The organism is Geodermatophilus sp. URMC 61, assembly GCF_052931555.1.
Genome location: NZ_JBRFHZ010000002.1, coordinates 2627066 through 2681913, shown reverse-complemented (window position 1 = coordinate 2681913; position 54848 = coordinate 2627066). Strand labels below are relative to the sequence as shown.

Sequence of the window (54848 nt, the reverse complement as noted above, 5' to 3'; positions counted from 1 at the left end):
GGTGCGCATCAGGGAGCCGTTGCCGGCGGCCCGCCCGGTGCGCCGGAAGTGCTCGTCCGCGGCGGTGTCCCACGGCAGGCCGGAGCCGAGGACGGCGCGGGTCTGGGTGCCGATGTCCGGCGGGTCCGCCTCCGCCCAGCGCAGGAAGCGGTCGAACAGGTCGGCCTCGTCGAGCCGGCCGCGCTCTCCCAGCGACGTCGCGACGAGCAGCGCCAGCTGGGTGTCGTCGGTGAACTCGCCGGGCTCCCAGCCGAGCGTCCCGCCGCCGCACATCTCGGTGTGCGCACCGCGGGCCGGGGTGGGGAACCGGGCGGAGAACCGCCCGGGCGGGCCGAACTCGAAGGGTGCGCCGAGCGCGTCGCCGACGGCCGACCCGACCAGCGCGCCGGCGACGCGGGAGGAGCGGTGCACGCGCGGGGTCACCCGAGCACCCTGCCGCGCCGGCCCGCCCATCAGGCGCTGACCTCCTCGTGCGTGTTCACCCCGGGGATGCGCCGCACCGACCCCCACCCGAAGCGGGCCCACACGACCAGCAAGCCGGCGCCGACGAGCGAGCCGAGCGTGTCGCGGAAGAGGTCGCCGTTGGTGTCGTCGTTGTCCTCGGAGAGCTCGGTCCCGAACCACGCGTCCGACCGCCACTCGAAGAGCTCCCACAGCGCCCCGACGGCGATGCCCAGGGCCGCGGTCACCACGGCGATGCCCACGTAGTGCCGGAGGTGCGTCTCGTCGCGGGGGTCCGGGACGACGTCCAACCGGGCCAGGCCGATGTAGACCACCGGGGCCGTGAGCATCGGCAGCGTGAAGTGCACCAGGTCGTCGAAGCGGACGAACTGGTCGTACAGGCCCAGCGTCTCGCCGAACCCCTGCAGCGCCATGCCCAGGGTCAGCGACAGGTCGTAGAGCCGGGGCAGGTTCACCGCCCGTGCGACGAGGGTGATGCTGCCCAGTGCGGCCAGCAGCGCAGCCGACCCCCACTGCCCGTCCGCCGCGTACACCACGGCCCCGGCGAGGATGACCAGCCGGAGGACGTCGATGCCGTCCCTGATCCACGGGGTCCAGTCCCCCAGCAGCAGCGTGCGCCTGTCCACGTCACCGACCTAACCGGACCGAGCGGGGGAGTCGCACAGCGACCGCCGGGGACGGTGCCCGGCTCGCCGCTGACGACGCTGCGTCACCGGGCTCCGTCGTCACCCACGCGACCGGGGGACGACGGTGTCTCCGGCGCGCGCACCGGAACGTCCCGGTGCTGCACTGTCCCCGGCCGGTGCAGCACCGCCGGGGGGCACCGCGGGACAGGAGGACGCCGTGACCGATCGCGAGCTCGGGCCGACCGCCGCGCGCAGCAGTCGGACGACCCTCTGCACGAGCCACGCTCCCGGCCACGCCGTCCAGCCCACCCGCGTGCTGCTCTGCGACAGCAGTCCTGACGATGTCTGGACGCCGGTCGTCGTCATGGGCGCCGTGGGCGACGAGCTCACCGTCGCCTGCGGCGCGGAGCTCCGCCGCTACCGCAACCACGAGACCGGCCGGCTGCTGGACCTGGCCGACACCACCGGGCCCGACGCGCTGCTCAACGAGCGGTACGGCCTGCTCTTCCTGCGCACCTGGCCGCAGGACGCCGCATCGGTGTTCTCGCTGCAGCCGGCCGACCAGCCGCCGCACCCCTGCGGCTGACCGCCGTCGAGATCGCCGATCTCGCCCGTCCACAGCGTCGTGGCCGTGCGCGGTCGGCGATCTCGACGTGGGAACGGGTCAGGCGACCCGGCGGGCGCCCGCGTAGCTCGGCATGGAGTCGAGGTTCATGACCTGGACCGGCTTGCTGGAGTTGAGCGCGTGCACGATCTGGCCGTTGCCGACGTACATCGCCACGTGCGAGACCGGGCTGTAGAAGAACACCAGGTCGCCGGGCTGCAGGTTCGCCTTGGACACCGGGGTGCCGACCGTCGACTGCGCCTTGGACGTGCGCGGGAGGGAGACGCCGGCCGCCTTGTAGGAGAAGGTGGTCAGCCCCGAGCAGTCGAAGGAGTTCGGGCCGGTGGCGCCGTACACGTACCGGTCACCCACCTGGGCGAGCGCGGTGTTGACGGCGGTCTGGGCGGCGCCGCTGGCCGCGGCGGCCGGGGCCGCGGCGACAGCCGGGGCCGCCGCGAGGGCCTGACCGGTCGCGCCACCGACAGCGGCCGAGGCGGGGAGGGGGGCGAGGGTGATCCCGGCGCCGGCGATGGCGGCGACGGCGACACCCCGGAACGAGCGACGAGCGAAGGACGTGCGGGCAGTCGTCATCGACGACGGTTCTCCTGTTCTCCACGACCGCCTACCGGGTTAGCTGACGGGTTCGGACGGGGGAGTCGCCCGGCGCGACGAGGTCGCGCTTCACCCCAGTGCTGCGGTGGGTCCCCGGCCTGCGCACGGGTCATCGACCAGTGCACGGTTCGGCGGCGCCCGGCGGGTGTCGCAAGGTCAGCGACGTGGGCCCTCCGGACGGCGACCGAGGCTAGGTGGGTCCTTCGGCCCTGTACAAAGCACGGACCGGGGTGCCACAGGGTGTTCGGCGCGGACCGCGACACGCCGAGCTGACCACCACGGACGCCGCTGACGGGCCGTCGGCCCGCGCGGCAAACGTGCTGGTCAGAACGTTATGAAAAAGTTTCACTTTCAACGGAGCGCCTGTGCACAGCGTGCAGACCCATGCGCGGACAGCTCTGGCGTCGTCGTGGTTGGGGTGGGTCCTCGCCGGGCACGACCAGAGCCAACCGACCCAAGGAGGAACACCATGGCCGGCATGCTGAGGAAGGTCCTGGCCTCGGGGATCGCGGCGAAGGTCATCCAGGAGGCCCGCAAGCCGCAGAACCAGGCCAAGATCAAGGAGTTCATCGCCAAGATGGGCGAGCAGAACAAGAAGCAGGGCGGCGGCCGGGGCTACGGCCGCGGTCCGGTGCGCTGAGCGCCCGCCGCTGACCCGACGGCGACCCCCCGCTCGCTCCGGGTGGGGGGTCGCCGCCATGCTCGGGGACCGTGCTGCGCATCGCCGTCCTCGACGACTTCCAGTCCGTGTCCGGCAAGTTCGCCGACTGGTCGCGCCTCCCCGAGCAGGCCGAGGTCGTCGCCTTCGCCGACCACCTCGACGACGAGGACGCCGTCGCCGAGCGGCTGGCCGGGTTCGACGTCGTCGTCGCCATGCGCGAGCGCACCCCGTTCCCGCGCGGCCTCCTCGAGCGGCTCCCGCGGCTGCGGCTGCTGGTCACCACCGGCTCCCGCAACGCCGCCATCGACGTCGCCGCGGCGGCCGAGCGCGGCGTGACCGTCTGCGGCACCGGCGCCCACCCCACCGGCCCGGTCGAGCTGACCTGGGCGCTGATCCTCGCCGTGGCCCGGCACGTCCCCGAGGAGGACGCCGGGGTGCGGGCCGGCGGCTGGCAGCGGACCGTCGGCACCGACCTCGCCGGCGCCCGGCTCGGCGTCGTCGGCCTCGGCCGGCTCGGCACCCGCGTCGCCCGCATCGGCCAGGCCTTCGGCATGGAGGTCGTCGCCTGGAGCCAGAACCTCTCCGACGAGCGCGCCGCCGAGGCCGGCGTGCGACGCGTCGACCGGGACGAGCTGTTCGCCACCGCCGACGTCGTCACCGTCCACCTGGTGCTCTCCGAGCGCACCCGCGGTCTGGTCGGCCGCGACGAGCTCGCCCGGGTGAAGCGCACCGCGATCCTGGTCAACACCTCGCGCGGACCGGTCGTCGACGAGGCCGCGCTGCTCGAGGCGCTGTCCCAGGGCCGCCTCGCCGGCGCCGGCCTCGACGTCTACGACCGCGAGCCGCTGCCCGCCGCCTCGCCGCTGCGCAGCGCGCCGCGCACCGTGCTCACCCCGCACCTGGGCTACGTTACCCGCGACACCTACCGCGTCTTCTACGGCGACGCCGTGGACGACGTCGCCGCCTTCCTCCGCGGCGAGCCGGTCCGCGTCATCGCACCTGCGTGACCAGTGCCGGGCCCGGGTACGGACCCGGGCCCGACACGAGGAGGTCAGCGATGACCGAGGGCAACATGACCGGCCGTCCCCACGGTGGGGTCAACGAGCCGCAGGACGACGTCCTCCCCGGCGAGCGGCCGGAGAAGGACCTGGTCGGGCCGCCGTCCCAGCAGGAGGGGCCGCGGGCGGCGCGGGACGGCGAGATGTCGACCAGCCCCGGGGAGACCGGCAGCGGGGTCCCCGACACCGACAACCCGCTCGGCGGCCGGACCAGCAGCTGAGCCGGCGGGGCTACGGCCGCCCGGCGCGGGGGACGTCGACCTCGGTCGCGACCAGCACCGCCTCGCGCACCGGCGCCCGGTTGTGCTCGTAGAAGTCCGGCGCGCAGCACATCAGCAGCGTGCGGCCGTCGTCCCCGCCGAGCATGCAGGCGAAGACGCCGAGCCCCTCGGGCGCGGCGACCTCGTCGACGACCGCGCCGCCCTCGGCGACCCGCACCACCCGGCCGCCGACCGCGTCGGCCGCCCAGACGTGTCCCTCGGCGTCCAGCGCGCAGCCGTCGGGCGCCACCGCCAGCTGGCCCAGCACCTCCTCGGTGGTGCGGCCGGTGACCTCCGGCCCGAGCGGCGCCCACACGCGCCGGTCGGTCAGCGCGCCGTCGGCGCCGAGGTCGAAGGCGGTGTACCGGTTGCCGAGGGTCTCCCCGACGACGAGCGTGCCGCCGTCCGGGGTGATCACCATGCCGTTGGGGAACTGCAGCCCGTCCGCGGCGACCGACACCGTGCCGTCGGGGTCGACGCGCTTCAGTGACGCCGTCCGCGCGTCCCCGCCACCCATCAGGTCGAAGCCGAAGTCGCCGACGAACACCTGCCCGCCCTCGGTGACCACGAGGTCGTTGAGGTGCCCGCCGCAGTGCTCGGTCAGGTCGGCGTGGGTGGACAGGGTCCCGTCGGCGTACCGCAGCACGCGGTGGTCCTTCATCGACACGACCACCAGCGACCCGTCGGGCAGCCAGCCCAACCCCGAGGGCTGGCCCTCCACCTCGACGACGACGGTCTCCGCGCCGTCCGGCGTCACCCGGCTGACCGTGTGCCGGTAGAAGTCCGACACCCACCAGGTGCCCTCGTGCCAACGCGGGCCCTCGAAGAACCCGCCACCCTCCAGGACCGTCCTGAGCTGCTGCTCCGCCATGGCCCGGGACAGTAGGTGACGCCGGTCACGCACCGGCGCGGAGGTCTGGACGACGCCGTCGCGGGAGCCGGGAACCGCTCGGGTCGGCCTGCCGCGCGGGTGTCGTCGGCCTGCTGGCCGGACCGGGCGGTCCGGCGTGCCGTTTCCGCAGCTGACCGGCCGGGCAGGCCCTCGCGGACCCGCACCCGACAGTGAGGACGACCACCATGCAGGTCGGCTACAAGCTCGCGACCGAGGCCTTCGGACCGGAGGACCTCGTCCGCCAGACGGTCCGCGCCGAACAGGCGGGCTTCGACTTCGTCGAGATGAGCGACCACTTCCACCCGTGGCTCGACGTCCAGGGCCACAGCTCGTTCACCTGGTCGGTGCTCGGGTCGATGGCGGCGAGGACCGAACGGATCGGCCTGGCCACCGGCGTGACGTGCCCGATGATCCGCTACCACCCGGCCGTGATCGCCCAGGCCGCGGCGACGGTGCAGATCCTCTCCGGCAACCGCTTCACCCTCGGCATCGGCTCCGGCGAGCGGCTCAACGAGCACGTCGTGGGCGCGGGCTGGCCGCCGGTGCGGAAGCGGCACGAGATGCTCCGCGAGGCGCTGGAGATCATCCGGTTGCTGTGGCAGGGCGGCTACCGCTCCTACGACGGGCGGTACCTCCAACTGGAGGACGCCCGCCTCTTCGACCTGCCCGACCAGCTGCCCGTGATCGCGGTGGCCTCCGGTGGGCACAACGCCTCGGTTCTCGCCGCCGAGCTCGGCGACGGGCTGTTCGCCACCGAGCCGCGCAGCGACCTGGTCGAGGCCTACACCGGCGCCGGCGGGAACGGGCCGCGGTACGCCGAGGTGCCGATGGCGTGGGCGCCCGACGAGGACTCCGCCGTCCAGGCCGCCCTGGAGACCAGCCGCTGGGCGCTCACCGGGTGGAAGGTGATGAGCGAGCTGCCGAACCCGGTCAACTTCGACGCGGCCAGCGCCACGGTGAAGCCCGAGGACATCCGGCAGCAGTTCTCCATCGGCCCCGACCTCGACGCGCACGTCCAGAAGGTGCAGCCCTACGTCGACGCCGGTTTCGACCACGTGGTGCTGCAGAACACCGGCCCCGACCCCGACGGCTTCCTGGAGGTCTGCGAGCGTGAGCTCATCGACCGGGTGCGTGCACTGACCCCGTCGTCCTGAGCGCCCGGGCGGACGTCCCCCCGCGGGGAACGTCGGCCCAGGCGCTCAGGCGGCGTCGACGGGGGAGCGGTCGGCCTGGGGGTCCAGCAGGCCGGCCATGCCGGTCAGCCGCAGCAGCCGGACGGTGAACGGCGACGGGGAGGCCAGCCGCAGCGTGCAGCCGCGGTCCTCGGCCAGGGCGGCGCTCGCGGCGAGCACCCGCAGACCCTCGGCGTCGCAGAAGGTGATGCCCGCGGCGTCGACGGTCCAGCAGCGGTGGTCGGTCAGGCTGAGCGCGTACAGCGCGTCGCCGAGCCGGTGGGCGACCAGACGGTCGAGCTCACCGGCAGCGGTCACGCGACCGGTCTGCAGGTCGATGGACAGCAGCAGCGGACGCTCGAGCGTCTGCTGCGGGATGACACGTGCGCGCATGGTGCTCCCCTCTGGGGGACACCGGTCGACAGCTGAGCCACCGGATGGCGCCCCTACGGACGTGCGCGTCCGGGCCAGCTCTTCGACCCTGTTTGCGACGTTAACAGCACCCGGGCATGTTGGCTGGTGCACGATGAGATGGCCCACCACCGGTCCGTGTCGACACGCCGAGCCCGGTGCCGGCGCGCCCGCAGCGGAGTGGGGCCGGACCCTCGTGCCCTCGGCGCGGGGACTCTCCCCCTGCCCACCACGCGAGGCAGGGGGAGAGCGTCCCCGGGGACGCTCAGGGCCCCCGGGACATGGGCCGGCCGGCGTCCGCGGGTGCGGACGCCGGCCGGTGTGGTGCGGGTCAGGCCCGGTCGGTGCGGGGCCGGTAGGGCGCGCCGGGGTTGAACACCTCGAGGGTGTGCTGGTCGAACCGGCGGATCCAGGACCTGATCGTGCGAGCGGTCCGCGTGCTGCGGGATGGCATGGGTGTCCTCCTGTCGTCCTCCGGGCGTGCGTCGCCCGGGGCGGCGGTTCGTGGGTGGGCCGACCGGCGGGCCGGCAGTGGGCGGCGGCGCGTCGGCGCGCACACGTGCTCACGCACGGCGGACGACGGCGTCGGGGTCAGCTGCGCCCGGCGTCGTCGCGGGGCGCGGTCACCGGCGCGTGCGGGCGCCGGCACCAGGGGGCAACGTGCCGGCAGGGGTCGTCGTTCCGCGACCCCGCTCACGCACCCGGACGTCGGCCGAGGCGACCCCCCCGGAGGCTCACCCCCGAGCCTGCGAGCGCTGAGACCTGCGAGCGCTGCGAGCACGGGGTCCTTCCACGGTCGGGGTGGGGCGGCCCTTCTCAGTCGCCCTTGACGTTGACCACCTGGCGCAGCGTGTGTCGCACCTCCACCAGGTCGGAGGCGTCTGACATGACCTGGTCTATCGGCTTGTACGCGTCGGGGTGCTCGTCGAGGAACGCGTCCGAGTGACCCCAGGCGATGCCCTTCATGCGCCGGTCGAGGTCGGCCCGGGTGAACATCCGCCGTGCGGCACCGCGCGAGTGGTTGCGGCCCGCTCCGTGCGGCGCCGACATCAGGGACTCGACGTTGCCCTTGCCGACGACGACGTAGGACGCCGCGCCCATCGAGCCGGGGATCAGCCCCCACTCGCCGGCCCGCGCGGAGATGGCTCCCTTGCGGGACAGCCACACCTCGGTGCCGTAGTGCGTCTCCCGCTCGGTGTAGTTGTGGTGGCACTGCACGACCTGCGCGCGGTGCACCTCCTCGGTCCGGCCACGCCCACCGAGGAACCGCGACACCTGCTCGGCGAGGCGGTCCATCATCTCCTCGCGGTTGAGCGCGGCGAACCGCTGGGCCCAGTGCAGCGCCTCGATGTAGGCGTCGAACTCCGCCGTCCCCTCCTCGAGGTAGGCCAGGTCGCGGTCGGGCAGGTCCATGCCGGCACAGCGGTCCTGCGCCACCCGGATGTGCTTGGACGCCAGCCGGTTGCCTATGCCGCGCGAGCCGGAGTGCAGGAACAGCCACACCCGGTCGTCCTCGTCGAGGCACACCTCGATGAAGTGGTTGCCCGAGCCGAGTGAGCCCAGTTGCAGCGGCCAGTTGTGCGCGACACCGTCGGCCTGTGCCGCACCGGGCAGGTCGCGCAGCTCCTCGACCCGCGCCGCCGCCGTCTCGCGCAGCTTCCTGTTGTAGCGGCCGGCCGACAGCGGGACCGCCCGGGAGACCTGCCCGTGCAGCGTGGCCAGGTTGCGGCCGCGGAGGTCGTCACCGGTGAACTGGGTGCGCACGGCCATCATCCCGCAGCCGATGTCGACCCCGACCGCCGCCGGGATGATCGCCCGGTCGGTGGGGATCACCGAGCCGACGGTCGCACCGAGCCCGAGGTGCGCGTCGGGCATCAGCGCCATGTGCGGGTGGATGAACGGCATCGAGGCCGTGCGCTCGGCCTGCATGCGCGTGGTCGGCTCGAGGATCGACGCCCAGTTCAGGAGGCGGTCGCTGATCTTCTCCATGTCCCTCTCGCTCCGGTGGGGGCGCGACGGTGGAGCAGTCCTGCCCCGCCGTCCGCACCCCGGTTACCCGCGCGAGGAGCTCAGTCGTCGTCCTTCTTCTCGCGGTCCCGCCCGCGACCCTCGTCCCCGTCCCTGCCCTTGTCCTTGTCCCTGCCCTTGTCCCTGTCCCCGTCGCCGGCGGTCGGCGACGGCGCGGCGGTCGTCGGCGGGGGAGGAGGGGGCGGCGGGGCCACGGCGTGGGTGACCGTCACCGTCGTCCCGACCGGGACCTCACCGGTCGGTGCGAGCGCGAGGACCTCCCCGGCGGGGACGTCGGCCCGCTCGACGGCGACCAGCGTGACCGGCAGGTCCAGCCCGGTCAGCCAGGCCTGCACCGCGGTCACCTGCTGTCCGACGTGGTCGGCGGGGTCCACCCGGACGAAGGTCCCCGTGGGTCGCGGTGCGACCGTCGTCGGCGCCGCGGACGTGGCGGGGGCGGCCGCGGGCGGCGCGGCGGTGGGGACGTCGCGGGTCCCGAGCACCACCCCGGTGACGACGAGCGCCGTGGCCACCAGCCCGACCAGCACCGGCACCACCAGCCGGCGCACCCGGCCACGGTCGTCGGGCTCCTCGTCGTCGAGGGCGGGGAGCCCGACGACCGTGGCCGCCGCGAGGGGGCTTCCCGGCAGCGGGGCGGTCGTCGACTGCGGCACGGGGACGGCGGGCAGCACGCGGGTCGCCGTCCGCTCGTCGGCCGGCTCGGGGGCACGGCCCCCGGCGGCGTCGGCCACCGCGGCGACCAGCGCGGCGCCGTCCGGGATCCGCGCGGCCGGGTCGGTGGCCAGCGTGCGCTCGACCAGTGCGCGCACGGGGGCGGGGACGTCGGCCGGCAGCGGCGCGGGCGTCTCCGACAGCCGCCGCATCGCGACCTCGACCGGCTCCGGGCCGTCGAAGGGACGGCGCCCGGCGAGGCACTCGTAGGCGACCGTGCCCCACGAGTAGACGTCGACGGCGGGCGTGGCCTTCTGCCCCTGCACGAGCTCGGGGGCGAGGTACTGCGCGGTCCCCACGACGTGGCCGGTGCGGGTGACGGTGGCGTTCGCGGCCGACCAGGCGATGCCGAAGTCGGTCATCTTCACGGTGCCGTCGGGGCGGACCAGCAGGTTGGCCGGCTTGACGTCGCGGTGCACGACCCCGGCGGCGTGCGCCGCGGCCAGCCCGGCGGCGACCTGGCCCAGCAGGTCCAGGGTCCGCGGCGGCGCCAGCCGGCCCTCGCGCGCCAGCACCGCCGACAGGGGCTCGCCGTCCACCAGCTCCATGACGAGGTAGACCAGCCGGTCGCCGCCGGGCGAGGTGGGCTCCACCTCGCCGTAGTCGTGCAGGACGGCGATGTTCGGGTGGGTCAGCCCGGCCGACAGGCGGGCCTCGGTGCGGAACCGGGCCAGGAAGACCGGGTCGCCGGTGAACTGGCTCTTGAGCACCTTGACCGCGACCTCGCGGCCGAGCACCCGGTCCTGCGCACGCCAGACCTCGCCCATGCCACCGGTCGCGATAAGCGACCGGAGCTCGTAGCGGTCCTGGAGGACGTCTCCCGTGGCCGCCATGCTCAGACGGGGTCGACCGGGCGCAGCGGCGGGTGCGGCGTCAGCCGCTTCTCCAGCGTGACCCGGTGCCGGCCGTCGGACTCGTGCCGGAAGTCCAGCCGGTCGACCAGCGCCTGCATGAGCAGCAGGCCGCGGCCCTCGTCCAGCGGGGAGTGCGCGTCCCGGCCGGGCAGCGCGGCCGGGTCGAACCCCTCGCCGCCGTCCACCACGCTGATCCGGCACAGCCGGTCGTCGATGGCGACCTCCACCTCGTACTCGGCCTGGTCCCCGGCGTGCTGGACGACGTTGGCGCAGGCCTCGGTGAGCGCCAGCGCGATCTCGTCGATCACCACCCGCTCGATCCGCAGGTGCACCAGGGCCTGCCGGCACAGCCCGCGGACGAACGGGACGCTGCCGGTGTCCACCGGGAGGTGGACGGTGAACGCGATGTCCACGCCGAGTTCCCCCCTCCCGCCCGCAGGCATCTAGGCTGCTCAGGTTGCACGTCGTCGATGGGAGGGCCGATCCGTGCAGTTCGACGTCGAGCGGACGACGGTCCTCGGACGGCCGGCGCTGAGCGTACGCGGAGAGCTGGACCTCGCGACCGCCCCGCGCCTCGCGGAGGCCGTCGAGTCACAGTTGTCCCAGCAGCCGCAGTCCCTGGTCGTCGACCTGACCGACACGACGTTCCTCGACAGCTCCGGAGCCCGGGAGCTGGCGCGCACCGCCCGCCGCGCCGCTGACGAGAGCGTCGCGCTCGAGGTCGTCTGCCCGCGCACCAACCGGCCGGTGCGGCTGGTGGTCGACCTGCTGGAGCTGCGGGCGCTGGTGCCGATCGTCGAGTCGCCCAGCCTGACGGAGAACGAGGTCGGTCCGTAGGGTCGGCCGGCGATGACGCCGATCGCCAGCACGCCCCGCCCCACGACAGCCGCGGGAGCACCGCAGTGAGGAACGAGCGAGGAGCGGACCGCGGCGCGGAGTCGGGCCAGAGGGCAGGGCCCGAGACCTCCGGTGTCGACGAGGACGCCCTGCGACGCTGCGCCGACGAGCCGATCGCCGTCCCGGGCGCGATCCAGCCGCACGGCGCGCTGCTGGCCGTCACCGAGCCCGACCTCGCCGTCGTCGTCGCCTCGGCCAACGCCGCCGACGTCCTCGGCACGACCCCGGCGTGCCTCGCCGACGTGCTGGACCCCGCCGACCTCGACCGGCTGCGCGCCGGCCTGGCCGGGCACCTCCCGGAGGTCAACCCGATGCGGGTGACCGTCGCCGGCGCGGAGGTCGACCTCGTCGTCCACCGCGCCGACGGCCTGCTGCTCACCGAGTGGGAGCCGCTGGCCGGCGCGGAACGGGCTGACGCCGTCTGGCACGCCCGGCTGGCGCTGGTGCTGCAGCGCCTGTCGGCCAGCGGCACCCTCGACGAGCTGACCGCCTCGCTGGCCCGCGACGTGCGGGCGCTCACCGGCTTCGACCGGGTGATGGTCTACCGCTTCGACCCCGAGTGGAACGGCGAGGTGGTCGCCGAGGACCGCCGCGCGGACCTCGAGCCCTTCCTCGGCCTGCGCTACCCGGCCAGCGACATCCCCGCCCAGGCCCGCGCGCTCTACGCCACCAACTGGCTGCGGCTCATCCCCGACGCGACCTACCGGCGGGTGCCGCTGGAGCCGGCCGCGAACCCGGTCACGGGGCGCCCGCTGGACCTCTCCGGCGCCATGCTGCGCAGCGTCTCGCCGGTGCACCTGGAGTACCTGGCCAACATGGGCGTGGTCGCCTCGATGTCGGTGTCGCTGATCGACCGCGGCCGGCTGTGGGGGCTCGTCTCCTGCCACCACTACCGCGGCCCGCACCGCCCCTCCTACGCCGACCGGGTGGCCGCGGAGTTCCTCGGCCGCACCGCCTCGCTGCTGCTGCACACCACGGTCGAGTCCGGTGAGCAGGGCCGCGTGGTGGCGGTGGCGCAGCGGCAGGCCGAGCTGGTGGCCGCGCTCGGCCGCACCCCGCGGACCCCGGCGCAGGCCCTCACCGAGGGGACGCCGACCGTGCTGGACCTGCTGCCCGCCGCCGGTGCCGCCGTCCGCCTCGACGGCCGGCTGCACCTGCTCGGCAGCACCCCGCCGGCCGAGCGGGTGCCCGGGTTGGTCGCCGCGCTGCTCGCCCAGGACCGCCCGGCCACCGACGCTCTCGGCAGCGTCGTGCCCGAGGCCGCGGACGTCGTCGACACCGCCGGCGGCCTGCTCGCCGTGGAGGTGGGCGGCGGGGGCGGCGACTTCCTGGCCTGGTTCCGGCCGGAGACCCCGCGCGAGGTCACCTGGGGTGGCAACCCGTACACGCCCAAGACGGTCGAGACCGCGGCCGGGCCGCGGCTGTCCCCGCGCCGCTCGTTCGCCGCGTGGCGCGAGACCGTGCGGGGGACGGCGACGCCGTGGCGCGCGCACGAGGTCGAGGCCGCGCAGGCGCTGGCCGCCCACCTGACCGAGTCGGCGCTGCTGCGCGCCGGGGAGGACAACCGGCTGGCCGCGGCGCTGCAGCGCACCCTGCTGCTCGAGGCACTGCCGGAGGTGCCCGGCGTCGCGCTGGCCGCCCGCTACCGGCCCAGCGCCGCGGACGTCGTCGGCGGCGACTGGTACGACCTGGTGCCGCTGCCCAGCGGCCGGCTGGCGATCGTGCTGGGGGACGTCGCCGGGCACGGGCTGGCCGCTGCCTCGGTGACCGCGCAGCTGCGGCACGCGCTGCGCGCCCACCTGCTGCGCGACCGGGGCCCGGCCGCCGCACTGCAGGGGCTGGGCGAGGTGATCGCCGCGCTGCTGCCCGGGGAGCTGGCCACCGCGGTCGTCGCCGAGCTGGACCCGGAGACCGGGGAGGTCGCGGTCGCCAACGCCGGCCACCTGCCGGTGCTGCACGCGGCGGCCGACGGGGTGCGGCTGCTGTTCGAGGGGCGGGGGCCGGCGCTGGGCCTGCTCGACGAGGTGGACTACGCCGAGACCCGCGTCCGGCTGGCCGGGCCGGACCGGCTGCTGCTCTACAGCGACGGGCTGGTGGAGCGCCGCGACGTCCCGCTGCCCGACCGGCTGGACGCGCTGTGTGCCGCCGTCGCGGCCGGCGCGGAGCCCGAGGCGCTGCTCGACGGGGTGCTCGCCGCCCTCGACCCGGCCGACACCGACGACGTCACCCTGGTCGCGCTCGGCCGCACCTGAGCGTCGGATGCCCTCCCGCGCGACCTCCACCCCTGCCCCGCATGGTGGGCAGGGGTAGATCCGACCTACACCGCTGCCCCGCATGGTGGGCAGGGGTAGAGGTCACGCGGGGGTGTGTTGCCGGGACCGGGGGCGTCGTGCTGCCCGGGCCCGGCCGGCTGGGTCGGCGCGCCGTCTACCGGGTACGGCCGTCGGGCTCCGCGCGGCCCGGGACCGGCGGCTGGCGACGCACGCCCGCGTCGAACCGCTGCGTCCGGTCGCCGGGGTCGTCCTCGCCGTCCGCCGCGTGCCGCCCGACGGTGGGGAGCGTGAACTCGGCGGTCTCGTCCAGCAGGTGCTTGGCCACGATGAGAGTCCTTCCGTGCGTGGTCCTGACCGAGGCTAGGAGCCGCAGCGGGTGTGCCTGGGACGCGCGGGGGCGGCTGTGCCGCGTGGGACTGCCGGGGAAACCGGGGTGCCGGTGTCGGGGTCCTTCAGGCGTCGCCGCGGCGACGGCGGCGGCGGGACGACTCGTCGGCACCGCGGCTGCGCGCGAACGACTGCGCCAGCTCCGGCGGCCAGCCGTCGTCCACCAGCAGCAGTTCCAAACGTCGGCCGAGCACCCGGTCGACGTCATGCGCCGGCAGCTCCGAGCCGAACACCACCTCGCGCAGTGCCCAGCCACGCCCCGCGCCGGCTCCGGTCGCGACGGCCGCGGCCAGCTCCTCGACCCCGGCCACGTCCATGCGCAGCGCCGCCCACCGCAGCGCCGGTGGCAGGGCCGAGACCGGGACGGCGTCGCCCAGCCGGGCCAGCCAGCCCGGGTCGGCCACCAGCAGGTGCCCGAGCAGCTCGCCGTGCTCCGCCGTCCACCCGCCCGACGACCGCCACTGCCTGACCAGCGCGTCGCCGACGACCTCGCGGCGGGTGGCCAGCAGCGCCAGCTCCCAGGTCTGTCCGGTGAGCCGGAGCAGCGGCAGGTCGACGCCCAGGGCCAGCGCCTGCTCGACCAGCAGGCCGGTCGCGCGGTCCAGCCGGGGGATCCGGCGCCCGCGGCGCACCTCGTCGGCCAGCGCCGTGCACAGGTCGGCCTGCCCGATCCCGGCCACCTCGACGGCGAGCTCGGCCGGGCCCGCGGCGCCGTCGAACACCTCGTCCAGCAGCGCCGCCAGCACCCGGCCGCGCACGAGCTCGGCGACCGCCGGCCACCGGTCGACCGCCGCCCGCAGCGCCGTCTCGACGGGCGGGCTGTCCGCGGCGAGGTCCAGGACGGCGGCCGCGTTGCCCCCGCGCGTCAGCCAGCGCGGGGCGGCCGACGACTCGAGCACGCTGGCCACCTGGTCGGCCGACAGCCCGGCGGCGTCCTGCTCGGCCCAGGCGTCGGCGAACAGCCACGCATCCAGGCGGCGCAGGTCCGCCAGCTCGTCGGGTGCCAGCTCGGCCTTGCTCGCGGCCTCGAGCAGCGTGCGCGCGCGCTCGGTGTCGTGGGCTGCGACCGCTGTCCGCGCGGGCGCGCCGGTGAGCCGCACCTCGACCGGCGCGGTGTCGCCGAGGTCCTCCCGGGTGCCGGTGTGCAGCGAGACGCCGCTGGTCAGCCCGCGCGGCAGGACGGCGAAGAGCACCTCCGCCACCTCGCGACCCGACGCCGTCCGCACCGGCAGCGCGCAGCTGCCCGAGCCCGCGGCGAGTGTGGCCAGCAGCCCGGCCAGCGGCGGGGTGAGCGCGTCCACCTCGTCGGGGGCCAGCACCGGCGCGGCCCGGTCGGCGACCGTGACCCGCAGCGGCGGCAGGTCGGCGGTGGGGGCGGAGTCCTCGGGGAGGGCGTCGAGGAACCGCCCGGCCCGGCGCAGCGCGAGCAGCTCGCGCACGCCCAGCCGCCCGGTCTCGTCCCACAGCAGGTGCACCAGGTAGTTGCCCGGACGACCGAAGCCGTCGGCGCGGGCGGCCACCGCGCGGTAGAGCAGCCGGCCCGCGCCGCGGGAGAGGATGCCGTAGGCCTCGCCGTCCTCGGGCCGGAAGCCGACCAGCGCGCCGAGTGCCTTGCGGGTGCGGCCGACCTCGGCCGGCCAGTCCACGGAGTGCGCGTAGACGCCGAACCCGGGCCCCTCCAGCGTGCGGCTGGCGGAGGTGTAGAGCGCCTGCGGGCAGGCCCGGCCGCTCACCGCGACCACTCGCCGCGCAGGCCGGCGCCGTACTCCTCGGGATCGAGCCCCTCCGGGGAGAGGAAGCCCGAGCGGGCCAGCAGCACCAGCAGCGGGTCGAGCACGCCGACCGGTGCGATGCGCGGGTAGCCGCCGTCCCGGGCGTCGGCGCCGGTGGCCGAGACGGCGTGCACGGTCGGCCGGGGCAGCCGGTGCAGCACCGCGGTCAGCAGGTTCGACCCGCCGCTGACCTCGAGGAAGTCGACCAGCCGCGAGCTGTTGTCCCGCACGTCGGCGAACCAGTGCGCCAGCGGCATCGCGCGCAGGTCGGGGTCGCGCAGCGTCTCGGCCGGGAAGTCCGGTACGCCGCGCAGCTTGTCGGCCTTGCTGAGCACGACGGCGGTGGCCACGTCGTCCACGTGCGCGTCGGGCGGCAGGTTGCGGGCGGCGCGCAGCACGTTGGCCAGGTTGACGACCATCTGCGTGTGCCGGGCCAGGCCCATCGAGTTCTCCCCGGGGTCGGCCACCGAGCGCAGCCGCGGGAAGACACCGGGGGAGAGAACGACGAGCAGCGACGTCGCCGCGTAGAGGAACCTGCCGTAGAGGCCCATGTCCTCGCTGCGGTACAGCTGCTCGCCGGAGGCGTCGAAGAAGACCAGGTTGACCGCGCGCTCGGCGCCGTTCCGGCCGGTGCCGCGCAGCACGAGCACGAACGGCTCGGGCGAGCTGCCCTCGCCCAGCAGCGGCAGGGTCAGCGGCAGCTGCTGGCGCTGCACCAGCAGCCGGTAGCGGAGGTCGTCGAAGCGGGCGGCGGACTCCTCGTCCATCTCGACGGAGACGCCGAGCGGGGCCAGCGAGCCCTCGTGCAGCAGGTCGATGAGCACCGTCAGGTAGGTGCTCTTCGACGCGCCGGTCAGCCCCACCAGGCCGACCACGATCGTCTGCCGGTCGAGGTACTCCGGCGGCAGCCGGTGCCCGCGCGGGCAGGTCGGCACCACGTTGGCCGCGGCCGCGTGGGCGGCGTCCCGGGCCGTGGGCACCGGCACCGGATCGGTGCGCAGCGGGTCCAGCAGCCGCTGCCAGCGGGTGCGGCGCTCCACGGGCGGCCGGGTCGGCGCACCGGTGGCGTCGCGCCACACGGGCGTGGTCAGGGGCTCCAGGCAGCGGGGGCAGACGCGGCGGCGCATCGTCAGCGGACGAACAGCGCGAAGAAGACGACGGTGCTGGCGGCCAGGATCGCCAACAGCACCCGCTGGCGCTCCCGGAACCGCTGGCGGCGCGCGTCGAGGCGCTGCTGGGCCAGCGCGCGCTCGTACATCCCGGACACGGTGCTCCTCCTCGAGGGGTCGGGCTCTAGACGACGACGTGGTAGAGGACGGCGAGCAGCAGCCCGGCGACGACGCCCAGGAGCACCATCGCCGCGGCGGCGACGGCGAAGCCGGTCCAGGTGTCGGCGACCGCCCGTTCCAGCCGGGCCAGCTCGTAGCGCGCCGCCTCGGTGACCGCTCCGAGGGAGCGCAGGTCGCGCATCGTCGTCCGCGGGTCGGGGATCTGCGAGGTCTCGCCGAGCCAGCGGGTGCGCTGCTCCACCTGGCGGGCCAGCTGGGCCACGGTCGGGCGGCGCTCGGGGTTGAACCGCAGCGCCTTCTCCACGCTGTCGAGGAGGTTGGCAGGCACGCGGGTCAGGTCGAGCCGGCCGGCCCGCAGCGCCAGGTAGTAATCCGAGTCCGGCATCGTGTCGTCGGGGTCGACCGGGTGCACCGCGCCGGCCGCGTAGGCGATCACCATGCCCCAGCTGTAGACGTCGCTGGCCTCGGTGAGCACCGCGCCCGCCAGCTGCTCGGGGCTGGCGAACAGCTTGGTGCCCAGCGCCGCCATGCCGGTGGTCGCGGTGCCCGACGGAGGCTCGGAGCCGATGTAGCGGCTGATCCCGAAGTCGACCAGCCACACGTCGTCCCCGGAGATGATGATGTTGCCCGGCTTGACGTCCCGGTGGACGACGCCGGCGGCGTGCACGTCGCGCAGCGCGCGCAGCAGCCCGATGGCGATCCGGCGCAGCTCCTCGGCGTTGAGCCCGCCGGAGCGGTGTGCCATGAACTCGTCCAGCGGCGTCCCGGCGACGTACTGCTGCACGTAGTAGGGCGCCTCGGCCTCGAGGTCTTGGTCGACGATGCTGGCGACCCGCGAGCTCTTCACGCGGGCGGCGTTCTCCACCTCCCGGGCCAGCCGCTTGCGGGCCAGGTTCGGCGCGCCCTCGGGCAGCCGCTTGATGACGACCAGTGCGCCGTCCGGCCCGGCCGACCCGACGAAGACGTCGGCGCCCTGGCCGCCGCGCGGCAGCCGGCACAGCAGGTCGTAGGGACCGATGCGGTCCGGGTCCCCGGGCTCGAGCAGGCCGATCTGGCGGGTCCCGGCCAGGTCCGCGACCGCTCCGGCGGGGTCGAGCGCCTCGTCCACGGTGGTGCGGTCCTCCCTGTCGGCAGGTGGAGATCCGACGGTAGATGACCGGCCTGTGGACCGGCTGGGAGTTCGACGCGCGGCCGTGCGGGGCACGGGGCGGCCGTTCCGGTCCCCGTCCTCGCCGCCCGGTCCTTCACCGCGGTGCCAGCCGGGGCGGGGGTCGGTCCGGGGACGCCCAGGCGGTGAGTGCAGGTGAACTCACCGCCTGACGGCGCGGGTCAGCCGGCGGTGAGGGCGCCGGACTCCTGGCGCACCAGCCGGCCGGCGTCCAGCGCGCCGGTGAGCGCGGCCTGCAGCAGCGGGGTCAGCGACGGCGTCCGGCGGCGGTAGCCGAAGACCTCGGCGGTGTGCACGAACAGCTCGTCCTCGGCCAGCTCGCCGGCGGCCCGGCACAGCGCGGCCATGGCGTTGCCGACCTCCTCCGGCGCGACGTGCTCCAGCGGCCGGTCGGCGCTGGCCGCCTGCCGGCGGAAACCCGTCCAGCCGGCCCGGTCCAGTGACTCGGGCCAGGCGAACTCGCCGTCGACGACGCCGTCGGGCAGCAGCCGCAGCAGCGCGTCGCGGCGGGCCTCGCTGACCCGGGACAGCCCGAAGGCGCCCGCCGCGATCCGCACCAGCCGGTCGCGGTGCACCGGGCCCTCCGCCTTGAGCCCGGCGGTCAGCACCCGCCGCACGGTGCGCGCGGCCCGCGGGTCGTCCAGCGAGTCGAGCGCCTTGCGCTGGAGCCCGCCCCTCGGGGTCCAGGGCGAGAACGCCGTCTCGCCGTCCAGCAGGGGGGCGGCGGGCTTCCGCGTCGCCCGCCGGGCCGGCCGGGCGGTCGGAGCGGACGCAGGCTCGGCGACGGCGGTCGCCCCGGGGACCGCCGGGGCCTCGACGGCGCTCCCCGCGGGGGTGGCCGCTCCGGTCACCACGGTCTCGACCACGGCCGGTGGCGCAGCCCGCAGCGGCACCACCGCGCGGACCTCGGGTGCGGCCGGCTCGGCGGGCGCGGGCACCGGCGGGACGACGCCCGCCGGCTCCGGGTCCGCACCCACCACGGGAGCCGGCGTGGCCGGTGCCGGCGCGGGGACCGGCACGGCCGCGACGGCGGCGACCAGCCGGTCGAGCACGGCCTCGCGGTCGCGCAGCCAGGTCGGCAGCCAGACCCGCTCGACGGCGGGCCAGCCGAGCATCCCCGACAGCACCTCGACCGGCAGCCCGTCGCGGTCGCCGACCGTGCGCCGCCGGGCCCACGCCGGGCCGTCGAGCAGCACGGCCATCACCGGCGCGTCCGGCGTCTCGGTGCGAGCCACCGACAGGTCGACGCGGAAGTCCGAGAGGCCGACGTCGGTGCGCACGCTCAGGCCCCGGTCGCGCAGCCCCGCGGCGATCTCCTCGCGGTGCCGGTCCGGGACGGCGACCGGCCGGGCCTCCCGCGGCAGCGCGTCGGTGCCGAGCGCGGCCAGGTCGAGGTAGGCGCGCAGGTGCTTCACACCGACCGAGGAGGTCTGCTCGGCGCGCAGCTGCGCGGGGTCGAACGAGGAGAGGACGACGACCTGCCGGCGGGCGCGGGTGACCGCCACGTTGAGCCGCCGCTCGCCGCCGACCCGGTTGAGCGGGCCGAAGTTCAGCGGCAGCATGCCGCGGTCGTCGACGCTGAAGCCGGTGGAGAAGAGCACGACGTCGCGCTCGTCGCCCTGCACGTTCTCCAGGTTCTTGACGAACAGCCCCTCGCCGTCGGTGCGGTCCAGCGCCTCGACCAGCCGCTCGTCGCCGGCGTCGCGCAGCAGGCCCTCGATGTAGGCGCGCTGCTGGGCGTTGAAGGTGACCACGCCGATCGAGGGCAGCGTGTCCGGCGAGGCGTCGAAGCGGCGGCGCACCTCGGCGACGACCGCCTTGGCCTCCATCGGGTTGGTGCGCAGCAGCCGCCCGGCGCCGGTGCGGTGGAAGGTGCCGTGGACGCGGATCAGCGAGATGCCGCGACCGTCGACGTCCGCCGAGGGCCGGCCGTGCGTCGGCGCGGGGAACGACGAGAGCCGGTTGTCGTAGTAGTTGGCGTTGCTGAACGCGATCAGCGACTCGTCCTGGCTGCGGTAGTGCCACGACAGCCACTGCCGTGGCACCCGCGCCTGCACGCACTCCGAGAGGATCGACTCCTCGTCCTCGACCGAGGTGCCCAGCAGCTCGACCGCGTCGTCCTCCGCGACGCCGTAGGTCGGCTCGGCGAAGGACGTCGGCGGCATCTGCCGGCTGTCGCCCACGACGACCGCCGCCGTGGCCCGGCCCAGCGCACCCACCGCGTCGGCCACCCGGATCTGCGAGGCCTCGTCGAAGACCACCAGGTCGAACAGGCCGGCCTGCGCGGGGAAGAACCGCGCCACCGAGTCGGGGCTGACCAGCACGCACGGCATCACGGTGGTGATCAGCCGGCCGTGGCGGGCCAGCAGCGCGCGCACGCCCAGCCCGCCGCGGGTCCTGGCCAGCTCCCGCCGCAGCGCGCCGACCTCGCCGTCCCCGCCGGCGGCGTCCAACGACCGGGCGGCGAGCACGGAGGCGGGCAGCGCCGAGCGCAGGTGCGCGCGCACCGCCCGCGAGGCGGCGGTGAACCGGGTGATCGCCCGCTCGTGCGCGTCGGCGTCGAAGTCGTCGAGGCCGGCGGCGTCGCGGCGCTCGGTCACCGAGGCCCGCGCCAGGCCGCGCTCGAAGGCCCGGACGGCGTCCTCGGCGGGCAGCTCGCCGGTGACCAGCAGCGCCCGCGCCTCGTGCAGACCGGCGGTGCGCAGCGGCTCGAGGGTGTCGACGAGGTCGGCCCAGCGGCGCAGGGACATCAGCCCGGTGTGCTCGACGCCGCGCTCGGGCCGGGTCATCTGCCAGCGCAGCACCAGGCCGTCGTCGCCGGCCCACTCGGCCAGCCGCCGCGGGTTGCTGCGGCACACCCGCAGCAGCGCGGCGACCGCGTCGCGCAGCCGGGCGACGGCGGCGCCGGCGGCCGGGTCGGGGCCCTCGCCCTGCACGACCCAGCGGCGCAGCGCGACGGCGAACCCGCTGGCGCTGTCGGTGGCGGTGCCGGCCCGCTCCAGCCACTCGACCTGGCCGACCAGCAGCTCCGGCTCGGCCAGCGGGTTCCAGGTGGGCGGCACGGCCAGGCCGGGGATCACCGAGGCGCGGGCCACGATGCCCCGCGCGGCCGTCTGCAGCCGCCACAGCCGGGCGGTCAGCTCCGGGACGTCGCCGAGCTTGACCTGCACGCCCGGCCGCAGCACCGGCTGCAGCTGGTCGCGGACGGCCCGCAGCCCCGCCCGGCGGGCCATGAACCGGGCGGCCTGCGCGGTCTGCGCGGCGACGTAGAGGTCGGCCAGCGGCAGCTCCAGCGCGGCCGGGGTGGCCAGCTCCATGCCGGGGTGGACGGCGCCGGAGAACGCCGCGACCTCGCCGAGCACGGTCGTCGTCGCCACGTTCCAGCGCTCGGTCGGCACCTCGTCGAGGACGTCCAGCGTCGTCGCCGGGCCGCGGAGCAGGTGGGCCAGCGCGTCGAGGTCCGCGGGCGTGCGGACCTCGCGCAGGACCCGGGCCAGGTGCGGCTCGGTGGGCAGGTCGCGGACGGCCTGGTCGACGGCGGCCGCGGTCTGCTGGGCGGCGAGCAGGTCGACCCGTGCGGTGTCCACGAACGCCCAGGCGTGCCGCGGCGAGGGGCGCACCAGGTCGGCGATGTCGGGCAGCAGCGCCAGCGCGCGGCGCACCGCGGTGAGCGTCTCGGCCGACGCGGCGGCCACGAAGGCGGGGGAGACCGGCAGGGTGGGGACGCCGTCCCGCCGGGCCAGCGTCGCCGTCCGGGCCGTGTAGTACGACAGCCCGGCGGCGTTCTCCGCGTGCAGCCGCTCGGCGTAGCGGGCCAGGGTGCGGCGGGCGGAGCGGAGGTCGTCGGAGTCGGCGGTCAGGCCCTCGGCGTCGACGGCGACCGCGTGCTCCAGCGCGGCCTGCACCTGGGTGCGCACTGCCGCGGCCTTGGCGCCCCGGTCGTGCAGGTCGAGCGCGAACGGGCCCATGCCCACGGCCTCGAGCCGCCGCGCGACGACGTCCAGGGCCGCGCGCTTCTCGGCGACGAACAGCACCTTCTTGCCGTCGGCGACCGCGCGGGCGAGCAGGTTGGTGATCGTCTGCGACTTGCCGGTGCCGGGTGGGCCCTCGAGCACGAAGGTGCGGCCGGCGGCGGCCTCGGCGATCGCGCGCAGCTGCGAGGCGTCGGCGGGCACCGGGCACCGGGCCGCCAGCTCGTCGAGGTCGGTGGCGCCCGCGCTGTCGGGGACCGGGTCGACGAACGCCTCCGTGGGCCGGTGCACGAGGTGGTGCACCAGCGGGTTGGCGGTGAGGTCGGCCCAGTGCTCGTCGAGGTCCCTCCAGAGCCGGTACTTGGCGAACTGGAGGACGGCGAGGTCGGCGGTGGCCTCGACCCGGTGCGGCAGCCCGGCCTCGGCCAGCGCCTGGCGCATCGCCTGCAGCGCCTCGTCCAGGTCGATGCCGGCGCCGTCCTCGCCGGGCTCGGTCAACCCCGGGACGGCGAGGCCGTGCACCTGCCGCAGCTTCTCCAGCAGGCAGTGGTTCGGGGTGCTGGAGCCGGTGTCGTCGAGCGCCAGCCGGTAGACGCCGTTGCGGCTGGTCGGGGTGAGGGTGACCGGCACCAGCACCAGCGGGGAGCGCAGCGGCCGGCCGTCGAGCTCCCACACCAGGCTGCCGAGGGCCAGGTACAGGTTGTTGGCGCCGGTCTCCTCGCGCACCGTCTTGGCCTTGTAGGCGAGGTTGCGCAGTCGCGGCAGGTAGCCGCCCTCGCTGACCTGGGCGTGCACCGCGCGGCGCTCGACGAGCACCTCGGCCAGCTGGGCGTCGGGCAGCTCCCGTGCGGAGGCCAGGCCGCGCTCGCGGTGCACGGCGGCGATCCGGTCGTCGGGCAGCAGCTGGACGGCGGTGCCGTTGTGCAGCAGGTCCTCCAGCACGGCCAGGTGCGACGCGGGCACGACCAGCGGCAGGCCGGCCCGCTCGCTGTAGTTGATCAGCCGGTTGCGCAGCGAGAGGTCCAGCAGGCTGTTCTTCCACTGCTGCACGCGGGCCGGGATCTCCGGACGGCCCGGCTGCCCCGACGACGCGCCCACCCCCGCCGTCCGCTCGACCGGCCGGGCTGCGGCGCTGTGCACCGCCGGCCGGTACTCAATGACCTGCACCGCGCCGTCCCGGCCGCGGGTGCGGGCCGGCAGCGGCACGATGCCGTCACGCCGGGCGCGGTGGACGTCGGTGACGCCGACGACCCGGTCCAGGTCACCGGCGCCGGCCAGCCAGGCGCTGTAGGCGGCGGCGTGCAGGTCGGCGCCTGTGGAGCCGCGGCTGGTGAGCAGCGTGGTCTCGACCAGCCCGATCAGGCCGAGGTCGACGAGGTTGACCAGCGGCGCGACGTCGGTGGTGGCGACGCTCTCGGCGCTGCGTTCCTCGCGCCAGTACCCGAGGAACGCGTGTCCTGTCCCCGCCGCCCCGCCGATGCCCTCGGCCACCCACAGCAGCGGTCGGATGCCGGCCTGCTCCAGCGCGGCGGCCAGCGTGACGACCGTGTCCAGGCAGGTGCCGACCCGGCCGTCGAGGACGTCGCCGGGGGTGCGCACCTTGTGCCCGACGTCCGCCCAGGAGGCCGGGGGTTCGGTGTGGCGGATGGCGCGGCGCTGCATCGCCTCGGTGAGCGCGGCGACGATCTCGTCGACCCGCTCGGGGCCGGACTGGTAGCCCTGCACCGACCCGCTGCCGGTGCGCGCCTCGAGCAGGTCGGCGGCCTCGCCGATGAGCGTGGTCACCGACGGGTGGTGGGGCAGCACGTGCGCCGCGAGCATCTCCAGCGCCAGCGGCACGGGTGCGGCCAGCCACTGGTTGGCGGCCAGCACCTGCACCGGGACCGCGGTGCCGCCGACGTCCTCGCCGTCCACGAGCAGGTCGATCTCGATCGAGCCGGGCCGCTGCTCCTCGATCTGCAGCATCGCGGCGGGGTCCATGACCAGGCCGACGTCGCTGAGCACCGTGGTCTGGCCGGCGTCGAGGTCGACGAGCAGCTCGACGGGGCTGCCGATCGGGCCCTCGGCGTCGCGCACGCCGAGCCGCACGGTCGCGCCCTGCACCGCGCCGCCGTGGTTGGTGAACGCCAGCCGGGACACGACCGGGACGCGGTTGTGCGCCAGCGCGTAGCTGAGCACCGGCGTGGAGGTGGCCTGGATCGCGACGGCCGGCCGGGTGCTGGCGTCGGAGGTCCGGACCTGCGTGGTGCTCATGGCGTTCTGTCTACCGGTCCGGACGGAACGGTCCCCTCAGGCCGCCGAGGCGTCCGGGGTGGCTGTGACGGGTGGGGCGGGATTGACTCCGGATCCGGTCGGGTGCACCTGCGGAGGGTCACGACGCCGCGGCCGCGTGCCGATGACGCCCGCCGGCGGTCTGGGGCTCGGGCTCCGGTGGTGTGCGTCCGGGGCGCGTCTCCTGGCTGAGGCGCGCCCCAGGCGCACGGTGCCGACCGCAGGCGTGCACGATCGGAGCCATGAGCCTCACGGCCACTCCGGCGGACAGCGACACCGGCCCCGACCGGGCCCTGCGCGAGATCGAGGACCGCGTCCTCTGGCTGGCGACCGCGATCGTCGACCACGCCAACCGGGTGCGCCCGAACCCCGGCGGCCTCAAGGTCGGCGGGCACCAGGCGTCCAGCGCCTCGATGGTCACGATCATGACCTCGCTGTGGCTCGAGCAGCTGACGCCTGCGGACCGCGTCTCGGTCAAGCCGCACGCCTCCCCGGTGCTGCACGCGCTGGAGTACCTGCTGGGCCAGCTCGACGCCTCGTACCTGACGACGCTGCGGGAGTTCGGCGGCCTGCAGAGCTACCCCAGCCGGCTCAAGGACCCCGTGCCGGCCGACTACTCGACCGGCAGCGTCGGCATCGGGGCGACCGCGCCGATCTGGGGCGCGATCGCCCGCCGCTACGTCAACACCCAGCTCGGGGCCGGCGGCACCGGCCGGCAGTGGTCCCTGGTCGGGGACGCCGAGCTCGACGAGGGCGCGGTGTGGGAGGCCGTGCTCGACCCGATGGTCGCCGAGCTCGGTGAGGTGGTGTGGGTCGTCGACCTCAACCGGCAGTCGCTGGACCGCGTCGTCCCGACGATGGGCGCCACCCGGCTGCAGGGCATGTTCGCCGCGGCCGGCTGGCAGGTGCTCACCGTCAAGTACGGCCGCTTCCTCGAGGCGCTGTTCGCCCGGCCCGGCGGCGCGGCGCTGCGCGACCGGATCGACGCGATGTCCAACCCCGAGTACCAGCGGCTGCTGCGCCACGAGCCCGCCGCCCTGCGCCGGCTGCTGCCGGGGGAGGGCCCCGGGGCGGCCGAGATCGCCGCGCTGGTCGCCGACCTTTCGGACGCCGACCTGCGCGCCGCGGTGCGCAACCTCGGCGGGCACGACCCCGCGGCTCTCCGCGCCGCGTTCGCCCAGATCGACGACACCCGCCCGACGGTGGTCCTCGCCTACACGCTCAAGGGGTACGGGCTGGCCACCGAGGGCCACCCGCAGAACCACTCCGCCCTGCTGACCGAGGCGCAGCTGCACGAGCTCGCCGCCCGGGTGGGTGCCGACCCCGCCGACCCGTGGGCCGGCCTGCCCGCGGACGGCGACGCCGCGCGGCTGCTGCGCGACGCGGCGCAGCGGCTGCGCCGCCGGGCGTACGAGGCGCAGGCCGCACCACCGGTGCCGACCGACCTGGGTCGCACCCCCTCGGGGACGGCGACCACGCAGGCGGCGCTGGGCCGCACCCTGCTCGACCTCAACCGCGCGGCGCCCGAGGTGGGCCGGCGGGTGGTCACGGTCAGCCCCGACGTCAGCTCCTCGACCAACCTCGGTGGCTGGGTGAACAAGGTCGGCGTCTGGTCGCACGAGGACCGGCGCAACTGGTTCGCCGACGACGCCGAGACGATCCTGCACTGGCGCGAGCGCCCCACCGGCCAGCACATCGAGCTGGGCATCGCCGAGACCAACCTGGTCGGGGCGATCGGCGAGCTGGGGACGACGTGGAGCCGCTGGGGGCAGCCGCTGCTGCCGATCGGCGTGCTCTACGACCCGTTCGTCGAGCGGGCGCTGGAGCCGTGGTCGTTCGGCATCTACGCGGGCGGCCAGTCGATCCTGGTCGGGACGCCGTCGGGCGTGACGCTGGCTCCCGAGGGCGGTGCACACCAGTCGATCACCACGCCGTCCCTCGGGCTGGAGCAACCCGGCTGCACCAGCTACGAGCCGGCGTTCGCGCTCGACACCGAGTGGTGCCTGCTCGCCGCGCTGTCCCGGCTGGGCCGGCCCGGCGGGTCCTCGGCGTACCTGCGGCTGTCCACCCGGCCGGTGGAGCAGGCCCTGGCCGCCGTCCCGGCCGACCCGGCCGCCCGCGAGCGGCGCCGCAGGCAGGTGGTCGCCGGTGCCTATCCGCTGCGCCGGTCCGCCCGGCCGGTGGTCACCCTCGCGGCCATGGGCGCCGTCGTGTCCGAGGCGCTCACCGCCGCCGAGCGCCTGGAGACCCTGGGGCTCGGGGCCGACGTGGTGTGCGTGACCAGCCCCGGCCTGCTGTTCCGGGCGCTGCAGGGCCGCCGCGGGCTCGACGAGGCCCCGGGCTGGGTGCTCGACAGCGTGTTCCCGGTGGAGCGGGCGGCGCCGATGGTCACCGTCCTGGACGGGCACCCGCACACGCTGGCGTTCCTCGCCGGCGTCCGCGGCGTCCCGGCCACCCACCTGGGCGTCACGGCCTTCGGGCAGAGCGGCGACCTCGAGAGCGTCTACCGGCACCACGGCCTCGACGTCGACTCGATCGTCGGGGCCGCCCTGGACCTGGTCGACTGAGAGGCTGCGGGCATGACTGATGCGCAGCGCCGGGAGTCCGGACTCGTCGTCGAGGAGCGTGGGCACGTCCGCGTGCTCACCCTGGACCGACCGGAGCGCCGCAACGCGCTGTCCAGCGGGCTGCAGGCCGACCTGGTCGAGGAGCTGCTGCGCTGCGGGGAGGACGGCGACGTCCGCGCGGTGGTCCTCGCGGCCAACGGGCCGGCCTTCTGCGCCGGCTTCGACCTCGACGAGATCCGCGAGCTGGACCGCCGCGGCGAGCGCTTCCGCCCGCCCATGGACCGGCCCACCCGCGCGCTGTTCGAGGTGGTGACCGAGGTGCCGGTGCCGGTGGTCGCGGCGATCGCCGGTGCGGCCGTGGCCGGCGGGTTCGAGCTGGCGCTGGCCTGCGACCTGCGGGTCGCCGCGCCCGGCGTCCGCATGGGGCTGCCCGAGGCGAGGATCGGCATGGGCGCCAACTTCGGCTCCGTCGTCCTGCCCAAGCGGATCCCCATGGGCATCGCCCTGGAGCTGCTCTACACCGGCGAGTACGTCACCAGCGAGGTCGCCGAGCGCTGGGGGCTGGTCAACCGCCTCGTGCCGGCGGACGACGTGCTGCCCACCGCGCTCGCGCTGGCCGACGCGATCGCCGCCAACGCCCCGCTGTCGGTGCGCCGGATGAAGGCGACCGCGGTCAAGGGCCTGGAGCTGCCGCTGTGGCAGGCGCTGCGGCTGGACGTCGGCCCGAACCCGTACCTGTCCGAGGACCGCAAGGAGGGCATCGCCGCGCAGCGCGAGAAGCGCGCACCGCGGTGGACCGGGCGCTGAGCCGGCTCCGTCCGGTTCCCCGGGTGGGCGGCTGAGGGCGCCAGGTCCCGTCCCGCGGATGCTCGTGCTCTGCCCCCGGTGGTGGGCAGCGCCGAGCTCCCGGGGAGGAGTGCCTGCCAGGGAGCTCGTCCCCTGCCCCGGACCGTGGGCAGGGGACGATCCGCCGGGCAGAGGGGGCGGCGGGGTAGCCACCTCTGCAGGAGCTCGGTGGGGGACGAGGGGAGCGGGATGCCGAGGACCAGCGCCGGTCTGCTGCTCTACCGGCGGCACCCCGAGCGCGGCGTGGAGGTGCTCGCCGGGCACATGGGTGGCCCGTTCTGGGCGCGCAAGGACGCCGGCGCCTGGTCGATCCCCAAGGGCGAGCACGGTCCGGACGAGGAACCGCGGGACGTGGCCCTGCGGGAGTTCGCCGAGGAGCTGGGGTCCCCGGCGCCGGTCACCGACCTGGTGCCGCTCGGTGAGGTCCGGCAGTCCGGCGGCAAGCGGCTCACCGTCTGGGCGGCGGAGGGCGACCTCGACGCGGCGGCCGCGGTCAGCAACACCTTCTCCCTGGAGTGGCCGCCGCGCTCGGGCCGCGTGCAGGAGTTCCCGGAGATCGACCGCGCCGCCTGGCTGACCGTCGAGGAGGCCCGCGAGAAGCTGGTGAAGGGCCAGGTGCTGCTCCTCGACCGGCTGCTCGACCTGCTCGCGTGATCGTCTTCGCAACGGTTGGACGTCGGCTCGTCCCACCCGTCCCACTCCGCACCGGAACGGGCCGCCGTCCTGGCAGGGTCCGGCCGAGGGGAGTCGCCGGACTTCCGTGAGGACGAGGAGGACGCCGATGCCGGCGTGTGCGAAGTGCGGTGCGGCCCGTCAGCAGGGTCGGTTCTGCGTCGGCTGCGGTGCGGTGGTCCCGGTGGCCCCGACACGCCCCCGGTCGCCGCTGGCCGACGAGCTGACCCAGCCGGTGCTCCGCCTGGACCGCCCGTCGAAGCCCGCCGTCCCCGCACGCTGAGCTCGGCCACCGCATCACGACACGTCGACCTGTCGACGTGTCGTGATGCAGTTCACAGCAAGCACTACGCTTGCAGGAGTTAGCAGACGGCGCGCGAGGGGCAAGACTGCAGACGTCAGGTCATCCCCGATGTCTGGAGTTCCCCCCGTCATGACCGACAACGCCAAGATCATCAACCAGCTCCGTGCCCTCGTCCTGCTGACCCAGACCGAGGAGCAGGTCGCCCGCACCCGCGTCGCGCAGGCCCGCACCGAGGCCGTGCGCCGTGAGCTGACCCAGAACGCCGACAACGCCGCCGAGCGGACCCGGGCCATCACCGACGAGCTGCGCGCCCTCGGTGGCGTGCCGGACGTCGTGACCCCCGTGGTCGGCCGGCTCTCCGCCGTCCTCAAGGCCGGCTTCGAGCAGGCCGAGCCGATCGAGGAGGCCCTGCTGCAGGACCTCTCGCTGGAGCACCAGCTGCTCGACCGCGCCACCTACCTCAAGGTGCTCGCCGAGCAGGCCGAGCTGCCGAAGGTCCGCCAGCTCGCCGAGCGGCTGGTCACCGCGCACAAGGCCACCGTCGAGTGGCTCACCGTCGTCCTCGCCGAGGAGGCCATGGGCGGCCCCGCCGCGCTGCAGGCCACCGCGCTGCAGCGGGTCGCCGGCACCGCCGCCCGCGCCGCCAACGCCCCGGTCCGCTTCTGGGCCAACCGGGTCAACGAGGTCGTCGAGTCGGTGCACCAGCGCCGTGAGCAGGCCGGCGAGCGGCTGAACGAGGCGACCGACAAGGCCTCCTCGTTCACCGACGCCGTCCGCGAGACGCTGACCGTCGGCCGCAGCGCCGCGCTGCGCCGGGCCGAGCGGATCGCCCGCCGCGAGGGCAACAAGGACGCCGCCAACGCCGCCAAGGCCGCCCGCGAGGAGCTCGGCGACGTCAGCGCCGACGAGCTGCCGATCAAGGGCTACGACTCGCTGTCGACCCAGGACGCCATCAAGGCGGTCAAGGAGCTCAAGAGCGCCCACGACGTCCGGGTGATCATCCGCTACGAGGAGACCCACAAGAACCGGACCAGCGTCGTCAACGCCACGCAGACGCAGCTGGCCGCGCTGGCCAAGGAGGCCGTGGGCGTCTCCGAGTGACGCCGCACCACCCCTCGCGAGGGCCCGTTCCCACCCGGGAGCGGGCCCTCGCGGCTGTCCGGGCCGGGCGTCACGTGCACGCCCGGGCGCGGTCGGTCCGGGCTCGCGGGGTTGGGGAGATCCCGGTCGCACCGGGTTTGACCGGCTGCGCAGTGCGGGGATGGGATGCCGCATGAGCATCACACCCGACGCCCTGGAGCAGGAGTTCTCCCTGACGACGGCCGTCACCCGCCTGGACTTCCTGGCCCGGCGGGACAGCGGGGAGACCACCCTGAACACCGCGCAGGACGTCGACGCCGACGACTGGACCTCGTTCAGGTCGGCCACCACGTCGCTCGACGTCCCCGAGTCGCTGGAGCTGCTCGCGCTCGGCGAGGTCGTCGCCCGCAAGGCCCACGACAGCCAGCTGACCGGCTTCCGCGCCGCGCTGCGCGGCGGTGCCTCCTGGGAGCAGATCGCCGCGGCACTGGCCGTCCGGCCCGAGGAGGCCTGGACCCGCTACCACCAGCTGATCGAGCGCCAGGAGCGCTCCCGCGTGCTCGACCCCGAGGCGGCCGCGGCCGCCCGGGAGCTCGCCGGCACTCGCCCCCGCTGACCCCGATCGACGCGCGGCGCACGCCCCCGTTCCGTTCCGGCGGCCGATCCGCTGGACTGGCCCCTGCCGTCGTCTCCGCGGCAGCCGTCACGGGGGCGCTGGCGCGCAAGTGCCCGAGCAGCCGTCGAGGAGGACGCGATGAGCCAGGCCACGGAAACCGGCGACGTCACCGGCACCAAGGACAAGGACTACAACCTCATCTGGTTCACCGAGCAGTGCCTGAACAACGCGCTGCGCCTGGAGACCTACATCAAGGACGCGGAACGGGACGGCGACAACGAACTCGCCGATCTGTTCCGCAAGGCGCAGAGCGACAGCCGCAAGGGCGCTGAGCAGGGCAAGGCGCTGCTGCGCTCCCGCATGAGCGGCTGACGGAGGACAGGGAGGGGCGGGCGCCGGCCGGCGCCCGCCCTTCCGCTGCGTTCGGCTGACGGAGCCGACCGGTCGGCTGCTGACGCCGGCCGGCCCCGCACTCCTAGGGCGCGACGTTCTGGTTGAGCCGGAACAGGTTCCCCGGGTCCCAGGCCCGCTTGACCTCGCGCAGCCGCTCGTAGTTCGCGCCGTAGTTCTCGGCGACCTTGTTCGCGTCGTCGCCCGAGGCGAAGTTGGTGTAGCCCCCCGGCTGGGAGTGCGGCGCGATGGCGGCGTAGTAGTCGCGGACCCAGCGGGTGTTGGCCTCGTTGTCGGCCGGGTCGGGCCACAACCCGGCGATCACCGTCGCGAAGTCCGCGTCCCGGTGGCCGAACGCGGTCGCGTCGGACGGCACGTCGTGCACCGCGCCGTTGATCGGGTAGATGTGCATCGTCGAGTTGACCGCCGGCAGGCGAGCGCCGTGCTCGACGTGCGCGGCGATCGCGTCGTCGGTGAGCTCGGTGACGAACGCCGCCTTCCAGTAGTTCTGCAGACCCGGCGGCACCAGCGCGTCGAAGGCGCTGTTGAGCGCGGGGTAGGGCATCGGCCCGACGTGCTCGGCGACCGGCATCGCCACCTCGCGCAGCCCGTCGACGATCCGCTCGCCCTCCTCGGCCGGCCCGGCGTAGCAGGAGACCACCGCGGCGAACGGCTCGCCGACCCGGTCCGCCGGGATGAACGGCAGCGGCGGGGCGATCTGGAACGCCGGGAAGCCGCCGTACTCGCGCGGCGCGTCGCGGATGAACTCACGGAAGAAGGCCAGCACCGCGGGTGCGTCGGAGAGCTCGAAGAACATCGGCCCGCCGTAGATCGTCTCGACGGGGTGCAGCCGGTACGTGAAGCGGGTGACGACACCGAAGTTACCGCCGCCGCCGCGCAGCGCCCAGAACAGGTCCGCGTTCTCGTCCTCGTCGGCGGTCACGACGCGACCGTCGGCGGTGACCACCTCCGCGGCGGTCAGGTTGTCGCAGGACAGCCCCGCGGCGCGGCACAGGTAACCGATCCCGCCACCGAGGGTCAGCCCGCCGATGCCGGTGGTGGAGACGATCCCGCCGGTCGTGGCCAGCCCCGAGGCGGCGGTCGCGTCGTTGAACCGGCCCCACGTCGTCCCGCCGCCCGCGGACGCCGTCCGGGCACCCGGGTCGACGTCGACCGCCTGCATCGCCGACAGGTCGACGACGACCGCGTCGTCCGCCGTGCCGAAGCCGGGGACGGAGTGCCCGCCGCCGCGGACGGCGACCGCCCGGCCGCTCTCCGTCGCGTACCGGACCGCGGCCACCACGTCGTCGGTGCCCGCGCACCGGACGATGAGGTGCGGTCGGGCCTCGATCATGGCGTTGTAGACGTGCCGCGCCTCCTCGTAGTCCGGGTCCTCGGGCCGGATCACCTGGCCCCGGAAGCGGTCGGCGAGCGTGCCTGGCACCTGCGTGGTCATGGCCCCTCCAGCTGTCGTCCGGAACGGTGGACGACGCCGGCGGGGGATGCGGCCCGGCCAGCAGCGCGCGGCCGCCGACCCGGGGACTGCGGGAGCTCGCTCCTGGCTCGGCGCAGCCCCCGTCGTCGCCGGCCGCGGCCGACCGTAGTGAGACCCCACCCCCGCGGACAGGGACCATCGACCGTGCTCCCGGCCCGCAGCGCGGGCGGAGGCGGCCCCTCCCGGGCCCCACCCCGAGCGTGCGAGGGGTAGGGAGGAGGGGTCCTTCCTCAGCGCTGCAGCAGCGCGAACGTGGCGACGGCGTGCGCGACCGCCTCGCCGTCCTGCTCCACGTCGGCCTCGCAGACGGTGATGTGCTGCCCGCGGGTGCGGACCCGGCCGGTCACGACCAGCGCGCCGGGCTTGCCCGGCCGCAGGTAGGTGACGGTGAGCTGGCTGGTCGCCGGCACCTCGCCCTCCCCGGTGGTGGTGCGCACCGCCTGACCCATCGCGGTGTCGACCAGCGTGGCCAGCACACCGCCGTGCAGCGTGCCCGCCGGGTTCAGGTGCTCGTCGCGCACCTCGAAGGCGATCCGCGCGCCGCCGTCGTCGGCGTCCTGCACCTGCGCGCCGATCCGTCCTGCGAAGCCCCCGGGGCTCGTCTGCTCGCTCATGCCGCCGCGCTACCCGCGCGCGGAGCCGCCGACGCACCGGCGGGACTCGTGCCGCGGCCGCCGGGGCCCTAGCGTCGAGGTCGTTCCGTGGGCGACAGCGAGGAGGACTCGTGAGCGAGCTCGCGAGCTCACGCAGGGGTACGGCAGTGCCGCGAACGCGGCCGACGAGCGCCAGCGAGGAGGACTCGTGAGCGAGCTCGCGAGCTCACGCAGGGGTACGGCAGTGCCGCGAACGCGGCCGACGAGCGCCAGCGAGGAGGACTCGTGAGCGAGCTCGCGAGCTCACGCAGGGGTACGGCAGTGCCGCGAACGCGGCCGACGAGCGCCAGCGAGGAGGACGCGTGAGTGCATCCCGGCAGGTCCTGGACCGGTGGGCCGACGGCGAGCGGTTGTTCGCCACCGCGCTGGGCCGGCTGACCGACGAGGAGCTGGACAGCGCCTCGCTGCTGCCCGGCTGGGACCGCCGGCACGTGGTGGCCCACGTCGCCCGCAACGCCGACGCGCTGGGCAACCTGCTCGCCTGGGCGCGCACCGGGATCGAGACGCCGATGTACCCGTCCCGGGAGGCCCGTGAGGCGGGCATCGCCGAGACCGCCGCCCTCGACGCGCCGCTGCTGCGCACCGAGCTGGTCGCCGCCACCGCGCGCTTCGCCGACGCCGTCCGCGGGCTGCCGGAGGAGGCCTGGTCGGCGCCGGTGCGGACCCTGGTGGGCCGCGAGGTGCCGGCGTCCGAGGTGCCGTGGATGCGCTGCATCGAGGTGGTCGTGCACGCCGTCGACCTCGACGCCGGCGTGGACTTCGCCGACGTGGACGAGGAGGTGCAGGCCGGCATCTGCGAGGAGGTGCTCGCCTCGTGGGCGCGCCGCGGCGAGACGCCCGACGTCGTCGTCTTCGCCGGCGACCGCGAGTGGGGCAGCGGCGCGGTCGCCATCTCCGGCTCGCTGCCGGCCGTCACTCGCTGGCTCACCGGGCGCAGCCGCGGGGAGGAGCTCACCGCGGACGGCGACCTGCCGCGGCTGCCGCGCTGGATGTGACGGGCCCGGCTGCGGAGGTTCCCGGCGATCGTGTCGAGACCGGCCGTCCCCGATCGACGGGAGGGTGGGGGACGGTGGACCGCCGGCCGACGGGGCCGCGACCGCTCCCGCCCGAGGAGGGACCGAGATGCGCTTCATGGTGATCGTCAAGGCCAGCGAGGCCAGCGAGAACGGCGCCATGCCGACCGAACAAGAGCTCACCGAGATGGGCGCCTACAACGAGGAGCTGGTCAAGGCCGGCGTGATGCTGGCGGGCGAGGGCCTGCACCCCAGCTCCCGGGGCTTCCGCGTGCGCTTCGACGCCGACCGGAAGACCACCGTGGTCGACGGTCCGTTCGCCGAGACCAAGGAGCTGATCGCCGGTTACTGGATCCTGCAGGTCAGCTCGCGTGAGGAGGTCGAGCAGTGGGTCCGGCGGGCGCCGTTCCGGGAGGGGGAGGTCGAGGTCCGGCAGGTGTTCGAGTCCGACGACTTCGGCGACGCGATGACCCCTGAGCTCCGCGAGCAGGAGGACCGGATGCGGGCGACCGTCGAACAGCAGCACGGTTCGTGACGCCCGGCGGGGCGCGGCGGTGAGCAGCGGGACGACGACGCACCGGGTCGTCGAGGCCGTCTGGCGCATCGAGTCCGCCAAGCTCGTCGCCGCCCTCGCGCGGGTCACCGGGGACGTCGGCCTGGCCGAGGAGCTGGCCCAGGACGCGCTGGTCGCGGCGCTGGAGCGGTGGCCGCAGACCGGCGTCCCCGACAAGCCGGCCGCCTGGTTGATGGCCACCGCCAAGCACCGGGCGGTCGACGTCTTCCGGCGCGCCGAACGGTTGCAGCGCAGGACCGAGCAGCTGGGCCGCGAGCTGGTCGAGGCCGAGGAGCCCGACTGGGCCCGCGATCTGGTGGAGGCCCTGGACCAGGTGGTCGAGGACGACCTGCTGCGGCTGGTGTTCACCGCCTGCCACCCGGTGCTCTCCCGCGAGGCCCGCGTGGCGCTCACCCTCCGGCTGCTCGGCGGGCTGACCACCGCGGAGATCGCCCGGGCGTTCCTGGTCCCCGAGTCGACCGTCGCGCAGCGCGTCGTCCGGGCCAAGCGCACCCTCGCCGCGGCGCACGTCCCCTTCGAACTGCCCACCGCCGCGGACCTGCCGGCCCGGCTCGCGTCGGTGCTCGAGGTCGTCTACCTGGTGTTCAACGAGGGGTACGCCGCGACGGCGGGCACCGACTGGACCCGGCCGGAGCTGTGCTCGGAGGCGCTCCGGCTCGGCCGCGTGCTCGCCGAGCTCACGCCGCAGGAGCCGGAGGTGCACGGCCTGGTGGCGCTGATGGAGCTGCAGGCCTCCCGCCTCCGGGCCCGCACCGGCCCGGACGGCGAGCCGGTGCTGCTGCTCGACCAGGACCGCGCCCGCTGGGACCACGTCCTGGTCGGCCGCGGGCTGGCCGCCCTGCGCCGGGCCGAGCAGACCGGTGCGGGCCTGGGCCCCTACGGGTTGCAGGCGGCGATCGCGGCCTGCCACGCCCGCGCCCGGACGGCGGAGGAGACCGACTGGGTGCGCATCGCCGCTCTCTACGAGGCGCTGGCCGAGCTCTCGCCGTCCCCTGTGGTCGAGCTCAACCGGGCCGTCGCGGTCTCCCGCGCCTACGGCCCGGCCGCGGGCCTGGCGATCGTCGACGCGCTGACCGACGTGCCGGCGCTGCGCGGATACCACCTGCTGCCGGCCGCCCGGGGCGACCTGCTGCTCCGACTCGGCCGGACGGCGGAGGCGCGGGCGGAGTTCGAGCAGGCCGCCGGACTCACCCGCAACGAGCGCGAGCGCGCGCTGCTGCTCGACCGGGCGGCCGGCTGCACCCCCGGGTGGGGACTCGAGGTCCAGCGGTAGCTGAACCTCGCGGTCTCGTACAGTGGGGTCGTCCGGCGTCACGGGGGCGCCGGACACCTCCTCCGGGGTCCGCATCCGCGATTGCACTCCGCGGTTGCCCGGGTACCGGCACCGGGCCTCCCGTCCCCAGCCTCCGGAGTGGTCCGTGGACCCGACAGACCCGCCCGTGCCCGAGCTGCAGACCATGCCGTTGGGCCTCTACGACGTGGTGCAGTTCGCCATCCTCGGCGCGGGCTTCGCGCTGTTGGCGTACTTCCTGTACTCGCTGACCAGCCGGGACGAGGTCTCCGCCCGGTACCGGCCCTCGTCGTACGCAGCCCTCTGCCTCGCCGCGGTGGCGACGGTCGCCTACGCGCTGCTGTTCCAGGACTGGGACAGCGGCTTCCGGCTCGAGGACGGTGTGTACGTGCCGACCGAGGAGGCCCGGACGACGGAGAGCACCCGCTACATCGACTGGTCGATCACCGTGCCGCTGCTGACCGTCGAACTGCTGGCCGTCTGCTCCGTCACCGGGGCCGCCGCCCGCCGGCTGCGCGCCAGCACCATGACCGCGGCCTTCCTGATGATCGTCACCGGCTACCTCGGAGCCCAGGTGCTGGACCAGGGACGGGACCGGCTCGCCCTGGTCGTGTGGGGGCTGATCAGCACGGCCTTCTTCGGCTACCTCTACGTCGCCCTTATCGGCGCGGTCCGCCGGTCGCTGCCGACGATGGGTCCCGAGGCGGCGGTCAGCCTCCGCAACGCGACGATCGTGCTGCTGAGCAGCTTCGGCATCTACCCGCTGATCTACGCCGTCCCCGTCTTCGCCGACGTCACCCCGGCGTGGTTCACCACCATGCAGGTCGCCTACTCCGCGGCCGACATCGTCGCCAAGGTCGGCTTCGGCGTCCTCGTGCACAAGGTCGCCAAGCTGCGGACCGCCGAGGACGTCGCGGCCGGGGTCGACACCCATCCCGAACCGGTGTGGTCGAGCAACGTGCACAAGAGCGACGGCGTGCTCCCCGAGGTGGGACGGGTCGCCCCTGCCGTGCTCGACCGGCTCGGCCCCTCGCAGGGGCGTGAGGTCCTCCGCCGGTCCGACGCGGTGCCGGGTGAAGCCGGCCGCCATCGGGAGTAGGAGGACCCCGTCCTCCCCAGCCTTCGGAGGAGGACCCCGTCCTTCTCACCCCCTCGGAGAAGGACCCCCTCCTCCCCACCCCTCGCAAGCTCGGGGCGGGACCCGGGAGGGGGCCTGAGCCTCCGGACGGGGCCTGCGGGCCCCCGGGCCGGGGCCGCGGTGACGCCTCGGGACGGGCCGCGGGATCAGGGGAGCCGGGCGAGCAGTGCCCGGGCGAAGGCCTCGGCGACCGGGTCGACCGGGTCGCCCGCGGCCGCGGCTCGCAGCCACCCCGCCAGGGGCGCGGCCAGTGCGGGGGAGAGCGCCGCGATCCACGTGCCGGTCCCCGCCCGGGCCTCGGCCACGTGCTCGGTGCCGCCGTCGGGGGAGTGGGCGACCACCTCGGGCCGGGTGGCCAGCAGTCCGCCGGCCCGCCAGTCGCCGGGTGTCGTCCGGGCGGCGAGCGCCTCCAGCCGGTCGGCCGCCGTCCGGAGGAGGTCGGCCGGGCGCGTCATGGAGCAGCCTCGCGGCGCATGGGGACGTGGGGGATGCCGTCCTCGACGTAGCCCGGGCCGCTGCGCACGAAGCCGAAGCGCGCGTACCAGCCCTCCAGGTGTGCCTGCGCGCCGAGGGTGATCGGCACGCCCTCGCACAGCGCGATCCCGGCCTCGATCAGGCGCGCCGCCAGCCCCTTCCCGCGGTGCGCGGCCGCGGTGGCCACCCGGCCGATCGCGCGGGTGTCGCCGTCGTCGAGCACGCGGATGGTGGCCGCGACCGCGCCGTCGTCGTCGGCGAACCACAGGTGCACCGTGGCCGGCTCGACGTCCCGGCCGTCCAGCTCCGGGTACGGGCACTGCTGCTCGACCACGAAGACGTCCACCCGCAGCCGGCACAGGCCGTAGACCTCGGCGCCGGTCAGCTCGGCGAAGCGGGCCGTGCGCAGGCGCAGCGGTGCAGCGGTCATGGGATGAGTTGTAGCCGACCGGGCAGGACCGCCCCGCGGCCGCCCGTGGTACACCTTCCACTGAGGTTTGGCTTGCCTATCTTTTGGAGCTCTCACGTGACCAGGCTCGTGCGGACCACCGCGACCGCCCTCTCCGCCCTCACCGTCGCGGGGGCGCTCGCCGGCTGCGGAGGAGGCGACGCGGAGGCCGCCCAGACGCTGACCGTGTACAGCGCCCAGCACGAGAGCCTGGTCCGCACGATGCTCGAGGGCTTCACCGACGAGACCGGTATCGCGCTGGAGTTCCGCGACGCCAACGACGCCGAGCTGGCCAACCAGATCGTGCAGGAGGGCGACGCCAGCCCGGCCGACGTCTTCCTCACCGAGAACAGCCCGTCGATCGACGTCCTCGACCGCGATGGCCTGCTCGCGCCGCTGGACCAGGCGACCCTCGACCAGGTCGGCGCGCAGTACCGGCCCTCGTCGGGCAACTGGACCGGCTTCGCCGCCCGCTCCACCGTGCTCGTCTACAACCCCGCGCAGCTGCCGCAGGACCAGCTGCCGGCGTCGATCCTCGACCTGGCGAACCCGGAGTGGCAGGGCCGGATCGGCATCGCCGCGGGTGGCGCGGACTTCCAGGCGATCGTCGCCGGGGTCCTGGCGCTGCGCGGCGAGGAGGCGACCCGGGCCTGGCTGGAGGGGCTGCAGCGCAACGCCAACGTCTACCCGAGCAACTCCGCGGTGATGGTCGCCGCCGACGAGGGCGAGATCGACGCCGGCGTCATGTACCACTACTACTTCTACCGGGACCGCGCCGAGAACGGCCTCAAGAGCGACGACGCGGAGCTGCACTTCTTCCGCAACTCCGACCCGGGCGCCTTCCTCAGCGTCTCCGGCGCCGGGGTCCTGGCCTCGTCCGACCAGCCGGAGGAGGCCCAGCAGCTGGTCGCCTACCTGACCAGCCCCGAGGCGCAGCAGCGGCTGGCGGAGAGCACCGCGCTGGAGTACGCCGTCGGCAACGGCGTCCCCTCCGCCCAGGCGCTGCCGCCCCTCGGGGAGCTGCAGGCGCCGCAGGTCGACCCGGGGTCGCTGGACCAGCAGCGGGTCACCGAGCTGATGCAGGACGTGGGGCTGCTCTGAGCGCTCCCGCCTCGCCGGCCGCCGCGCCCGGGACGACGGCCCGGCCGACCGTCCCGGGGCGGTCGCGCACGCGCGCCCCGCTGACCCTGCTCCTGGCCGCGGCGGTCGCGCTGCTCGCGCTGGTGCCCCTGGCCTTCGTCGTCGCGGAGATGGTCGAGGTCGGCTGGGCCGGCGTCCGCGAGCTGGTGTTCCGCCCCCGGGTGGCCGAGCTGCTGGCCAACACCGCGCGGCTGGTCGTCGGCACGGTGCTGCTGTGCGCCGTCCTCGGGGTGGGCGCGGCCTGGCTGGTGGAGCGCTCGGCGCTGCCGGGACGGCGGCTCTGGCACGTGCTGCTGGTCGCACCGCTGGCCGTGCCGGCGTTCGTCAACAGCTACGCCTGGATCTCGCTGCTGCCGGGGCTGGACACCTACGGCGGCGCGCTGGTGGTCGTGACCCTGTCGTACTTCCCGTTCGTCTACCTGCCGGTGGTCGCCGCCTTCCGCGGCCTGGACCCGGCCCTGGAGGACACCGCCCGCGGCCTGGGCCTCTCCGGCTGGGCGGTGTTCCGGCGGGTGCAGCTGCCGCAGCTGCGGGTCGCGCTGCTCGGCGGCAGCCTGCTCGTCGCGCTGCACGTGCTGGCCGAGTTCGGCGCGCTGCAGATGCTGCGCTACCCCACCTTCACCACCGCCATCTACGACCAGTACCGCGCCACCTTCAACGGGCCCGGCGCGACCGCGCTGGCCGGCGTCCTGCTGCTGCTCTGCCTGGGCCTGCTGCTCGCCGAGCTGCGGCTTCGCGGCGTGCGTGGCTACGCCCGCACCGGGGCCGGGGTGGCGCGCGCCGGGCGGCCGGTCCGGCTCGGGGCCCTCGCCGTCCCGGCGCTGACCGGCCTGGGCGGCCTGGTCGCGCTGTCGCTGGCCGTGCCGCTGGGCAGCCTGGCGCTGTGGATGGTGCGCGGCTCCTCGACCGCGCTGGACTGGACGGCGCTCACCGAGACCACGGGGACGACGCTGGGGCTGGCCGCGGTCGCCGCCGTCGTCACCACCGCGATGGCGCTGCCCACCGGCTGGCTCGCCGTCCGGGCCCGGGGCCGGGTGGCGACGCTGCTGGAGCGCAGCACCTACCTGGGCAGCTCGGTGCCGGCCATCGTCATCGCGCTGGCGCTCGTGACGGTCTCCCTCGAGGTCACCCCCTGGGCGTACCAGACCGTGCCGGTGCTGCTGGCGGCCTACGCGATCCTGTTCCTGCCCCGGGCGATCGTCACCGTGCGCGCGGCCGTCGAGCAGGCGCCGCCGCTCTACGACGACGTGGCCGCCTCGCTGGGCTCCTCGGCGGCCGACCGGCTGCGCCGGGTGACGCTGCCGCTGCTCGCCCCCGGTCTCGGCGCCGGCGCGGCGCTGGTGTTCCTGGCCGTGGTCACCGAGCTGACCGCCACCCTGCTGCTCGCGCCGATCGGCACCACGACGCTGGCCACCGCCTTCTGGTCGGCCAGCAGCGCGCTGGAGTACGGCGCGGCCGCCCCCTACGCCGTGGTCATGGTGCTGCTGTCGGCGCCGGCCACCGTGCTGCTCTCCCGCGACGCCCGGCGGGGGCTGACGACGTGAGGCCCCGCCCCCTGACCCGACGAGGACCACTGCCATGAGCTCCCTGACCGTCGCCGGTGTGACGAAGTCCTACGGCGCGACGCCGGTGCTCACGGGTGTGGACCTGCACGTGCCCGAGGGCAGCTTCACCGCACTGCTCGGGCCCTCCGGCTGCGGCAAGACGACGCTGCTGCGGCTGGTCGCCGGCTTCGACGACCCCGACCGCGGCACCGTCGAGGTCGGCGGCCGCACGGTGGCCGGCGCGGGCCGCAGCGTGCCGGCGCGGCGCCGGCACATCGGCTTCGTGCCGCAGGAGGGTGGGCTGTTCCCGCACCTGTCGGTCGCCGGCAACGTCGCCTTCGGGCTGCCGCGCCGCCAGCGCCGCGACGCCGGCCGGGTGGCGTCGCTGCTGGAGCTCGTCGGGCTCGACGCCGCTCTCGCCGAGCGCTCGCCGCACCAGCTCTCCGGCGGGCAGCAGCAGCGCGTGGCGCTGGCCCGCGCGCTGGCACCCGCGCCGTCCCTGGTCCTGCTCGACGAGCCGTTCTCCTCGCTGGACGCCTCGCTGCGGGAGGAGACCCGGCAGGCGGTCGCCGACGCGCTGACCGCGGCCGGCGCGACCGCCGTGCTGGTCACCCACGACCAGGCCGAGGCGCTGTCGATGGCCGACCAGGTGGCCGTGCTGCGCGGCGGGACGCTGGTGCAGCTGGCCGACCCGCGCACCCTGTACCGCAGCCCGCAGGACCTCGACGTCGCGACCTTCGTGGGGGAGTCGGTGGTGCTCGACGCCGACGTCCGCGCCGGCCGGGCGCACTCGGCCCTCGGCGTGCTCGACCTCGACCGGACCTGCCCCGACGGCCCGGTGCGGGTGCTGCTGCGCCCGGAGCAGCTGCGGCTCGGGCCGGCGGCCGGGACCGGGCCCCGCGCCCGCGTGCGCGGCGTCGACTTCTTCGGCCACGACGCGCGGGTGCGCCTCGAGCTGCCGTCCGGCCTGGCGTTCAGTGCCCGGCTGGAGGGCTGGGACCTGCCGGCGGCGGGGGACGACGTGACGGTCGGGGTCCTCGGCGCCGCGCTGCCGTTCCCGGGAGGGGACGCGCGTGTGCCGACCTGAGTGTCCGCTGCGGGTTAGGTGTGCCTAAGCTCACTCGCGTGGACCTCTTCCTCTTCACGGTCGACCCCGGCTGGGGCGCCGACGTGGTCGCCGCGGGGGCGGCCGGGATCGTCGTGGACTGGGAGCGGCGCGGGAAACACCGCCGCCAGCAGGGCGAGGGCACGCAGATCAACAGCGACACCCCCGCCGATCTCAGCCGGATGCGGGTGGCCACCGACGGCCGGCTGCTCTGCCGCGTCAACGGCTTCGGCCCGTGGACGCCGGCCGAGGTGGACGACGCCATCGCGCGCGGCGCCGACGAGCTGCTGCTGCCGATGGTGCGTACGGCCGAGGAGGTCGACCGGACCCTCGACCTGGTCGCCGGCCGCTGCGGGCTCGGCATCCTGGTCGAGACGCAGGACGGCGTCGCGCGCGCGGCCGAGCTGGCCCGCCGTCCGCTGTCGCGGGTCTACGTCGGCCTCAACGACCTGCGCATCGACCGCGGCGCACACGGGCTGTTCACGCCGCTGGTCGACGGCACGGTGGACGCCGTCCGCGCCGAGGTGCCCGGGCCGTTCGGCGTCGGCGGGCTGACGCTGCCCGAGGGCGGCGCGCCGGTGCCGGCCTGGCTGCTCGCCGCCGAGCTGGTCCGGCTGGGTGCGGACTTCACCTTCCTGCGGCGCTCGTTCACCGCCGACATGGCCGGGCGCGACCCCTTCGTCGAGGTGCCGCGACTGCTCGCCGTCCTCACCGGGCTGGCGACCGCCACCGCGGACGAGGTGACCGAGCGCCGGGCCGCCTTCGTCGCCGCCGTGACCGGGGTGCCCGCGGTCCAGCCGGCGTGAGGGCCCTCGTCACCGGCGCCGGCGGCTTCGTCGGCCGGCACCTGGTCGCGCGGCTGCGCGGCGACGGGTGGGACGTCGTCCCGCTGACGCGCGCGGCGGTGGACCTCGCGGACGCGGCTGCGGGTGCGGCCGCGGTGCGGGCGGCCGACCCGGACGTCGTCTTCTCGCTGGCGGCCGGGCGCCGGAAGGCGACGCCGGCGGAGCGGGCCGACACCATCGCGGTCAACACCAGTCCGTGGCTGGTCGACGCGCTGCCCGACCGGTGCCGGGTGGTGGTGCGGTTGGGGTCCTCGACCGAGTACGCCGCCGCGTCGGTGCCGCTGGCCGAGGACGCGCCGCTGCACCCGCGGGGGTTCTTCGGCGCGACCAAGGCGGCCGGCTCGCTGCTGCTGCAGGCCGCCGCGGCCGAGCGCGGGGTGCGGTCGGCCGTGCTGCGCGCGTTCCAGGTGTACGGGCCCGGCGACCACCCGACCCGACTGGTACCGGTCGTGCTGGACGCCGCGCGCACGGGCGGGGTGGTCCCGCTGCCGGCACGGGTGAGCCGACGGGACTGGGTGTGGGTCGGCGACGTCGTGGACGCGTGCCTGCGGGCCGCCCTCGCCGACGACCTGCCACCCGGGCAGGTGCTCAACATCGGCACCGGCCGGCAGACCTCCACCGAGGAGCTGGTGTCCGTCGCGTCGCGGGTGACCGGGCGGCCGATCGCCGTCGCGGCCGGCGCGCACCCGGGCCGCGACTGGGACACCGACTGCTGGGTCAGCGACCCGTCGCTGGCGGCGTCCCTGCTGAGCTGGCGGGCCTCCGTCGACCTGGCCGAGGGGCTGGCCCGCACCTGGGCCGCGCTGTCGTGACCCGCGTCGCCGTCGTCGTCCCGGTGTACCGGAACGCGGCGACGCTGCCGGCTCTGGCCGCGCGGCTGGGTGCGGCGCTGGACGGTCGGGACTGGCGGCTGCGGCTGGTGGTCGACGCATGCCCGTCCGGTAGTGCGGAGGTGGCCCTCCGGCTCGCGGCGGACCATCCACGGGTCGCCGTCACCGGGCTGACCGTCAACGTCGGGCAGCACGCCGCGCTGCGGCAGGGCCTGGCCGACGAGCCGGACGCCGACGTCTGGGTGTGCATGGACGCCGACCTGCAGGACCCGCCGGAGGCCGTGCCGCTGCTGCTCGACCGGCTGGCAGTCGGCGACGTCGAGGCGGTCTTCGCCGGCCGGCGCGGCGCGTACGAGTCGTGGGCACGGCGGGTGACCGGCGGGCTGCACCGCCGGGTGGCCGCGCGGCTGACCGGCCTGCCGCCGGACGCCGGCGCCTTCCTCGCGCTGGGGCCGCGGGTGCGTGCGGCCGTGCTGGCTGCGGACGCCCCGAGCGTGGTGCTGGCCGTGGGGCTGGCCCGGCGGCCGGTGACCAGCGTGCCGGTCGTGCGGGACCCGCGGCCGGAGGGACGGTCGGCGTGGACGGCGCGGGCGCGGCTGCGGCAGTCGGTGCGCTCCCTGTGGTGGGCGCTGCGTCGGCGGTGGTCCGGCCGGGCCGTCAGACCCGACGCGGAGGAGGCGCGGGAGTCCCCGGCCGTGCGTCGCGTCGGGACCGGGCCAGGGCCAGCCCAGCGGTGACCACGCCGATCAGCCCCAGCACCACGGCCACGACGGCCCCGGCCAGCCCGTTGCCGGTGCCCAGGCCACCGGCGGAGTCGGCCGCGTGCAGGCCGCCGACGACGACGCTGCCCAGTCCCGCCACCAGGGCCACGGTGGCCCTGGCCCTCCCGTTCCCGGTGCCGGTGCCGGTGCGACCGGAGCGGGCCAGGGCCAGCCCACCGGTGACGACGCTGATCAGCCCCACCACGGCGGCCACGGTGGGCACGAGTCGTCCGGTGCCGATGTCGTAACCACCGGCGGCGACGGAGACGGATGCGGCCGTTGGTACGGCAAGTACATGCAGGACGGACATCGAGGTCCCTCTCGGTCGGGTGACGGTCACCGGCGGAGCGGCTCACGAGTCGTCATCGGGGAATGACCCGGAACTCCGCAGGCCCCGTCGTCGGACGGACGTTGACGATCGTCGCGGCGGGAGACCGGGGTGTCGTCCGTCTGCAGGCGACAGCGGACACACGGTTCGACGTAGCCGGCTCCCGCCGGACCGCGCTGATCGACGTAGGGGCCGAATGACGAGATCGGCGCCGCGTTCCTCCTCGGTCCGGGCACCGCCCGCAGCCGCGTCAGCCGTGCCATGGCGGAGCTCGGTGCCCGGGACGAGGTGCAACTCGGCGTCGGAAACGAGGTGCAACTGGTCGTCATCGCCCGCGAGACAGGACTCGATTCCCCGTAGCGACGGTGCGGTGTCAAGCGCGCCCGTCAACGTGTGGAAAAGCGACTGACCTGGGGATTCGTATTGGCTGGCGTGTCGCGTTGGGCTAGACTTCGAACACCTGATCGAACCGGCGGGAGGTGTCGTGGACGAGCTGATCGCCGGTCTCGACGCGCTGGCCGCCGAGGACCTCGCTCCGTTGTTCGGTCCGGCGCTGCTGGAGCGGCTGCGCCCGCTGCTGGCCGCGCAGAACGGGCTGGCCGCCGAGATCGCCCGCACCGTGCGGGAGGCCGAGGTGTCCGGGGCCGCGGAGGTCGACGGGCTCACGACCATGGCCTCCTGGCTGCGCGGGCACGCCCACCTGTCGGCCGCCGAGGCGGCGCGGGTGCTGCGCGCCGGGCGGGCGCCGGCGCACCTGCCGGCGATGGCCGCCGCGTTCGCCGCGGGTGCGGTGACCGGTGAGCAGGCCGGGCTGCTCGCCCGGGTCGCCGAGCCCGAGCACCTGGCCCGCGCCGCCGAGCAGGGCGTGGACCTGGCCGCGGTGGACGAGCTGCTGACCGGGGTGGCCGTCACGGCGCCGTGCGCCGACGTCGCCACGGCGGTGCAGCACTACCTGGACCGGCTCGACGCCGACGGCCCCGAGCCCGATCCCACCGAGGGCCGCCGGCTGGTGCTCACCCGGCGGCCCGACGGCGGGGTCACCGGCCGCTTCGACCTGGATGCGGTGGGCGGGGAGAGGCTGCAGGCGGCGCTGGAGTCCCTGGTGCAGGCCGGCCGGGCCGCCGCCGACGAGCGGACGCGGGGCCAGCAGCAGGCCGACGCGCTGGTGCAGCTGTGCGACAACGCCCTCGCGTCCGGCTCGCTGCCGATCCTGCGCGGGCACAAGCCCCAGGTCGTCGTTACCATCGGCATCGAGGACCTGGCCGGCCCCGCGGTCGGCCGGGGTGCCGCCGAGACCGGGTTCGGGGCGACCGTCTCCGCGGCGTGGGCCCGCGGGCTGGCCTGCGACGGGAACATCACCCGCATCGTGATGGGCCCCGACCGGGTGCCGCTGGAGCACGGCCGCACCGTGCGGCTGTTCCCACCCCACGTCCGCCGGGCCGCGGAGGTGCGCGACGGCGGCTGCGTGTTCGCCGGCTGCCCGGCGCCGACGCACTGGTGCGACGTGCACCACCTGCGGGCCTGGATCGACGGCGGGGCCACCGACCTGGACAACGCCGCCCTGCTGTGCGAGCGGCACCACACCAAGGTCCACCACGGCTTCCGCGTGGCGCGCCGACCCGATGGCCGATGGCGCACCTGGCGCCCCGATGGCACCGAGATCCTGATCGGCCCCCAGCGCACCGGACCACCCCTGGCCACCGCCGCCTGAACACAGCCGCCTGACCGCGGCTGCCCGGCTCGGGGCACCACGTGATCGTCGATGCCGGTGGGATGCCGCGTGCAGTGTCCCTGAGCGGGGCACCGCGCCGCGCAACGCGCACCGTGCGGGCCCATCGATCGGCCTCGGCAGGCAGTGCCGGGTGGTCGAGCGGTGCTCGCCCGGCTGCAGGCCTCTGAGGGGCTGTGCACCTGCTGCGGGCACCGCTCCGACCTGCGCCTCGGCCTGTCCCGGCCGGCCTGAGCCCTGATCTGCTGTCCGCTGCTCCCCGCCGTCCCGGGAGGAGCCGTGAAGTCAGGGGAGCAGGTCGGCCAGCCGCGGGGCCCAGTCCTCGGGCTCCACCCGCGCGGCATTGGCCGCAAAGCTGATCGCGTGATACCAGCCGGCGAGCAGGAACAGGTCGAGCAGCTGGGCATGGGTGAACTCGGCAACCAGCCGAGGCCAGAGCTGGTCGTCGATGGTGGCCGAGTCGTGCAGTGCATCCACCGCCTCCAGGAGGACCGCGTCGTGGGTGGTCCAGCAGGGGTCGGAGGGTGAGCCGTGGGCGATCGAGCGCACCTGCGCACGGGTGAGCCCGACCCGGTCGGCGTAGCAGGCGATGTGCACGCCCCACTCGTAGTCGCAGCCGCAGCGCGCGGTGGTCCGATCGATCACCAGCTCACGGTCGCGCACGCTCAGCGACAGCTGCCGGCTCAGGTAGTAGCGGCCCCAGGCGTTGAGTCCCGCGGCCATCGGCAGGTTCCGCACGAACGTCCGGAACAGTCGGATGGGCTCCTGGCCGGGGGGCATCAGCGTCGCGAGGCGCTCGGCGACCTCCGGTGGATACGGCTCGGACAGTGGCTCGATGCGTGGCGTCACCTGGGGGCTCCTCGTGCTGCATCGCCGGTCAGCGGCCGGCCGTGATCGGGCGGGCCGTCCCACGAGCGTTTCTTTTTCCGAAACGCGAGCCATGCTAGCGTTTCGTTTCCAGCAACACAACGAGATCGCGGGAGCCGTCCGTGGCGTCGTCGAGCAGTCCTCGGCCGGGCCGTCCGGTCCGCGGTTCGACCACTGGCCGACCGCTCATGGCGACCCTCGATCTGCTCGGTCGACGCTGGACGCTGCGGTTGTTGTGGGAGCTGCGGGACGGACCGGTCGGCCCGAGGGCGGTCCTGGCCAGCTGCGACGGACTGTCCTCCTCGGTGCTCTACCGGCGCATCGGGGAGCTGGACGACGCGGGCCTGGTCGAACGGCTCCCCGACGGGAGCTACGCGCTGACCGACCTGGGGCAGGAGCTGGGTGAGGCGATCTCACCGCTCAGTCGCTGGTCCGAGAAGTGGGCGCGTCGCCGGCCGTCCGGCCCGGCCGATTGAGCGCGGCTCGAGCGCGCAGGAGCGTGCTGAGCGGCCATGCCCGGGGCGGCCTGCCCCATGGCAGTGCACGAGCGTCCCGTTCCGGCGGCCCGACGAGGACGAGCCCGTCGATCACCGGTGCGTCAGCGCGCGGCCCACTCCGCACGTGGTCCGCGGTGCACGGCCGCGTAGACCTGGTCGCGCAGCTCGTTGGCGCGCTGGTCGGTCAAGGTCCGCGACAGGGGGCGCAGCACCAACCGCAGCAGCACGTTGACCTGGTCCTGGCGCAGCCCGAGTCGCCGTCGCGCGGTGTCGGGGAGGTCGGCGTAGCCGGTGCTGGACAGGACGGTCACCGCCTCGAGGTCCTCCACCGCCGGGCCGAGAGCAGTGCGGACGGTGTCCCCGAGCAGCTCGGCGTCGACCGGGGCGTCGGTGACGATGGACAGGTCCCGGCGCACCGACGGCTGCGACGACACCGGCCGCCACGGGCGCAGGTCGAGCAGTTGCGAGGCGATGCGCGGCTCGGTCGAGCGCAGCACGCGGATGTCCGGGATGCCCTTGCGGACCATGAGCGCCCGGTCCAGCCCCATGCCCAGCGCCAGGCCGGTCCAGCGGTCGGGATCGAGTCCGGCACCGGCGAGCACGTGCCCGGCGGCCAGTCCGCACTCGGCCAGTTCCACCCACCCGGAGGCGGTGCACACGTCGACCTGCAGGCCGCCCGTGGTGTAGGGGTGCCGGGCAGGCGACGTGCGCCAGCGTCCCCCGGGCAGCACGGCGCCGACGACCAGCTCGACCATCTGCTGGAGATCGTCGGTGTCCAGCCGCCGGCCGGCGGACCCGGTCGTGGTGATGCGCCACAGGTCCACCTGGTGGGGCGTGCCCACGTGCAGCCGGTCGATGCTGTCCCGGCGGTAGCACACGCCGGGGAGCGCCAGCAGCACGTCTCTCCCGGCCTCGACGGCACGGGTGCCGGCCAGCGCGCGGAGAGCGGGTGGGACGCCGGCGGTGGTGTGGCTGCGCAGCATCACCGTCTCGGCGGCGTAGCGGCTGTACCGGGCGTCCCGGGTGATGTCGGCGGCCGCGTAGCCGAGGCGGTCGTAGTTGTCCTCGACGCTCACCAGCGGCCGGCGCCGCTGCACGTCGAGGGCGCAGTGCCAGGCGCGGGTCAGGGCGGCGAGCACGTTGTCCAGCAGCAACTGAATCGCGTGCGGACCGCCGGCAGGGTCGGACAGGTCGCGCAGCTCGAGCGCGACCTCGAGGTCGTGGGGGGACAGCAGGGGAGTCACGGAAGGCCCCTTCCGGGTCGTCGGCGAGTGGTGAGGGACCACCCCCGGCCGACGGCTCCGAGAACGGGCTACCGGCAGACCTCGGCGCCCGCACGGCTGCGCGGCAGCCGGGGGCGGACGAAGGAGGTTCCGGGGTCGAGCACGACTCGACGGTAGCCCAGCCGGACGACACCGCCCACGCGTTTTCGCCGCCACCGGCGGGAGCCGCCGACGTCGGGGGTGGACGCGGACTAGCGCTCCCAGACCTGGACCAGCAGGTCGGTCTTGGCGGCGTCGAACGCCAACTCGTCGACCACCCGCAGGCCCGCGTCCAGCAGGATCCCGTCGTCGTCGGTCGAGACGACCTCGCCGCGGATCACCCGGCGGACCAGCCACACCCGCTCCGCGGTCGTCGGGGCGTCGTCCGGCGGCAGCACGACGTCCGGCCGCAGCTGCGGAGCCGCCGTCCGCACGTAGTGGTCCAGGCCGGTCGCCGAGCGCTGGTCCGCGGCGACGATCGGCTCGCCGGCGCGGTGCCGCTCGGCCAGCAGCGCCACCACGTCGTCCGCCCGCTCCCGCGGCTCCCGCTCGGCCAGCGGCGAGGACGCGACCAGCGAGCACACCACCAGGAGCCCGGCGACCGGCGCCCGGGCGGCCCGGGGCAGCGTCAGCGCGCCCACCGCCGCCAGCACGCCGAGGCCCAGCAGCCCCGCCAGGAGGTAGCGCGGCAGGTACACCGGCCGCACCTGCTCGGCCAGCAGCAGCAGTCCCAGCGGCACGAGCACCCAGCAGGTGCCGACCACCCGCGCGCCGGCACCCCGCAGCGCGCCCAGCACCGCCAACCCCACGGTCAGAAACAGCAGCGGCCGCAGCCCGCCGGCCCACGCCTCGACGGCGAGGTCGGCCAGCGCCCCCTCGGTGTCGCGCAGGTGCTCGGCGTTGCGCGCGCCGGTCCCGTTGAGCAGGTTCACCCCGATCAGCCCGACGACCGGCAGCACCGCCGCGGCACCGATGAGAACGACCGGCCACGCCCGCAGCCCCCGGAGCAGCAGCGCCGCGACGACGAAGGCCGCGAGCACGGTCGCCGTGTACCAGTGCGCCAGCCCCATCCCCGCGCCGGCCAGCCCGAACAGCAGCAGCCCGCGAGGCGACCCCTGCAGCCAGCGCACCAGCCCGAGGAGCGCCCCGCCGGTCGCCAGCACCGCCAGCCCGTACGGGCGGGCCTCCACCGCCTGCTCGAGCACCAGCGGGCTCGCCGCCGGCACGACCCCGGCCAGCACCCCGGCTGGGCGCGAGGTCAGCCGGGTCACCGCCCGCGTGACCAACGCCAGCCCGCCGGCGGTCGCGAGCAGCGAGAGCACCCGCAGGGACGTGTCGCCGCCGACTCCCGGCAGCAGCACCCACGTGTGCACCACGAAGTACCAGGGCGCGTTGTACGACGGCGGGACGTCGGCCAGGTAGCTCGTCGTCCCGCGCCCCTCGACGATCGCCGCGAGGATCTCGGCGTACGACCGGCGGCCCACTTCGGCGGTGAACAGCTCGTCGAACCACAGACCGTGCCCCGGCAGCAGCAACACCGTGCCCAGGAGGACGACGGCCAGTGGTGGCAGCAGCTCGAGCACCGACCAGCGGGCTGGCGCGGGGACGCGCACCGGCTGCGGCGGTGCGGACACCCGGTCCGCCGTCGTGCTCACGCCGAGCAGGTTAGGCGACCCTTCCTCGGCGGCCGACGTGTCGTCGGCGCGCCGTAGCGTCCGGGCCGACGCAGGGGAGGGGAGAGGTGACAGCAGAACCCGGGCCGAGCCCGCCGCCGACGTCGGAGGCGGTCGCCCGGCGCTTCCGGCGCCAGCCGCGCCGCGACACCGCACACGAGCTCGCCGTCCGTCGCCGGCTGCACGCCCGCGGGGTGCGCTACCGCCGGAAGGACCCCCTGCCCCCACCGCTCGCACGCTCGCGGTGGGACCCTGCAGGGGGCCGGCGGCGGGACCCTGCACGGTGGCCGCCGACCTGCGGCCACCTCCCGCACGCCGACCGGGAGTGGGCTACGGCCGATGCCGTGCTGCGGGCCGAGGGCTGGCGGTGCTGCGCTTCCGGGAGCACGAGGACCCCGACGCGGTCGCCGACGCCATCTGTGCCGCGCTCGGCCGCCCGCCACCGGCCCCGTCCAGGGCACCGCCGCGAGCGTGCGAGTGGCGGGGAGGACGGGGCCCTTCATCAGTCGTCCGGGTCGTCCTGCGCGTTGTGGGCGCGCTTCCAGTACGGCACGGCGATCCACCACCAGATCAGGAAGGCGCCGATCACCACGGCCGTGATCCAGGCCAGCGTCAGGTCGAAGAGCACGTCCGTCACCAGCAGTACCGCGCTCACGATGGCCAGCGCCAGCACGGCCAGGCCGAGGAACGCCGACCGGTTGCTGCGCCGCAGCAGTGCCTCCTTGTCGTGCTGCCGGAACAGCACCCGGTGCTGCGCGGCCGGCGCGATGAGCAGCCCGGTCGCCACCGCGGCGGCGAGCAGCGTCACGAAGTAGACGTCGCGCTGGAAGTCGGTGAGATCGGCGCCCCGCTGCTGGAACGGGACCACGAGCAGGAACGCGAAGAGGAACTGCACCCCGGGCAGCGCCACGCGCAGCTCGTTGAGCAGCTCCATGAGCTCCCGGTCGATCCGCTCCTTGCGGCTCTCCCCCGACGAGTCGCCGCTGCGCTGCGGGCTCCGCACGCCGGTCATCACGGCCGCCTCTCGTTCACCTGCCGTTCACCTTCGGCGGGATGGTGCCACGCGGCGGGCGTGGGTACGCGGCGTTCGTACGCCGGATACCTCGGGAGGACGACGTGTCGATGTGGACGCCCATGGAGCCCAACCTCGGCCGGGGGGACGACGGCATCCCCGCGGCTGACCCCGGTGCGGGTGCTCCGCCGCCCGCCGACGGATTCGGCATCGGCGGCGAGGAGCCCGACCGCCCCGAGGAGGGGGACGAGGTCCAGCCGTCCGCCGACGCGGGTGGGCAGCACGCCGACCCGCCGCCGTTCCGCACCGCCGACCCGGATGCCTCGCGCGAGCGCGACTGACCGGCTGCGGACACGTCGAGGCCCGGTGGACGATCCGGTCCACCGGGCCCCGACGCGCGACGGTCAGCCCGTGACGGCTGCCACGGCGCGGTCCACCAGGTCGTAGTGGCTCACCGCCCAGAAGACGACCCCGGCCGCCACCAGGCCACCGAGCGTCACCGCCGCCGAGCTCACCGGGTGCTGCTTGGCGTGCGCCCAGGTGGCGCGGGCCTTGCGGCGGAACGCCACGAAGAACCGTCGCGCCCACTCGAACTCCGTCGACCACACCCAGAGGCCGATGAGGATCGGCGGGATGGTGAGCGGTCCGGGCAGCACGGTGAGCGCCAGGCCGAGCAGGACGAACAGCAGCCCGGCGAGGAACACCACGACCCGGTAGGCCGTGGCCAGCCCGGGCTTCCTGCGGACGCGGTCCCGCCACGAGCCGGGCTCGACCGGCCGGGGCTCGCCCAGCCCGTCGGTGCAGTCCGGGCAGCGGGTGGCGCCGCCGCCGGCGCGCGTCTGGTCCCGGGCGTCGAGAGTGCGGGTCACCAGGACTCCTGGTTCGACTCGGAGGTGCGCAGCGGTGGTCAGCGCGGAGCGATCCCGCGCGCGACCTCGCTGGGCCGCTGCTGCTCACCGGCGTAGGAGCTGACCACCACGAGGGCACCGGTCAGCGCCGGGATCACCCACTGCAGCTGGTCGAGCTTCGCCTGGGCCGCGGCGACCTCGGCCTTGGCGCGCTTGCTGGCCTTGGTGCCCGAGCGGGACGGCGTGGCACCGGCGTCGGACACGACCCTGCCCAGTGCCCGGCTGTAGGCGGTGACGCCCAGCGCTGCTGCGGTCAACGCCGTCTTGAGCGCGCTCATCCCGCCCACGCCCTCCTGGGCGGCCACGCGCCGCCGGTTGGCCCGCAGCTGGCCGACGCTGCCGATCAGGTGCGCGCCGATGGCCGCGGCGTTGACCGGTGTCCAGCGGTCCCAGCCGGCGTTGGCGACCAGGCCGGTGTCCGAGGCGCGGCCGGCCTCACCGGCCGCGGCGTTGAGCGCCACGGCGTTGGCCAGCGTGCCGCCGAACCACGCGGAGAGTCCGAGGTCGTGCAGGGAGCGGGACAGGGTGTTGCGCGCCATTGCTGAGTCCTCCCGGAGGGTCTGTGAGTGGAGTCGCTCTACCCCGTCTCCGAGATCCACACTCGATGGTGCGTGACTGTTCTCAGCTGCCGTAGCGCAGTGCCGCCCGCCGGCGCGCCTTGGCCGCCTCCTCCTCGCGGTCCTTGGGCGGCGCGGTGGTGACCAGCGCGGCCAGCAGCCGGGCGGAGGCCTCGGCGACCTCCGCGACCGCGCGGTCGAAGACCTCTGCGTTGGCCCGCGACGGCTTCGCCGTCCCGCTGATCTTGCGCACGTACTGCAGCGCGGCGGCGTGCACCTCGTCGTCGGTGACGGGCGGCTCGAAGTTGGCCAGCGGCCTGATGTTGCGGCACATGCGGGCGAGCGTAGGAGCGCCCGCTGACGTCCGGGAGGCTCAGCAGGCGGAGCCCGCCCGGTCGACCCTCCGGTGGTAGCGGGTGCCCAGGGCGCCGCCGAGCAGCGCCCCGACCAGCGTGGCCGCGGCTCCCGCGGCGAGCGTGACCAGGTCGGCCGCGGTGGCGGTGCCCCCGCCGACCGGGATGCGCGGCAGCTCCAGCCGGGCGAGCACGTTGAACTCACTGCCGAGCAGGGCCACGGCACCGGAGCACAGCAGGACGACGACCAGCCCCACCAGCCACACGGCCAGGCCCTGCCGGACGCCGTCGAAGCGGGACATCCGCCCCGCCACGTACCCACCGGCCAGGGAGGAGACGACGAGGACGACGAGCAGCGCCACCGCTCCGCGCCACCCGATCGCCTCGGCCGACGCCCGCTCGGTCAGGCCCGACCCGGTGCCGGCCGCCGACACCAGCGCGAGCAGCAGCACCGCTAGGCCGGTCGCCGACAGCCAGCCGAAGAAGGCCGCTCCCCACTTGGTGCCGCCGAACTCCGACCGCTGGACGGCCATGGCCTCCCGGGACGTGGCCTCCCGGGACGTGGCCTCCCGGGCCATCCCGTCGGCTCCGGGGAGGGGGTGCTCGGTGCGCGCCATGGGGGCCTCCTGGGGAAGATCGGAGCCGGCCGTGCCCGCGGAGTGCCCGGTGCGGGTCAGGAGAAACGACACGCCGGAGAGGGGCGAGAGCGGTGGTCGTGCTGCTGGTGGACGCCGCGAACGTGGTGGGTTCCCGGCCCGACGGCTGGTGGCGTGACCGCGCCGGCGCGACCGCCCGGCTGTTGGGGCGGTTGGCCCTGCTGGCCGGCCGCGAGCTGCCCGTGCCCGGCGGCGGCCAGGTCGTCTGCAGTGAGGTGGTCGCCGTCGTCGAGGGCGCCGCGCGCGGCGTCGACGCCCCGGACGGCGTGACCCTGGTGCGGGCCGAGGGCAGCGGCGACGACGCCCTGGCCGCGTACGCCGCCCGGCTGGCCGCGGAGGGGCGGGCGCAGCTGGTGGTCACCGCCGACCGCGGCCTCCGCGCCCGGCTGCCCGATGGCGTCCCGGTCACCGGCCCCGGCTGGCTGCACCCACTCCTGACCGCGTGACCCGGGGAGGGCCCGACGGGGACTCCCTCGCATGACCCCGAGGAGGGGTGGGTAGAGCCACTCCACCGACGCGCCCGAGGCCGTCTCCGCGTCCGTCCCCTCCCGAGCCGAGGAGCCGCATGCCGCCCGCTGCGCCGTCCCGTCCCCTGACCGCCCTCGTCACCGGCGCCTCGAGCGGGATCGGCCGGGCCACCGTGCACACCCTCGCCGCCCGGGGTGCCCGGCTGGTGCTCGTCGCCCGAGGCCGCGAGGCGCTGGAGGACACGGCGGCCGAGGCCCGTGAGAAGGGCGCGGCCGAGGTCCTGGTCTGCCCGGCCGACGTCACCGACGCCGCCGCGGTGCAGCGGGCGGTCGAGGCCGCCGTCGAGCGCCTCGGCCGGCTCGACGCCGTCGTG

56 protein-coding genes and 1 riboswitch (2 of these 57 running past the window's edge) are annotated in these 54848 nt (G+C 75.5%); of the genes, 28 read left to right on the top strand and 28 right to left on the bottom strand.

The window, feature by feature from the left end:
• Both ACU610_RS12405 and ACU610_RS12400 read right to left on the bottom strand, forming a co-directional pair.
• Positions 1-423: the start of an ADP-ribosylglycohydrolase family protein gene (locus tag ACU610_RS12405; protein WP_446768015.1), read on the bottom strand. It extends 999 nt beyond the left edge of the window; 423 of the gene's 1422 nt are visible here — the first part of the coding sequence; it begins with the start codon at positions 421-423; the stop codon falls past the left edge of the window.
• A 29-nt stretch (positions 424-452) separates the two neighbouring features.
• Positions 453-1088 (bottom strand): hypothetical protein, encoded by a 636-nt coding sequence (locus ACU610_RS12400; RefSeq protein ID WP_446768014.1) that lies wholly within the window; start codon positions 1086-1088, stop codon positions 453-455.
• Positions 1089-1305: 217 nt separating this feature from the next.
• Between ACU610_RS12400 and ACU610_RS12395 the strand changes: the two genes are divergently transcribed.
• Complete coding sequence (locus ACU610_RS12395) at positions 1306-1674, top strand: hypothetical protein (protein WP_446768013.1); 369 nt, start codon at positions 1306-1308, stop codon at positions 1672-1674.
• Between the two features lie 78 nt (positions 1675-1752).
• Here the strand turns inward: ACU610_RS12395 and ACU610_RS12390 are convergent, their stop codons facing one another.
• Positions 1753-2283, bottom strand: coding sequence for a C40 family peptidase (locus ACU610_RS12390; RefSeq protein WP_446768012.1), 531 nt, complete (start codon positions 2281-2283; stop codon positions 1753-1755).
• Positions 2284-2295: 12 nt separating this feature from the next.
• Positions 2296-2429, bottom strand: a riboswitch (cyclic di-AMP (ydaO/yuaA leader).
• A gap of 344 nt (positions 2430-2773) precedes the next feature.
• On the opposite strand from ACU610_RS12390, the gene ACU610_RS12385 reads away from it, so the two are divergent.
• From ACU610_RS12385 to ACU610_RS12375, 3 genes are all read left to right on the top strand, one after another.
• The gene (locus tag ACU610_RS12385; RefSeq protein WP_175479507.1) at positions 2774-2944 is read left to right on the top strand and encodes a hypothetical protein; all 171 of its coding nucleotides are present in this window, start codon (positions 2774-2776) and stop codon (positions 2942-2944) included.
• A 71-nt stretch (positions 2945-3015) separates the two neighbouring features.
• Positions 3016-3972: a D-2-hydroxyacid dehydrogenase family protein gene (locus tag ACU610_RS12380; RefSeq protein ID WP_446768011.1), complete on the top strand. Its 957-nt coding sequence runs from the start codon at positions 3016-3018 to the stop codon at positions 3970-3972.
• 50 nt (positions 3973-4022) lie between these two features.
• Positions 4023-4244 carry a hypothetical protein gene (locus ACU610_RS12375; RefSeq protein ID WP_446768010.1) on the top strand — a complete coding sequence of 74 codons (222 nt, stop codon included), beginning with the start codon at positions 4023-4025 and terminating at the stop codon, positions 4242-4244.
• A 10-nt stretch (positions 4245-4254) separates the two neighbouring features.
• Here the strand turns inward: ACU610_RS12375 and ACU610_RS12370 are convergent, their stop codons facing one another.
• Positions 4255-5154, bottom strand: coding sequence for an SMP-30/gluconolactonase/LRE family protein (locus ACU610_RS12370; RefSeq protein WP_446768009.1), 900 nt, complete (start codon positions 5152-5154; stop codon positions 4255-4257).
• 206 nt (positions 5155-5360) lie between these two features.
• Here ACU610_RS12370 and ACU610_RS12365 point away from each other — a divergent pair, with 206 nt between their 5' ends.
• The gene (locus ACU610_RS12365) at positions 5361-6329 is read left to right on the top strand and encodes a TIGR03557 family F420-dependent LLM class oxidoreductase (protein WP_446768008.1); all 969 of its coding nucleotides are present in this window, start codon (positions 5361-5363) and stop codon (positions 6327-6329) included.
• A 45-nt stretch (positions 6330-6374) separates the two neighbouring features.
• Here ACU610_RS12365 and ACU610_RS12360 read toward each other — a convergent pair whose 3' ends face one another.
• The 5 genes from ACU610_RS12360 to ACU610_RS12340 all read right to left on the bottom strand — a co-directional run bounded on the left by ACU610_RS12360 (position 6375) and on the right by ACU610_RS12340 (position 10764).
• Complete coding sequence (locus tag ACU610_RS12360) at positions 6375-6740, bottom strand: STAS domain-containing protein (RefSeq protein WP_446768007.1); 366 nt, start codon at positions 6738-6740, stop codon at positions 6375-6377.
• A gap of 349 nt (positions 6741-7089) precedes the next feature.
• Positions 7090-7212, bottom strand: a complete 123-nt coding sequence (locus ACU610_RS12355) for a hypothetical protein (RefSeq protein ID WP_446768006.1) — start codon at positions 7210-7212, stop codon at positions 7090-7092.
• A gap of 362 nt (positions 7213-7574) precedes the next feature.
• Complete coding sequence (locus ACU610_RS12350; protein ID WP_446768005.1) at positions 7575-8747, bottom strand: RtcB family protein; 1173 nt, start codon at positions 8745-8747, stop codon at positions 7575-7577.
• Positions 8748-8827: 80 nt separating this feature from the next.
• Positions 8828-10330, bottom strand: a complete 1503-nt coding sequence (locus tag ACU610_RS12345) for a serine/threonine-protein kinase (RefSeq protein ID WP_446768004.1) — start codon at positions 10328-10330, stop codon at positions 8828-8830.
• A 2-nt stretch (positions 10331-10332) separates the two neighbouring features.
• Positions 10333-10764, bottom strand: a complete 432-nt coding sequence (locus ACU610_RS12340; protein WP_446768003.1) for an ATP-binding protein — start codon at positions 10762-10764, stop codon at positions 10333-10335.
• Between the two features lie 73 nt (positions 10765-10837).
• On the opposite strand from ACU610_RS12340, the gene ACU610_RS12335 reads away from it, so the two are divergent.
• Together ACU610_RS12335 and ACU610_RS12330 are read left to right on the top strand one after the other, a co-directional pair.
• Entirely contained in the window at positions 10838-11188 is a 351-nt protein-coding gene (locus tag ACU610_RS12335; protein WP_446768002.1) for an STAS domain-containing protein, read from the top strand.
• 65 nt (positions 11189-11253) lie between these two features.
• Positions 11254-13500, top strand: coding sequence for a SpoIIE family protein phosphatase (locus tag ACU610_RS12330; RefSeq protein ID WP_446768001.1), 2247 nt, complete (start codon positions 11254-11256; stop codon positions 13498-13500).
• Positions 13501-13675: 175 nt separating this feature from the next.
• Here ACU610_RS12330 and ACU610_RS12325 read toward each other — a convergent pair whose 3' ends face one another.
• From ACU610_RS12325 to ACU610_RS12300, 6 genes are all read right to left on the bottom strand, one after another.
• Positions 13676-13846, bottom strand: a complete 171-nt coding sequence (locus tag ACU610_RS12325) for a hypothetical protein (protein WP_446768000.1) — start codon at positions 13844-13846, stop codon at positions 13676-13678.
• Positions 13847-13973: 127 nt separating this feature from the next.
• Positions 13974-15641, bottom strand: a complete 1668-nt coding sequence (locus ACU610_RS12320; RefSeq protein ID WP_446767999.1) for a hypothetical protein — start codon at positions 15639-15641, stop codon at positions 13974-13976.
• Positions 15638-16720 (bottom strand): TRAFAC clade GTPase domain-containing protein, encoded by a 1083-nt coding sequence (locus ACU610_RS12315; RefSeq protein WP_446767998.1) that lies wholly within the window; start codon positions 16718-16720, stop codon positions 15638-15640. The genes ACU610_RS12320 and ACU610_RS12315 overlap by 4 nt, the downstream gene beginning before the upstream one ends.
• A gap of 89 nt (positions 16721-16809) precedes the next feature.
• The gene (locus ACU610_RS12310) at positions 16810-16947 is read right to left on the bottom strand and encodes a hypothetical protein (protein ID WP_446767997.1); all 138 of its coding nucleotides are present in this window, start codon (positions 16945-16947) and stop codon (positions 16810-16812) included.
• A 26-nt stretch (positions 16948-16973) separates the two neighbouring features.
• Positions 16974-18077 carry a serine/threonine-protein kinase gene (locus ACU610_RS12305; protein WP_446767996.1) on the bottom strand — a complete coding sequence of 368 codons (1104 nt, stop codon included), beginning with the start codon at positions 18075-18077 and terminating at the stop codon, positions 16974-16976.
• A gap of 221 nt (positions 18078-18298) precedes the next feature.
• Complete coding sequence (locus ACU610_RS12300; RefSeq protein ID WP_446767995.1) at positions 18299-24361, bottom strand: DUF4011 domain-containing protein; 6063 nt, start codon at positions 24359-24361, stop codon at positions 18299-18301.
• Between the two features lie 260 nt (positions 24362-24621).
• On the opposite strand from ACU610_RS12300, the gene ACU610_RS12295 reads away from it, so the two are divergent.
• The 6 genes from ACU610_RS12295 (at position 24622) to ACU610_RS12270 (ending at position 30836) form a co-directional block, all read left to right on the top strand.
• The gene (locus tag ACU610_RS12295; protein ID WP_446767994.1) at positions 24622-26946 is read left to right on the top strand and encodes a transketolase-like TK C-terminal-containing protein; all 2325 of its coding nucleotides are present in this window, start codon (positions 24622-24624) and stop codon (positions 26944-26946) included.
• 12 nt (positions 26947-26958) lie between these two features.
• Complete coding sequence (locus ACU610_RS12290) at positions 26959-27753, top strand: enoyl-CoA hydratase/isomerase family protein (protein ID WP_446767993.1); 795 nt, start codon at positions 26959-26961, stop codon at positions 27751-27753.
• Between the two features lie 228 nt (positions 27754-27981).
• Positions 27982-28446 (top strand): NUDIX domain-containing protein, encoded by a 465-nt coding sequence (locus ACU610_RS12285; protein WP_446767992.1) that lies wholly within the window; start codon positions 27982-27984, stop codon positions 28444-28446.
• A gap of 451 nt (positions 28447-28897) precedes the next feature.
• Positions 28898-29869, top strand: coding sequence for a ferritin-like domain-containing protein (locus ACU610_RS12280; protein WP_446767991.1), 972 nt, complete (start codon positions 28898-28900; stop codon positions 29867-29869).
• Positions 29870-30041: 172 nt separating this feature from the next.
• Positions 30042-30464: a hypothetical protein gene (locus ACU610_RS12275; protein WP_446767990.1), complete on the top strand. Its 423-nt coding sequence runs from the start codon at positions 30042-30044 to the stop codon at positions 30462-30464.
• A gap of 138 nt (positions 30465-30602) precedes the next feature.
• Positions 30603-30836, top strand: a complete 234-nt coding sequence (locus tag ACU610_RS12270) for a hypothetical protein (protein WP_446767989.1) — start codon at positions 30603-30605, stop codon at positions 30834-30836.
• A 103-nt stretch (positions 30837-30939) separates the two neighbouring features.
• On the opposite strand, the gene ACU610_RS12265 is transcribed toward ACU610_RS12270, so the two are convergent.
• Positions 30940-32310, bottom strand: coding sequence for an FAD-binding oxidoreductase (locus ACU610_RS12265; RefSeq protein ID WP_446767988.1), 1371 nt, complete (start codon positions 32308-32310; stop codon positions 30940-30942).
• A 269-nt stretch (positions 32311-32579) separates the two neighbouring features.
• Positions 32580-32963 carry a PaaI family thioesterase gene (locus ACU610_RS12260; RefSeq protein WP_446767987.1) on the bottom strand — a complete coding sequence of 128 codons (384 nt, stop codon included), beginning with the start codon at positions 32961-32963 and terminating at the stop codon, positions 32580-32582.
• A 341-nt stretch (positions 32964-33304) separates the two neighbouring features.
• On the opposite strand from ACU610_RS12260, the gene ACU610_RS12255 reads away from it, so the two are divergent.
• From ACU610_RS12255 to ACU610_RS12240, 4 genes are all read left to right on the top strand, one after another.
• Positions 33305-33997: a maleylpyruvate isomerase family mycothiol-dependent enzyme gene (locus ACU610_RS12255; RefSeq protein ID WP_446767986.1), complete on the top strand. Its 693-nt coding sequence runs from the start codon at positions 33305-33307 to the stop codon at positions 33995-33997.
• A gap of 127 nt (positions 33998-34124) precedes the next feature.
• Complete coding sequence (locus tag ACU610_RS12250) at positions 34125-34550, top strand: YciI family protein (RefSeq protein WP_446767985.1); 426 nt, start codon at positions 34125-34127, stop codon at positions 34548-34550.
• Between the two features lie 19 nt (positions 34551-34569).
• Positions 34570-35862: an RNA polymerase sigma factor gene (locus tag ACU610_RS12245; RefSeq protein ID WP_446767984.1), complete on the top strand. Its 1293-nt coding sequence runs from the start codon at positions 34570-34572 to the stop codon at positions 35860-35862.
• Between the two features lie 145 nt (positions 35863-36007).
• Entirely contained in the window at positions 36008-36979 is a 972-nt protein-coding gene (locus tag ACU610_RS12240) for a bacteriorhodopsin (RefSeq protein WP_446767983.1), read from the top strand.
• A gap of 185 nt (positions 36980-37164) precedes the next feature.
• Here the strand turns inward: ACU610_RS12240 and ACU610_RS12235 are convergent, their stop codons facing one another.
• Positions 37165-37473 carry a hypothetical protein gene (locus tag ACU610_RS12235; RefSeq protein WP_446767982.1) on the bottom strand — a complete coding sequence of 103 codons (309 nt, stop codon included), beginning with the start codon at positions 37471-37473 and terminating at the stop codon, positions 37165-37167.
• Entirely contained in the window at positions 37470-37922 is a 453-nt protein-coding gene (locus ACU610_RS12230) for a GNAT family N-acetyltransferase (RefSeq protein ID WP_446767981.1), read from the bottom strand. Before ACU610_RS12230 ends, ACU610_RS12235 begins: the two co-directional genes overlap by 4 nt.
• 96 nt (positions 37923-38018) lie before the next feature.
• Between ACU610_RS12230 and ACU610_RS12225 the strand changes: the two genes are divergently transcribed.
• From ACU610_RS12225 to ACU610_RS12200, 6 genes are all read left to right on the top strand, one after another.
• Positions 38019-39041 carry an iron ABC transporter substrate-binding protein gene (locus tag ACU610_RS12225; RefSeq protein ID WP_446767980.1) on the top strand — a complete coding sequence of 341 codons (1023 nt, stop codon included), beginning with the start codon at positions 38019-38021 and terminating at the stop codon, positions 39039-39041.
• Positions 39042-39163: 122 nt separating this feature from the next.
• Complete coding sequence (locus ACU610_RS12220; RefSeq protein WP_446767979.1) at positions 39164-40624, top strand: ABC transporter permease; 1461 nt, start codon at positions 39164-39166, stop codon at positions 40622-40624.
• A 34-nt stretch (positions 40625-40658) separates the two neighbouring features.
• Entirely contained in the window at positions 40659-41711 is a 1053-nt protein-coding gene (locus ACU610_RS12215; RefSeq protein ID WP_446767978.1) for an ABC transporter ATP-binding protein, read from the top strand.
• Positions 41712-41749: 38 nt separating this feature from the next.
• Positions 41750-42535 carry an aldolase/citrate lyase family protein gene (locus ACU610_RS12210; protein WP_446767977.1) on the top strand — a complete coding sequence of 262 codons (786 nt, stop codon included), beginning with the start codon at positions 41750-41752 and terminating at the stop codon, positions 42533-42535.
• On the top strand, positions 42532-43386 hold the full coding sequence (locus ACU610_RS12205; protein ID WP_446767976.1) for an NAD-dependent epimerase/dehydratase family protein: 855 nt from the start codon (positions 42532-42534) through the stop codon (positions 43384-43386). The genes ACU610_RS12210 and ACU610_RS12205 overlap by 4 nt, the downstream gene beginning before the upstream one ends.
• On the top strand, positions 43383-44141 hold the full coding sequence (locus ACU610_RS12200; protein WP_446767975.1) for a glycosyltransferase: 759 nt from the start codon (positions 43383-43385) through the stop codon (positions 44139-44141). Before ACU610_RS12205 ends, ACU610_RS12200 begins: the two co-directional genes overlap by 4 nt.
• Here ACU610_RS12200 and ACU610_RS12195 read toward each other — a convergent pair.
• Positions 44062-44475, bottom strand: a complete 414-nt coding sequence (locus tag ACU610_RS12195; RefSeq protein ID WP_446767974.1) for a DUF6223 family protein — start codon at positions 44473-44475, stop codon at positions 44062-44064. The genes ACU610_RS12200 and ACU610_RS12195 overlap by 80 nt on opposite strands.
• A 502-nt stretch (positions 44476-44977) precedes the next feature.
• Between ACU610_RS12195 and ACU610_RS12190 the strand changes: the two genes are divergently transcribed.
• The gene (locus tag ACU610_RS12190; RefSeq protein ID WP_446767973.1) at positions 44978-46204 is read left to right on the top strand and encodes a DUF222 domain-containing protein; all 1227 of its coding nucleotides are present in this window, start codon (positions 44978-44980) and stop codon (positions 46202-46204) included.
• 303 nt (positions 46205-46507) lie between these two features.
• Here the strand turns inward: ACU610_RS12190 and ACU610_RS12185 are convergent, their stop codons facing one another.
• The gene (locus ACU610_RS12185; RefSeq protein ID WP_446767972.1) at positions 46508-47071 is read right to left on the bottom strand and encodes a carboxymuconolactone decarboxylase family protein; all 564 of its coding nucleotides are present in this window, start codon (positions 47069-47071) and stop codon (positions 46508-46510) included.
• A 206-nt stretch (positions 47072-47277) separates the two neighbouring features.
• Between ACU610_RS12185 and ACU610_RS12180 the strand changes: the two genes are divergently transcribed.
• On the top strand, positions 47278-47565 hold the full coding sequence (locus tag ACU610_RS12180) for a winged helix-turn-helix transcriptional regulator (RefSeq protein WP_446767971.1): 288 nt from the start codon (positions 47278-47280) through the stop codon (positions 47563-47565).
• A 122-nt stretch (positions 47566-47687) separates the two neighbouring features.
• On the opposite strand, the gene srmL is transcribed toward ACU610_RS12180, so the two are convergent.
• The 3 genes from srmL to ACU610_RS12165 form a co-directional block, all read right to left on the bottom strand.
• Positions 47688-48830, bottom strand: a complete 1143-nt coding sequence (gene srmL / locus ACU610_RS12175; protein WP_446767970.1) for a PheS-related mystery ligase SrmL — start codon at positions 48828-48830, stop codon at positions 47688-47690.
• A gap of 230 nt (positions 48831-49060) precedes the next feature.
• Positions 49061-50503 carry a hypothetical protein gene (locus ACU610_RS12170; protein WP_446767969.1) on the bottom strand — a complete coding sequence of 481 codons (1443 nt, stop codon included), beginning with the start codon at positions 50501-50503 and terminating at the stop codon, positions 49061-49063.
• Positions 50504-51023: 520 nt separating this feature from the next.
• Positions 51024-51533: a DUF6328 family protein gene (locus tag ACU610_RS12165; RefSeq protein WP_446767968.1), complete on the bottom strand. Its 510-nt coding sequence runs from the start codon at positions 51531-51533 to the stop codon at positions 51024-51026.
• Between the two features lie 110 nt (positions 51534-51643).
• Here ACU610_RS12165 and ACU610_RS12160 point away from each other — a divergent pair, with 110 nt between their 5' ends.
• A complete protein-coding gene (locus ACU610_RS12160) occupies positions 51644-51874 on the top strand; it encodes a hypothetical protein (RefSeq protein WP_446770722.1) in 231 nt (76 codons plus the stop codon).
• 63 nt (positions 51875-51937) lie between these two features.
• Here the strand turns inward: ACU610_RS12160 and ACU610_RS12155 are convergent, their stop codons facing one another.
• The 4 genes from ACU610_RS12155 to ACU610_RS12140 form a co-directional block, all read right to left on the bottom strand.
• Complete coding sequence (locus ACU610_RS12155; protein WP_446767967.1) at positions 51938-52402, bottom strand: PGPGW domain-containing protein; 465 nt, start codon at positions 52400-52402, stop codon at positions 51938-51940.
• 38 nt (positions 52403-52440) lie between these two features.
• Complete coding sequence (locus tag ACU610_RS12150) at positions 52441-52980, bottom strand: hypothetical protein (protein ID WP_446767966.1); 540 nt, start codon at positions 52978-52980, stop codon at positions 52441-52443.
• 82 nt (positions 52981-53062) lie between these two features.
• Positions 53063-53332, bottom strand: coding sequence for a DUF2277 domain-containing protein (locus tag ACU610_RS12145; protein WP_446767965.1), 270 nt, complete (start codon positions 53330-53332; stop codon positions 53063-53065).
• Between the two features lie 39 nt (positions 53333-53371).
• A complete protein-coding gene (locus ACU610_RS12140; RefSeq protein ID WP_446767964.1) occupies positions 53372-53968 on the bottom strand; it encodes a hypothetical protein in 597 nt (198 codons plus the stop codon).
• 92 nt (positions 53969-54060) lie between these two features.
• Here ACU610_RS12140 and ACU610_RS12135 point away from each other — a divergent pair, with 92 nt between their 5' ends.
• Together ACU610_RS12135 and ACU610_RS12130 are read left to right on the top strand one after the other, a co-directional pair.
• Positions 54061-54453: a hypothetical protein gene (locus ACU610_RS12135; protein WP_446767963.1), complete on the top strand. Its 393-nt coding sequence runs from the start codon at positions 54061-54063 to the stop codon at positions 54451-54453.
• A gap of 119 nt (positions 54454-54572) precedes the next feature.
• Positions 54573-54848, top strand: partial view of an SDR family NAD(P)-dependent oxidoreductase gene (locus ACU610_RS12130; RefSeq protein WP_446767962.1) — the beginning only. The gene runs 621 nt beyond the window's last position; 276 of the gene's 897 nt are visible here — the first part of the coding sequence; its start codon is at positions 54573-54575; its stop codon lies beyond the right edge, outside the window.

Bases quoted from the DNA above. Each gene is read 5' to 3' on its own strand.
- ACU610_RS12390 (WP_446768012.1), bottom strand. From the start codon at position 2,283: ATGACGACTGCCCGCACGTCCTTCGCTCGTCGCTCGTTCCGGGGTGTC.
- ACU610_RS12385 (WP_175479507.1), top strand. From the start codon at position 2,774: ATGGCCGGCATGCTGAGGAAGGTCCTGGCCTCGGGGATCGCGGCGAAG.
- ACU610_RS12375 (WP_446768010.1), top strand. From the start codon at position 4,023: ATGACCGAGGGCAACATGACCGGCCGTCCCCACGGTGGGGTCAACGAG.
- ACU610_RS12370 (WP_446768009.1), bottom strand. From the start codon at position 5,154: ATGGCGGAGCAGCAGCTCAGGACGGTCCTGGAGGGTGGCGGGTTCTTC.
- ACU610_RS12365 (WP_446768008.1), top strand. From the start codon at position 5,361: ATGCAGGTCGGCTACAAGCTCGCGACCGAGGCCTTCGGACCGGAGGAC.
- ACU610_RS12360 (WP_446768007.1), bottom strand. From the start codon at position 6,740: ATGCGCGCACGTGTCATCCCGCAGCAGACGCTCGAGCGTCCGCTGCTG.
- ACU610_RS12355 (WP_446768006.1), bottom strand. From the start codon at position 7,212: ATGCCATCCCGCAGCACGCGGACCGCTCGCACGATCAGGTCCTGGATC.
- ACU610_RS12350 (WP_446768005.1), bottom strand. From the start codon at position 8,747: ATGGAGAAGATCAGCGACCGCCTCCTGAACTGGGCGTCGATCCTCGAG.
- ACU610_RS12345 (WP_446768004.1), bottom strand. From the start codon at position 10,330: ATGGCGGCCACGGGAGACGTCCTCCAGGACCGCTACGAGCTCCGGTCG.
- ACU610_RS12300 (WP_446767995.1), bottom strand. From the start codon at position 24,361: ATGAGCACCACGCAGGTCCGGACCTCCGACGCCAGCACCCGGCCGGCC.
- ACU610_RS12295 (WP_446767994.1), top strand. From the start codon at position 24,622: ATGAGCCTCACGGCCACTCCGGCGGACAGCGACACCGGCCCCGACCGG.
- ACU610_RS12290 (WP_446767993.1), top strand. From the start codon at position 26,959: ATGACTGATGCGCAGCGCCGGGAGTCCGGACTCGTCGTCGAGGAGCGT.
- ACU610_RS12285 (WP_446767992.1), top strand. From the start codon at position 27,982: ATGCCGAGGACCAGCGCCGGTCTGCTGCTCTACCGGCGGCACCCCGAG.
- ACU610_RS12280 (WP_446767991.1), top strand. From the start codon at position 28,898: ATGACCGACAACGCCAAGATCATCAACCAGCTCCGTGCCCTCGTCCTG.
- ACU610_RS12275 (WP_446767990.1), top strand. From the start codon at position 30,042: ATGAGCATCACACCCGACGCCCTGGAGCAGGAGTTCTCCCTGACGACG.
- ACU610_RS12270 (WP_446767989.1), top strand. From the start codon at position 30,603: ATGAGCCAGGCCACGGAAACCGGCGACGTCACCGGCACCAAGGACAAG.
- ACU610_RS12265 (WP_446767988.1), bottom strand. From the start codon at position 32,310: ATGACCACGCAGGTGCCAGGCACGCTCGCCGACCGCTTCCGGGGCCAG.
- ACU610_RS12260 (WP_446767987.1), bottom strand. From the start codon at position 32,963: ATGAGCGAGCAGACGAGCCCCGGGGGCTTCGCAGGACGGATCGGCGCG.
- ACU610_RS12250 (WP_446767985.1), top strand. From the start codon at position 34,125: ATGCGCTTCATGGTGATCGTCAAGGCCAGCGAGGCCAGCGAGAACGGC.
- ACU610_RS12235 (WP_446767982.1), bottom strand. From the start codon at position 37,473: ATGACGCGCCCGGCCGACCTCCTCCGGACGGCGGCCGACCGGCTGGAG.
- ACU610_RS12230 (WP_446767981.1), bottom strand. From the start codon at position 37,922: ATGACCGCTGCACCGCTGCGCCTGCGCACGGCCCGCTTCGCCGAGCTG.
- ACU610_RS12215 (WP_446767978.1), top strand. From the start codon at position 40,659: ATGAGCTCCCTGACCGTCGCCGGTGTGACGAAGTCCTACGGCGCGACG.
- ACU610_RS12195 (WP_446767974.1), bottom strand. From the start codon at position 44,475: ATGTCCGTCCTGCATGTACTTGCCGTACCAACGGCCGCATCCGTCTCC.
- ACU610_RS12180 (WP_446767971.1), top strand. From the start codon at position 47,278: ATGGCGACCCTCGATCTGCTCGGTCGACGCTGGACGCTGCGGTTGTTG.
- ACU610_RS12165 (WP_446767968.1), bottom strand. From the start codon at position 51,533: ATGACCGGCGTGCGGAGCCCGCAGCGCAGCGGCGACTCGTCGGGGGAG.
- ACU610_RS12160 (WP_446770722.1), top strand. From the start codon at position 51,644: ATGTGGACGCCCATGGAGCCCAACCTCGGCCGGGGGGACGACGGCATC.
- ACU610_RS12150 (WP_446767966.1), bottom strand. From the start codon at position 52,980: ATGGCGCGCAACACCCTGTCCCGCTCCCTGCACGACCTCGGACTCTCC.
- ACU610_RS12145 (WP_446767965.1), bottom strand. From the start codon at position 53,332: ATGTGCCGCAACATCAGGCCGCTGGCCAACTTCGAGCCGCCCGTCACC.
- ACU610_RS12140 (WP_446767964.1), bottom strand. From the start codon at position 53,968: ATGGCGCGCACCGAGCACCCCCTCCCCGGAGCCGACGGGATGGCCCGG.